This is a genomic window from Nocardioides bigeumensis (genome assembly GCF_039531755.1).
Classification (GTDB): domain Bacteria; phylum Actinomycetota; class Actinomycetes; order Propionibacteriales; family Nocardioidaceae; genus Nocardioides; species Nocardioides bigeumensis.
The window spans coordinates 460,435-517,184 of the sequence record NZ_BAAAQQ010000011.1; the positions used below are offsets into that span (position 1 = coordinate 460,435).

The 56,750-nt window shown below is 72.0% G+C and carries 52 protein-coding genes and 1 pseudogene (2 of these 53 only partly in view); 16 read left to right on the plus strand and 37 right to left on the minus strand.

Annotation, left to right across the window (positions count from 1 at the left end):
• From ABD295_RS11275 to ABD295_RS11290, 4 genes are all read right to left on the minus strand, one after another.
• On the minus strand, positions 1-593 hold the 5' portion of the coding sequence (locus ABD295_RS11275; RefSeq protein ID WP_344303816.1) for a PPA1309 family protein. It extends 43 nt beyond the left edge of the window; the window shows 593 of its 636 coding nt (coding positions 1-593); its start codon is at positions 591-593; its stop codon lies off the left edge, out of view.
• Positions 586-1,671, minus strand: a complete 1,086-nt coding sequence (locus ABD295_RS11280) for a YlbL family protein (RefSeq protein ID WP_344303817.1) — start codon at positions 1,669-1,671, stop codon at positions 586-588. Before ABD295_RS11280 ends, ABD295_RS11275 begins: the two co-directional genes overlap by 8 nt.
• A 98-nt stretch (positions 1,672-1,769) precedes the next feature.
• Positions 1,770-2,006: a hypothetical protein gene (locus ABD295_RS11285; RefSeq protein ID WP_344303818.1), complete on the minus strand. Its 237-nt coding sequence runs from the start codon at positions 2,004-2,006 to the stop codon at positions 1,770-1,772.
• A 70-nt stretch (positions 2,007-2,076) separates the two neighbouring features.
• Entirely contained in the window at positions 2,077-2,538 is a 462-nt protein-coding gene (locus tag ABD295_RS11290; RefSeq protein WP_344303819.1) for a molybdenum cofactor biosynthesis protein MoaE, read from the minus strand.
• Between the two features lie 41 nt (positions 2,539-2,579).
• Between ABD295_RS11290 and ABD295_RS11295 the strand changes: the two genes are divergently transcribed.
• Both ABD295_RS11295 and ABD295_RS11300 read left to right on the plus strand, forming a co-directional pair.
• Positions 2,580-4,043: a zinc-dependent metalloprotease gene (locus tag ABD295_RS11295; protein WP_344303820.1), complete on the plus strand. Its 1,464-nt coding sequence runs from the start codon at positions 2,580-2,582 to the stop codon at positions 4,041-4,043.
• The gene (locus ABD295_RS11300; RefSeq protein ID WP_344303821.1) at positions 4,040-4,588 is read left to right on the plus strand and encodes an NUDIX hydrolase; all 549 of its coding nucleotides are present in this window, start codon (positions 4,040-4,042) and stop codon (positions 4,586-4,588) included. The genes ABD295_RS11295 and ABD295_RS11300 overlap by 4 nt, the downstream gene beginning before the upstream one ends.
• A gap of 73 nt (positions 4,589-4,661) precedes the next feature.
• Here the strand turns inward: ABD295_RS11300 and ABD295_RS11305 are convergent, their stop codons facing one another.
• Together ABD295_RS11305 and ABD295_RS11310 are read right to left on the minus strand one after the other, a co-directional pair.
• On the minus strand, positions 4,662-5,195 hold the full coding sequence (locus ABD295_RS11305) for a M48 metallopeptidase family protein (protein WP_344303822.1): 534 nt from the start codon (positions 5,193-5,195) through the stop codon (positions 4,662-4,664).
• 2 nt (positions 5,196-5,197) lie between these two features.
• The gene (locus ABD295_RS11310) at positions 5,198-6,247 is read right to left on the minus strand and encodes a PHP domain-containing protein (RefSeq protein WP_344303823.1); all 1,050 of its coding nucleotides are present in this window, start codon (positions 6,245-6,247) and stop codon (positions 5,198-5,200) included.
• Positions 6,248-6,774: 527 nt separating this feature from the next.
• On the opposite strand from ABD295_RS11310, the gene ABD295_RS11315 reads away from it, so the two are divergent.
• Both ABD295_RS11315 and ABD295_RS11320 read left to right on the plus strand, forming a co-directional pair.
• Positions 6,775-6,933: a DUF5679 domain-containing protein gene (locus tag ABD295_RS11315; protein ID WP_089503918.1), complete on the plus strand. Its 159-nt coding sequence runs from the start codon at positions 6,775-6,777 to the stop codon at positions 6,931-6,933.
• 146 nt (positions 6,934-7,079) lie between these two features.
• Entirely contained in the window at positions 7,080-7,916 is an 837-nt protein-coding gene (locus tag ABD295_RS11320; protein WP_344303824.1) for a hypothetical protein, read from the plus strand.
• 102 nt (positions 7,917-8,018) lie between these two features.
• On the opposite strand, the gene ABD295_RS11325 is transcribed toward ABD295_RS11320, so the two are convergent.
• From ABD295_RS11325 to ABD295_RS11345, 5 genes are all read right to left on the minus strand, one after another.
• Positions 8,019-8,192 carry a hypothetical protein gene (locus tag ABD295_RS11325; protein ID WP_344303825.1) on the minus strand — a complete coding sequence of 58 codons (174 nt, stop codon included), beginning with the start codon at positions 8,190-8,192 and terminating at the stop codon, positions 8,019-8,021.
• 154 nt (positions 8,193-8,346) lie between these two features.
• Positions 8,347-8,475, minus strand: coding sequence for a hypothetical protein (locus ABD295_RS11330; protein WP_344303826.1), 129 nt, complete (start codon positions 8,473-8,475; stop codon positions 8,347-8,349).
• A 109-nt stretch (positions 8,476-8,584) separates the two neighbouring features.
• A complete protein-coding gene (locus tag ABD295_RS11335) occupies positions 8,585-8,947 on the minus strand; it encodes a WhiB family transcriptional regulator (protein ID WP_425574042.1) in 363 nt (120 codons plus the stop codon).
• Positions 8,948-9,091: 144 nt separating this feature from the next.
• On the minus strand, positions 9,092-9,298 hold the full coding sequence (locus ABD295_RS11340; protein ID WP_344303827.1) for a hypothetical protein: 207 nt from the start codon (positions 9,296-9,298) through the stop codon (positions 9,092-9,094).
• A 110-nt stretch (positions 9,299-9,408) separates the two neighbouring features.
• Positions 9,409-11,595 carry an ATP-dependent DNA helicase UvrD2 gene (locus tag ABD295_RS11345; RefSeq protein ID WP_344303828.1) on the minus strand — a complete coding sequence of 729 codons (2,187 nt, stop codon included), beginning with the start codon at positions 11,593-11,595 and terminating at the stop codon, positions 9,409-9,411.
• A 71-nt stretch (positions 11,596-11,666) separates the two neighbouring features.
• On the opposite strand from ABD295_RS11345, the gene ABD295_RS11350 reads away from it, so the two are divergent.
• Positions 11,667-11,912 (plus strand): mycoredoxin, encoded by a 246-nt coding sequence (locus tag ABD295_RS11350; RefSeq protein WP_344303829.1) that lies wholly within the window; start codon positions 11,667-11,669, stop codon positions 11,910-11,912.
• Positions 11,913-11,950: 38 nt separating this feature from the next.
• Here the strand turns inward: ABD295_RS11350 and nudC are convergent, their stop codons facing one another.
• A complete protein-coding gene (gene nudC, locus ABD295_RS11355) occupies positions 11,951-12,874 on the minus strand; it encodes an NAD(+) diphosphatase (protein WP_344303830.1) in 924 nt (307 codons plus the stop codon).
• A gap of 46 nt (positions 12,875-12,920) precedes the next feature.
• Here nudC and deoD point away from each other — a divergent pair, with 46 nt between their 5' ends.
• Positions 12,921-13,634: a purine-nucleoside phosphorylase gene (gene deoD / locus ABD295_RS11360; protein ID WP_344303831.1), complete on the plus strand. Its 714-nt coding sequence runs from the start codon at positions 12,921-12,923 to the stop codon at positions 13,632-13,634.
• Here the strand turns inward: deoD and ABD295_RS11365 are convergent.
• Positions 13,621-16,887 carry an ATP-dependent helicase gene (locus tag ABD295_RS11365; RefSeq protein WP_344303832.1) on the minus strand — a complete coding sequence of 1,089 codons (3,267 nt, stop codon included), beginning with the start codon at positions 16,885-16,887 and terminating at the stop codon, positions 13,621-13,623. The two genes, deoD and ABD295_RS11365, sit on opposite strands and share 14 nt — an antisense overlap.
• Positions 16,848-20,102 carry an ATP-dependent helicase gene (locus ABD295_RS11370; protein ID WP_344303833.1) on the minus strand — a complete coding sequence of 1,085 codons (3,255 nt, stop codon included), beginning with the start codon at positions 20,100-20,102 and terminating at the stop codon, positions 16,848-16,850. Before ABD295_RS11370 ends, ABD295_RS11365 begins: the two co-directional genes overlap by 40 nt.
• Positions 20,103-20,141: 39 nt before the next feature.
• Here ABD295_RS11370 and ABD295_RS11375 point away from each other — a divergent pair, with 39 nt between their 5' ends.
• On the plus strand, positions 20,142-20,354 hold the full coding sequence (locus tag ABD295_RS11375) for a hypothetical protein (RefSeq protein WP_344303834.1): 213 nt from the start codon (positions 20,142-20,144) through the stop codon (positions 20,352-20,354).
• 116 nt (positions 20,355-20,470) lie between these two features.
• Here ABD295_RS11375 and ABD295_RS11380 read toward each other — a convergent pair whose 3' ends face one another.
• Positions 20,471-20,863, minus strand: a complete 393-nt coding sequence (locus ABD295_RS11380; RefSeq protein WP_344303835.1) for a cyclic nucleotide-binding domain-containing protein — start codon at positions 20,861-20,863, stop codon at positions 20,471-20,473.
• A 229-nt stretch (positions 20,864-21,092) separates the two neighbouring features.
• On the opposite strand from ABD295_RS11380, the gene ABD295_RS11385 reads away from it, so the two are divergent.
• From ABD295_RS11385 to ABD295_RS11395, 3 genes are all read left to right on the plus strand, one after another.
• Positions 21,093-22,268 carry a CaiB/BaiF CoA transferase family protein gene (locus ABD295_RS11385; RefSeq protein WP_344303836.1) on the plus strand — a complete coding sequence of 392 codons (1,176 nt, stop codon included), beginning with the start codon at positions 21,093-21,095 and terminating at the stop codon, positions 22,266-22,268.
• Between the two features lie 101 nt (positions 22,269-22,369).
• Positions 22,370-24,253, plus strand: a complete 1,884-nt coding sequence (locus ABD295_RS11390) for a 1-acyl-sn-glycerol-3-phosphate acyltransferase (protein WP_344303837.1) — start codon at positions 22,370-22,372, stop codon at positions 24,251-24,253.
• A 47-nt stretch (positions 24,254-24,300) separates the two neighbouring features.
• Positions 24,301-25,740, plus strand: a complete 1,440-nt coding sequence (locus ABD295_RS11395; protein WP_344303838.1) for an HAD-IB family hydrolase — start codon at positions 24,301-24,303, stop codon at positions 25,738-25,740.
• Between the two features lie 153 nt (positions 25,741-25,893).
• Here ABD295_RS11395 and bar read toward each other — a convergent pair whose 3' ends face one another.
• The 8 genes from bar to ABD295_RS11435 all read right to left on the minus strand — a co-directional run bounded on the left by bar (position 25,894) and on the right by ABD295_RS11435 (position 35,450).
• Complete coding sequence (gene bar / locus ABD295_RS11400) at positions 25,894-26,988, minus strand: barbiturase (protein ID WP_344303839.1); 1,095 nt, start codon at positions 26,986-26,988, stop codon at positions 25,894-25,896.
• A 55-nt stretch (positions 26,989-27,043) separates the two neighbouring features.
• A complete protein-coding gene (locus ABD295_RS11405) occupies positions 27,044-27,982 on the minus strand; it encodes a carbamate kinase (RefSeq protein ID WP_344304052.1) in 939 nt (312 codons plus the stop codon).
• Positions 27,983-28,089: 107 nt separating this feature from the next.
• Positions 28,090-28,857 carry a hypothetical protein gene (locus tag ABD295_RS11410; RefSeq protein ID WP_344303840.1) on the minus strand — a complete coding sequence of 256 codons (768 nt, stop codon included), beginning with the start codon at positions 28,855-28,857 and terminating at the stop codon, positions 28,090-28,092.
• A 372-nt stretch (positions 28,858-29,229) separates the two neighbouring features.
• Entirely contained in the window at positions 29,230-29,733 is a 504-nt protein-coding gene (locus ABD295_RS11415) for a nucleoside deaminase (protein WP_344303841.1), read from the minus strand.
• Positions 29,730-31,655: a hydantoinase B/oxoprolinase family protein gene (locus ABD295_RS11420; protein ID WP_344303842.1), complete on the minus strand. Its 1,926-nt coding sequence runs from the start codon at positions 31,653-31,655 to the stop codon at positions 29,730-29,732. Before ABD295_RS11420 ends, ABD295_RS11415 begins: the two co-directional genes overlap by 4 nt.
• Entirely contained in the window at positions 31,652-33,757 is a 2,106-nt protein-coding gene (locus tag ABD295_RS11425; protein ID WP_344303843.1) for a hydantoinase/oxoprolinase family protein, read from the minus strand. Before ABD295_RS11425 ends, ABD295_RS11420 begins: the two co-directional genes overlap by 4 nt.
• Positions 33,758-33,825: 68 nt before the next feature.
• Entirely contained in the window at positions 33,826-34,707 is an 882-nt protein-coding gene (locus ABD295_RS11430; RefSeq protein ID WP_344303844.1) for a class I SAM-dependent methyltransferase, read from the minus strand.
• Positions 34,708-34,766: 59 nt separating this feature from the next.
• Positions 34,767-35,450 carry a lysophospholipid acyltransferase family protein gene (locus ABD295_RS11435; protein ID WP_344303845.1) on the minus strand — a complete coding sequence of 228 codons (684 nt, stop codon included), beginning with the start codon at positions 35,448-35,450 and terminating at the stop codon, positions 34,767-34,769.
• Positions 35,451-35,977: 527 nt separating this feature from the next.
• Between ABD295_RS11435 and ABD295_RS21190 the strand changes: the two are divergent.
• Positions 35,978-36,061: pseudogene (locus tag ABD295_RS21190) on the plus strand (hypothetical protein); the annotation flags it as partial.
• Between the two features lie 828 nt (positions 36,062-36,889).
• On the opposite strand, the gene ABD295_RS11440 reads toward ABD295_RS21190, so the two are convergent.
• The 7 genes from ABD295_RS11440 to ABD295_RS11470 form a co-directional block, all read right to left on the minus strand.
• Positions 36,890-38,275 carry an amidase gene (locus ABD295_RS11440; RefSeq protein WP_344303846.1) on the minus strand — a complete coding sequence of 462 codons (1,386 nt, stop codon included), beginning with the start codon at positions 38,273-38,275 and terminating at the stop codon, positions 36,890-36,892.
• A 49-nt stretch (positions 38,276-38,324) separates the two neighbouring features.
• Positions 38,325-38,945, minus strand: a complete 621-nt coding sequence (locus ABD295_RS11445; RefSeq protein ID WP_344303847.1) for an SRPBCC family protein — start codon at positions 38,943-38,945, stop codon at positions 38,325-38,327.
• A complete protein-coding gene (gene cutA, locus ABD295_RS11450; protein WP_344303848.1) occupies positions 38,942-41,380 on the minus strand; it encodes an aerobic carbon-monoxide dehydrogenase large subunit in 2,439 nt (812 codons plus the stop codon). The genes ABD295_RS11445 and cutA overlap by 4 nt, the downstream gene beginning before the upstream one ends.
• Positions 41,377-41,937 (minus strand): (2Fe-2S)-binding protein, encoded by a 561-nt coding sequence (locus ABD295_RS11455; protein ID WP_344303849.1) that lies wholly within the window; start codon positions 41,935-41,937, stop codon positions 41,377-41,379. The genes cutA and ABD295_RS11455 overlap by 4 nt, the downstream gene beginning before the upstream one ends.
• The gene (locus ABD295_RS11460; RefSeq protein ID WP_344303850.1) at positions 41,934-42,749 is read right to left on the minus strand and encodes an FAD binding domain-containing protein; all 816 of its coding nucleotides are present in this window, start codon (positions 42,747-42,749) and stop codon (positions 41,934-41,936) included. Before ABD295_RS11460 ends, ABD295_RS11455 begins: the two co-directional genes overlap by 4 nt.
• A 7-nt stretch (positions 42,750-42,756) precedes the next feature.
• Positions 42,757-44,208, minus strand: coding sequence for a uracil-xanthine permease family protein (locus tag ABD295_RS11465; protein ID WP_344303851.1), 1,452 nt, complete (start codon positions 44,206-44,208; stop codon positions 42,757-42,759).
• A 158-nt stretch (positions 44,209-44,366) separates the two neighbouring features.
• Positions 44,367-45,626, minus strand: a complete 1,260-nt coding sequence (locus tag ABD295_RS11470; RefSeq protein ID WP_344303852.1) for a PucR family transcriptional regulator — start codon at positions 45,624-45,626, stop codon at positions 44,367-44,369.
• Positions 45,627-45,757: 131 nt separating this feature from the next.
• On the opposite strand from ABD295_RS11470, the gene ABD295_RS11475 reads away from it, so the two are divergent.
• Genes ABD295_RS11475 through tpx form a run of 4 tightly spaced genes read left to right on the plus strand, consistent with a single transcriptional unit; the run spans position 45,758 to position 49,789 of the window.
• Positions 45,758-46,426 carry an oxamate carbamoyltransferase subunit AllH family protein gene (locus ABD295_RS11475; RefSeq protein WP_344303853.1) on the plus strand — a complete coding sequence of 223 codons (669 nt, stop codon included), beginning with the start codon at positions 45,758-45,760 and terminating at the stop codon, positions 46,424-46,426.
• Positions 46,423-47,823, plus strand: coding sequence for an AllF/FdrA family protein (locus tag ABD295_RS11480; protein ID WP_344303854.1), 1,401 nt, complete (start codon positions 46,423-46,425; stop codon positions 47,821-47,823). Before ABD295_RS11475 ends, ABD295_RS11480 begins: the two co-directional genes overlap by 4 nt.
• Positions 47,820-49,241: a YlbE family protein gene (locus ABD295_RS11485; RefSeq protein ID WP_344303855.1), complete on the plus strand. Its 1,422-nt coding sequence runs from the start codon at positions 47,820-47,822 to the stop codon at positions 49,239-49,241. The genes ABD295_RS11480 and ABD295_RS11485 overlap by 4 nt, the downstream gene beginning before the upstream one ends.
• A gap of 56 nt (positions 49,242-49,297) precedes the next feature.
• Positions 49,298-49,789, plus strand: a complete 492-nt coding sequence (tpx, locus tag ABD295_RS11490) for a thiol peroxidase (protein ID WP_344303856.1) — start codon at positions 49,298-49,300, stop codon at positions 49,787-49,789.
• Between the two features lie 4 nt (positions 49,790-49,793).
• Here tpx and ABD295_RS11495 read toward each other — a convergent pair whose 3' ends face one another.
• From ABD295_RS11495 to moeZ, 7 genes are all read right to left on the minus strand, one after another.
• Complete coding sequence (locus tag ABD295_RS11495; protein ID WP_344303857.1) at positions 49,794-50,123, minus strand: MGMT family protein; 330 nt, start codon at positions 50,121-50,123, stop codon at positions 49,794-49,796.
• A gap of 5 nt (positions 50,124-50,128) precedes the next feature.
• Positions 50,129-50,647, minus strand: coding sequence for a hypothetical protein (locus ABD295_RS11500; RefSeq protein WP_344303858.1), 519 nt, complete (start codon positions 50,645-50,647; stop codon positions 50,129-50,131).
• Positions 50,648-50,654: 7 nt separating this feature from the next.
• The gene (locus ABD295_RS11505) at positions 50,655-51,950 is read right to left on the minus strand and encodes a DUF58 domain-containing protein (RefSeq protein WP_344303859.1); all 1,296 of its coding nucleotides are present in this window, start codon (positions 51,948-51,950) and stop codon (positions 50,655-50,657) included.
• A gap of 29 nt (positions 51,951-51,979) precedes the next feature.
• Positions 51,980-52,957, minus strand: a complete 978-nt coding sequence (locus ABD295_RS11510) for an AAA family ATPase (RefSeq protein WP_344303860.1) — start codon at positions 52,955-52,957, stop codon at positions 51,980-51,982.
• A gap of 3 nt (positions 52,958-52,960) precedes the next feature.
• Positions 52,961-53,437, minus strand: a complete 477-nt coding sequence (locus tag ABD295_RS11515; protein ID WP_344303861.1) for a hypothetical protein — start codon at positions 53,435-53,437, stop codon at positions 52,961-52,963.
• A complete protein-coding gene (locus ABD295_RS11520; RefSeq protein ID WP_344303862.1) occupies positions 53,434-54,192 on the minus strand; it encodes a DUF4129 domain-containing protein in 759 nt (252 codons plus the stop codon). The genes ABD295_RS11515 and ABD295_RS11520 overlap by 4 nt, the downstream gene beginning before the upstream one ends.
• Before the next feature lie 67 nt (positions 54,193-54,259).
• A complete protein-coding gene (moeZ, locus tag ABD295_RS11525; RefSeq protein WP_344303863.1) occupies positions 54,260-55,468 on the minus strand; it encodes an adenylyltransferase/sulfurtransferase MoeZ in 1,209 nt (402 codons plus the stop codon).
• Positions 55,469-56,035: 567 nt separating this feature from the next.
• On the opposite strand from moeZ, the gene ABD295_RS11530 reads away from it, so the two are divergent.
• On the plus strand, positions 56,036-56,750 hold the 5' portion of the coding sequence (locus ABD295_RS11530) for an immune inhibitor A domain-containing protein (RefSeq protein ID WP_344303864.1). 1,613 nt of this gene lie beyond the right edge of the window; only the first 715 of its 2,328 coding nucleotides appear in the window; the start codon lies at positions 56,036-56,038; its stop codon lies beyond the right edge, outside the window.

Below are 56,750 nucleotides of genomic sequence, written 5' to 3' on the forward strand. Positions count from 1 at the left end.
GGGTCGTGGTGCAGGCCATCCTGCCGTGCAGCATCAAGCGGGGTGTCGTCAAGGCCGGGTTCGAGGGTGGCCCGCAGCAGGTCCAGCAGACCCGGCACCAGGTCGGTCCCGGTCACCACGCTGAGGTCGTCGTCGTGCTCACGCAGTCGCAGGGCGCAGTACGCCGCCCCCGCGCGGGTGACCCCCGCGGCGATCCGGACCTCGTGCCGGTCCGGGTGCTCCCTGGCGTACTCCTGTGCCTCGCGTACGTCGCCGGGCAGCTCGGCATCCACCCCCGGCGGCAGCACCAGTCGCTCGACCACCGCGGCGCAGCCGACCACCTCGGGGGGCCACACGATCGACTCGAGCGTCGCCTCCAGCACCTCCGCGCCGAGCTGGTCCTGCTCGATGGGGGTCAGCGAGCCGGCAGCCGACGCGTCGTCGAGGCCCATGTTCGCCGCCAGCTCGGGCTCGAGAGCGACGAGCCGCGCGGTGTCGACGAGCGCGTAGAGGCGGGCGGGCCCGTCCCAGCCCAACGAGGACGCGTGCGACTCGACCTCGAGCACGGCGACGGCCAGGGCCGGGTCGACCTGCGGGTCGAGGATCTCACTCACCAGCTGCCTCCCCGGAGGTCGAGCAGCTGGGCAGCGACGCGTCGGGATCGGCGACCCACGTCTCGATCGACTCGACCGCGTCGTGCATCGTGTCGGCGCGCACGAGCCGCATGTCGCCGTTGACGGCACCCTCGGTGTCCTCGCAGTTGTCGGGCGGCACCAGGAACAGCGCGGCGCCGTCCTTGCGCGCGGCCGCGATCTTCTGCTGGATCCCGCCGATCGGGCCGACCGAGCCGTCCTCGCGGATCTCGCCGGTGCCGGCCACGACCTCGTCGCCGGTCAGCGAGTCGGGGGTGAGCGTGTCGTAGATCGCCAGGGAGAACATCAGACCCGCGCTCGGGCCGCCGATGTCGGGGTTGATGTTGACGTACACCTGGAACGGGAAGTCGAAGCCGTTGCCCGGCACGACGCCGATGCGGGGCACCCCCTCGTCGTCAACCTTCGGGGCCACCCGGACGGTCATCTCCTTGCCGTCCCGGCGGATGCCGAAGGCCAGCTTGGTGCCGTCGGTGTCGGCGCGCACGATCTCCCCGACCCGCGCCGGGTCGCTGATCTCCTCGCCGTCGATGGAGAGCAGCTCGTCGCCGACCTTGAACGCACCGTCGGCGGGGGTGTTCTTGCCGACGTTGAGGATCTTGACGACCGGCGTCACGTCCACGCCCAGCTCGCGCAGCGCCGCCGCGACCGCCAGGTCCTGCGACGACGCCATCTGCACGGCCGACTCGAGGTCAGCGTCCTCGGCCGTCTCGTCGGGCGCGTAGACGCTGTCGTAGGGATAGACCGCGTCCTCGTCGCTGAGCCACGCACGCATCACCTCGAAGAGGTTCACCCGCGCCTCCGGCTGGGTGACGTAGACGGTCGTCATCCGAAGCTCGCCGTCGTCGCGGTACGTCTTGTGGCCGGTCACCTGGATGATCTCCTGGCCGTCGCCCCCCGTGTCGGAGTCCTGCTGACCGAGCACGTCGACGGTGATGCCGGGGCTGTAGGTGACGTAGGGCAACGGCAGCCACAGCGCGGCCACCCACAGGGCGAGGAGGAGCGGCACGGCGACGAGCCCGGCCAGCCTGCGCTGACTCATGAGGTCGCGGGGCCGCTCAGCATGGGATGAATCGTCTCATCCACGCCCAACCCGAGTCGCACGCAGGCAAGCAACCTGGCAGGAGGGCCGACTCGCGGTCAGGCCGCCGAGTCCTCACGACGCGTACGCCGGACCTGGATCCCTGTGCTCCTGTCGCGCTCGCGCACGGGCGCGGGTCGCCGGCGCCCGGGGTGCTCGCGCGCCAGCGCCTGCCCCAACCGCGCCACCGCCACGTCACGGTCGACCTCGCGCCGCTCGCGGCCCAGCCACGAGACCCACAGCATCGCGAGCACGGTCACCACGCCGGCCGGCGCGAGCCACAGCAGGATCTCCACACCACGACGGTAGGTCGCCTCGATCGGTGGTTGCGGCAGGCGCGCGGGCCCGGGACGTCTCGTGACGGGGTCAGGGCGAGCCGACCCACTCCTCGCCGCCGTCGCCGAAGAGCTGATGCTTCCAGATCGGCACCTCGGACTTCAGCGTGTCGATGAGCGCGCGGCTGGCGTCGAAAGCCTCGCCGCGGTGCGCGGCGGCGGTGGCGATCACCACGGCGGCGTCGCCGATCGCGAGGGTGCCGACCCGGTGCACGGCGGCGACCCCGTGGACGTCGTACTCCCCCGCGATCCGCTCGCAGACCTCCCGCAGCTTGGCCTCCGCCGAGGGGTGCGCGGAGTACTCCAGGCCCGTCACGTCGCGACCGCCGTCGTGGTCGCGGACGCGTCCGATGAAGAGCGTCAGCCCGCCGGCCGCCTCATCGTTGAGCGCGGCGATCACCTCGTCGACGTCGAGGGGCGTCTCGCGCAGCCCGACCAGCCTGACGACAGAGGCGGCGTCAGGGGACAGCGCCGGGGTGGGTTCAGGGCTCACGTCAGGGACCCTATCCATTGCCCCGCCGGTAGTTTGGACTCATGAACGACACCCCGGGCACTCCCCCGGACAAGGACCCGGACAAGGACCCGGACAAGAGTCCTGACGATGCCCACAATCCCTTCAAGGGCACGCCCTTCGAGGCGTTGTTCTCAGGCTTCGTCGGCGGCGCCGGAGGCCAGGGGCTGCCCGACCTCAGCGCCCTCTTCGGCATGCAGGGTGGCCCCGGCGGGTCGGGCATGCCCGACCTGAGCGCGCTGCTCTCCCAGATCCAGGGCTTCATGAAGCCGCACGACGGTCCGGTCAACTGGGACGTCGCCATCGACATGGCCCGCAAGCAGACCGCGCAGACTCCCGACCCGAGCGTGACCCAGCGCCAGAAGGACGCCGTCGCCGACGCCGTACGCCTCGCCGACCACTGGCTCGACGACGCCACCACGCTGCCGTCCGGCGTCCACACCACCGCCGCCTGGTCGCGCGCGGAGTGGATCGTCGGCACGACCGACGTGTGGAAGGTGCTGGTCGAGCCCGTCGCGGCGCAGGCCACCCAGGCCCTCGGCAACGCACTGCCCGAGCAGGCCCGCGCGATGGCCGGCCCGATCCTCGGCATGCTCAGCCAGGCGACCGGGGCCATGGTCGCCAGCCAGGTCGGCGCCGCGCTCGGCGGTCTCGCCGGCGAGGTGCTCACCGCCTCCGACATCGGCCTCCCGCTCGGCCCGGCCGGCACGGCCGCGCTGGTGCCCAGCAACGTCAAGACCTTCGCCGAGGGGCTCGACGTCAGCGAGGACGACGTGATCCTCTATCTCGCACTCCGCGAAGCCGCCCACCAGCGCCTCTTCGCGCACGTGCCGTGGCTGCGCGAGCACCTGATCGGGTCGGTGCGCGACTACGCCTCCGGCATCGAGATCAACACCGACGCCATCGAGGAGCAGATGCGCGGCCTCGACCCGATGAACCCCGGCGCGATGCAGGAAGCCTTCGAGGGCGGGCTCTTCGACCTCCAGTCGACGCCCGCGCAACAGGCCGCGCTCTCGCGGCTCGAGGCCACCCTCGCGCTGGTCGAGGGCTGGGTCGACGAGGTCGTCGGTCAGGCCACCGCCGAGCGGATGCCCGCGGCCGCCAAGCTGCAGGAGGCCGTACGCCGCCGCCGCGCCGCCGGTGGACCCGCCGAGCAGACCTTCGCCTCGCTCGTCGGTCTCGAGCTGCGACCGCGCCGGCTCCGCGACGCCTCCACGTTGTGGGGGTCGCTGCGCACCCGTCAGGGCACCGAGGCCCGCGACGGGGTCTGGATGCACCCCGACCTGCTCCCCACGGCCGAGGACCTCGACGACCCGCTGGGCTTCCGCGAGGACGCCGGCGCGCCGGCCGAGCTCGACGAGGCGGGGTTCGACGCCGGTCTCGCCGCGCTGCTCGACGGCACGCTGGGCGAGGCGCCGGACGACCCGGATGAGACCCCGCCGGACGAGACCCCGCCGGACGAGACGCCTGGCGAGCCCAAGGAGTGACCCTCCACCGCGAGGCGCTCGCGGAGCTGACCACCTGGACACCGCCGCCGGGTCGCCAGACCGAGCTGCGCGACCGCTACGTCGCCCACCTGCACGCCCACGCCGACGGCACGGAGCGCTCCTGCTTCCCCGACCACCTGACGTCCGGCGCGCTGGTGGTCTCGGCTGACGGCGAGGAGGTGCTGCTCAACCTCCACCGCAAGGCCGGCGCGTGGTTCCACTTCGGCGGGCACTGCGAACCCGGTGACGGGTCGCTCCTCGCGACCGCCTGGCGTGAGTCCACCGAGGAGTCCGGGATCGTGGGCCTCCGGGTCGACCGCGAGCCCGTCCACCTCTCCGAGCACACGGTCGGCTTCTGCGACCCGCGCGGCGACGTGCAGCACCTCGACGTGCGGTTCGTCGCCCTTGCGCCCGCGGGAGCCGAGCCCGTCGTGAGTGCCGAGTCCACCGACGTCCGCTGGTGGCCGCTCGACGACCTCCCGGAGCTGCACGACGACATGCACGAGCTGATCGATGCCGCGCGTCAACGCCTGGGTGGCGACTGACTGCAGGGGTGACGTGGCCCGCTGCTGGACGAGGCCGGACCCAAAGCCGATGAGCCCTCGCGCCCGGGACCGATCAGTCGACCTCGTCGTCGCCGGGCGGCGGGTCCAGCTCGGCGGCGGCCGACCAGCCCGAGAGGTAGCCCTTCGCGCGCTCGGCCCGCGGGTAGCGGTCCACCCACGCCCAGAAGCGGTCGTTGTGGCCGGCCTCGAGCAGGTGCGCCAGCTCGTGGACGAGCACGTAGTCGACCACCCACGCCGGCATCTGCTGGATCCGCCTGGACAGCCGGATCGACCGGTCCCCCGGCGTGCAGGAGCCCCAGCGCGAGCGCTGGTTGTCGACCCAGCGCACCGAGTCGGGGTTCGCGAGACCGCCGAGGTAGTCGTCACTCAGCCGCCGGGCCCGGCGCATCAGGTCGTCGTCACTGGGCCGTCGGCGCTTCTCGGCCTTCTCCAGCCGGGCCACCATGGTCTCGACCCACTCGGACTCCTGGGCCCGGGTCATGGAGGCGGGGATGAGCACCACGATGCGGTCTCCGTCGCGGTACGCCGACACGGTACGACGCCGCCGCTTCGAGCGGCGTACCTCCACCGCCTCGTCGTCCGCCACGCTCACAACCTAGCCGCGGCCCAGGCGAGCAGCCGGTCTCGCTCCCAGGTGTTGACGATGCGGTCGGGCTCGATGCCGGCCTCCTCGGCGCGGTGGCAGCCGTAGTCGAGCATGTCGAGCTGTCCCGGCGCGTGGCTGTCGGAGTCGATGGAGAAGAGACAACCCATGTCGCGGGCGAGCTCGAGGAGCTTGGTCGGGGGGTCGCGGCGCTCGGGGCGCGAGTTGATCTCGACGGCCACGCCGTTCTCCACGCAGGCGGCGAAGACCTTCTCGGCGTCGAAGCGGCTGCCGGGGCGCACGCCGCGGTTGCCGGTCACCAGACGACCCGTGCAGTGGCCGAGCACGTTCATGAACGGGTTGCGGGTGGCCGCGACCATCCGCTTGGTCATCTGGTCGGGCTCCATCTTCAGCTTGGAGTGCACGCTCGCCACCCGCACCTGCAGCCGGCCGAGCATCTCGTCGGTCTGGTCGAGCCCGCCGTCGTCGAGGATGTCGACCTCGATGCCCTTGAGCAGGGTGAACGCCCCGCCGAGGTGCTCGTTGACCGCGTCGACCACATCGAGCTGGCGCGCCAGCCGCTCGGCGCTCAGCCCGTGGGCGATCGTGAGGCGCGGCGAGTGGTCGGTGAGCACGAGGTAGTCGTGGCCGAGCTCCACAGCGGTGAACGCCATCTCCTCGATGGGCGAGCCGCCGTCGGACCAGTCGGAGTGCGAGTGCAGGTCGCCGCGCAGGGCCGCGCGCAGTGCCCGTCCACCCGGCGCCAGCGGGCCGGCGTGCGCCTTCTCGAGCGTGGCGAGCCGCTCCGGCACCTCTCCGCGCACGGCGGCGGCGATCACCTTGCCCGAGCTCGCGCCGACACCCGGCAGGTCGGTCAACCGACCCTCGTCGACGAGCCGCTCGACCTCACCGGGTGGCAGCGGCAGGATCGCCGCGGCCGCCTTGCGGAAGGCCTGCACCTTGAAGGTGTCCTCACGCCCCCGCTCGAGCAGGAAGGCGATCCTGCGCAGCGCGGCGACCGGCCCGAGCACGTCGTTGCTGCCCGCCTTCGCCACCCGGCCATTCTGCACGGCGCCACGGACAGGCAGGCAGAGAGGAACCCAGAAATGGTGAAGAGGCCCCGCCCGGCCTCCCGACACTTGCCTTCCCCTTGCGAGTGTCGCTCGGCCGGGCCGGAGCCTCGACGTCGCAGACGCTAGGAGGCGCCGGGGGCCAGGGTCAACGCGAGGACCCCGTTTGACCCCGAGCCCTGTGGACAACCTGTGGATAACTCTGTTGAGAAGGCGCCGGATCCGGGGAGTCGCCTGTGGACGCGACCCAGAGAAGCCTTGCCGCGCTGTGGACTTGCCCGCGCCGCCACGTCCGGTGACCTGGGCAGACGTGTTCCGGGACCTGTGGACAGAAGAAATATCGCTCCTCCGCCTGGCGACACGCCGCCGCACGCTCACGGTGCGCCTGTGTGCCCGTGCGCTGAGCGTGGCGTAGGGTCGAGACGACCTGCGGCCAGCCGTGGGTACCGGCGGGCTTCCCCAAGAATCCCCGTCGCGACGACCGAGACGAAACGTAAAGCAAGGAGGCCGTCATGGCGGAGACCTGGAGCGGCGAGTTCTACTGCGTGAAGTGCAAGGAGAAGCGCGAGGCCGAGGGCGAGGTCCGCGTCAACGACAAGGGCACCCGGATGGCGAAGGCCGTCTGCCCTGTCTGCGGCACCAACCTCAACCGGATCCTCGGCAAGGCCTGAGGCCACCCGAGCTTCCGGCCACCTCAGCGTGGTCGAGAACGGCGGCGTCCCCTGCGGGGGGCGCCGCCGTTGTCGTTCGCTGACGCGGGCCGCCCCCTGTGGACGATGCTCGGCGCGCGACCCGGCGGGTGTGCCAGCCTGCGCGCGTGGTCGCCATGCTCCGTCCCGGGTCCTGGGTCAGTCGCCGTGACGCCGACACCCTCCAGGTCGGGCTCGACCGCCGCGTGGTCCTCGCCGACACCCCTGAGACGCGGGCCGTGCTGGCCAGGCTCGAGGCCGGGATGCCGAGCGCCGACCTGGCCGCCGCCGGGGTGACCGCGAGCCTCGCCGAGCGAGACCTCCTGGTGGACGACGCCGACGCACGCCGCGGCCCGGGAGCCCTCCTGGCCGCGCACGGGCCCGACGCCACCCGGCGGCTACGCGCCCGGCAGGCGTCCAGCGTGACGGTGCGGGCCCTCGACGCAGGCGTCGACGCGGCGGCCGCCTTCGCGATGCAGGCGCTGGCGGAGGCCGGAGTCGCCGCGGTGACGACCAGCCCCGGCACGAGCGCGACCGTCGCGCTCGTGCTGGCGTCCGGTGAGCCCGACCGCGACCTGCTCGACGACGCGATGGCGGTGGGCCAGCCGCACGTCCTCGTGTCTGCGGGCGAGGGCGCGGTCCGGCTCGGGCCCTTCGTGGTGCCCGGCTCCACCGCGTGCCAGCGCTGCCTCGACGCCGAGCTGGCCGTGGCAGACCACCGGCGCGGGGTCGTGCTGGCGCAGGTGGCCGGCCGCCCGGGCCCGGTCGACGCGGCGACGACGTACGCCGCCGTCGGGCTGGCGGTGCGCGACGTGCTGGCCTACCTCGACGGCGACCGGCCGATGACCTGGTCGGCCACGCTCACGCTGGTCGCGCTGCCGGGCGAGGAGGGGTTGGTGCCGCGGCGGTGGCGACGCCACCCGCACTGCGGCTGCTGCTGGGACGAGCTGATGGACCTCGACTGATCACGCCTCGGTGCTCGCGCTCGGCCGCCTCGGTGCTCGCGCTCGGCCGCCTTGGTGGTCGAGCGCAGTCGAGACCTCGCTGGTCGATCGCGGATGGGACCGTCACCAGAACTCGCTGTCGAGCTTTCCCTCCATGGAGCGCAGGTGCGACCGCGAGCACTCGTCGCAGTAGCGGCGGCGGCGGCCGTTCTCGACCGAGACCGTCCAGCTCAGCGTCTCGGCGGCCGGGGCCTGGTGACCGCAGAAGTCACAGGTCAACGTCTCCTCCGTGGCCATGGGCCCACGGTAGCCCTGACGCGAGCGCCCACACAGGTGCCGCAAATGACAGAAGCCGGGTACGACGTGATCGTCGTACCCGGCCTGTCTCGTCGCTCATCGGGGTCTCCCGCCGGTCGTGCCGGACCGTTGGGTGCGGGTCACCCGTGCTGCTTCACAGCGAGCGAGCGAGGGCGAGACGCGCCTGCTGCGCGGCCTCCTCGGCCTTGCGGCCGAGTCGGCGAGCGAGGACCAGCTGGTGGCCCTGCCGCCTGTGGTGCGCCTCTCCCAGGCGCGCGGACATCTGAGCCCGCGCGAGTTCTTGCGACATGAGTTCCATGGCTTGTGTTCCGTTCGAGTAGGTCTTCACTGGTGACTTTCAATAGAGGAGTCCGCTCCCTGGTCCGGATGGATCAGGCGGCGGGCTGGGCGTCGGCGGACTGGTTGAAGGGGTCGTCCTTGCGGGGCCGGCCTCGCGGACGCTTCCGCGGGATCACGACTCCTTGCAGGAACAGCTCCCCACCCCACACACCCCAGGGCTCGCGACGCTCCAGTGCCCCGTCGAGGCACAGCTCGCGCACCGGGCAGTCCCGGCAGAGCGTCTTGGCGAACTCCACGTCGGAGGGCGACTCGGCGAACCACAGCTCCGGGTTGTTAGCCCGGCACGGCAGTAGCTCCTCGTCCACCCGACCTGCTGCATCGTGGAGGCCGCCGAGCGAGACGGTGTTCATCTCGTCGAGGGCCCCATCGTTGCGATCGAGAACGCTGATGGTCATTTCGTCACCTCCTTCTTGACCTGTCGAACTTGTGGTTCATCTGGTGTTGCGACTCCGGGCTGGTGGTCCGGAGAAACAGAAAGGCCGCGGATCCCTTTGGTTTGGGTTCCGCGGCCTGGAGGCTGCCAATCGAGTGGTTTCAACTCAGATCGGTGGACTCCAGGCGTCGGGACCCGGGAAGGCGCCGAGAACGGCGTAGACCGGCAGACCCTTGACGGCACCCGTGAAGGCGCGGTCGCGCACGAGAACCGCGATGCGGTCCGTCATGCCGAGGGCGCACTGGTGGCCGGAAATGGACATGCCGAAGCCGGACGCGGTCGTGATCCGGGTCCTGGTCTGGATGTTGCTCATCTGGGCCACCTCCTTCGGTGCAATCGGGCGCGAGGGTTGTCAGCCCTCGTGTGCGCAAGCGGGTTGGTACTCAGGAAGGTATCGCGGCGTTTCTGTCATGAGCAAACGATTTAGTGACTATTTCTCGAAGATTCTCGGACAGACCGCTCGAGGAGCTCCTCGAGGCTCTCCTCGACTCCCTCGGAGGGTCCAGCGGGCGTGCCCTCGACGGCTTCTTCGAGAGCCCGGTCCGGCACCTCGCCGGCGAGCACGGCGAGCACGGCCGCGCCGTACTTGTCGACCTTGGAGCGGCCGATCCCGTTGATCTTGAGCAGCGCCTGCTCGGTGGTGGGCAGGTGCTCGGCGATCAGCTGGAGGGTGGCGTCGGTGAAGACCACGAACGCCGGCACCTTGTCGTCGGTGGCGCGCCCGATCCGCCAGGCCCGCAGTCGCTCGAACAGCTCCTCGTCGTACGACGCCGGGCACTCCGAGCAGCGGCCGGTCTTCTTCTCCGCGCCGGTCGACAGCGCCTTGCCGCACTCACGGCAGGTGATCGCGCCGCGCGTCTTCTTGGACCGCCGGCCGGCGCTGGGCAGGCCGAGCTGCGCGTCGCTGGGGCGCAGCCCGTCGAGGAAGCGGCTCGGCCGGCGCGACTGGCGGCCTCCGGCGTTGCGCGCCAGCGCCCAGGACAGCGACAGGTGCACCCGGGCGCGGGTCATGCCGACGTAGAGCAACCGGCGCTCCTCCTCGACCGCGGCGGCCGACTCGGCGTAGACGATGGGAAGGGTGCCCTCGACGAGCCCGCAGACGAAGACGGCGTCCCACTCCAGGCCCTTGGCGGCATGCAGCGTCGCCAGCGTGACGCCGCCGGCGACCGGGGCGTGCTGCTCGCTGGCCCGGCGGTCGAGCTCGTCGACCAAGGCGTTGAGGTCGGCGCCGGGGTTGGCCTGCACCCAGTCGACGGACTGGTCGACCAGCGCCTGCCAGGACTCCCAGCGGTCACGGGTCTGGCCGCGGGCGGTCGGCGCGGTCGGCGCCCAGCCGAGCCCGGAGACGGTGTCGCGCACGTCGGCGGCGACGTCGCCGCTGGACTGGCCGGACCGGGCGGCCCCGCGCAGCAGGGTGACCGCCTGGCGCACCTCGGGCCGCTCGAAGAAGCGGGCCGCGCCGCGGATGACGTAGGGGATGCCGCGCGCCGCCAGCGCCTCCTCGAAGGCCTGGGACTGGGCGTTGATGCGGAACAGCACCGCCATCTCCCCGAAGGGCACGCCGACGGCCTGGAGCTCGGAGATGCGGGTCGCCACCGCCGCCGCCTCCGCGGGCTCGTCGGGGTGGGCGGAGTAGGCCACGGGGGTGCCGGACGGCCGCTGCGCCCGCAGGTCGACGCCCTGGCTCGACGTGCGCGCGAGCAGGGTGTTGGCCGCGGCCACGACCTCGGGGGTCGAGCGGTAGTTGCGGTTGAGCTCGAGGCTGACCGCGCCGGGGTGGTGCATCGCGAAGTCGCGGAGGTAGCGCGCGTTGGCACCGGCGAAGGAGTAGATCGTCTGGGCCGGGTCGCCGACCACACAGAGCTCCTGGCGGCCACCGAGCCAGAGGTCGAGCAACGCGGCCTGGAGCGGCGAGACGTCCTGGAACTCGTCGACCACGAACCACTTGTATTGCGAGCGCACCTGGGCGGCCACCCGCTCGTCGGAGTCGAGCAGCCCGGCGGTGAGGAGGAGGACGTCCTCCATGTCCATCCGGCCCTGGTCGCGCTTGACCTGCTCGTAGAGCTCGAAGAGCCGGCCGATCGTCTCGGGGTCGAGGTTGTTGACCGAGCGCCCGCGGCCCGGAGCGACGGCGGCGTAGCCGTCCGGGGCGACGTTGGAGACCTTGGCCCACTCGATCTCGGACGCGACGTCGCGCAGGAGCGCCTGGTCGGTCTCGACCCGCAGCCGCCGGGCGGCGCCCGCGACCATGCCGAGCTTGGACTCCGTCAGCGTGGGCAGGTCGGCCCCGTGGGTGCGCGGCCAGAAGTAGCGCAGCTGGCGCAGCGCCGCGGAGTGGAACGTGCGTGCCTGCACCCCGGACGCGCCGAGCATGCGCAGCCGGCCGCGCATCTCGCCCGCCGCCCGCGTCGTGAAGGTCACCGCCAGTACCTCGGTCGGCGCGTAGACGCCCGTCGCCACCCCGTGCGCGATGCGGTGGGTGATCGCACGGGTCTTGCCCGTGCCGGCACCGGCCAGGACCCGCACCGGACCGCGCAGAGCCTCCGCGACCAGGCGCTGCTCGGGGTCGAGCGCGTCGAGGAGGGTGGCCCCGGATATGGGACTGATCACGTGGGGAACAGCTCCTGAGGGGTAGGCGTTACGGTCGACAGCACCTTAGACACGAGAGGGGACATCGCCCGATGTCGTTCACGATGTACAGCACGAGCTGGTGTGGCTACTGCCACCGGCTCAAGGGACAGCTCAGTCGGGAGGGCATCTCTTTCGAGGTCGTGGACATCGAGCAGCACCCCGAGGCGGCCGAGCTCGTCGAGCAGGCCAACGGCGGCAACCAGACCGTCCCCACGCTGGTGTTCTCGGACGGCTCGGCGCAGACCAACCCCTCCCTGATGCAGGTCAAGGAGAAGCTCGCCTCGCTGGCGAGCTGACGGGCGGGAAGCCTCGACGACAAGCTGCCTGTCGGGCGTCACCAGCGGCCTGGCAACGGGCCGCCGTACCAGTCCTCGACCAGGCTGCGCGAGATCGAGACGCCGCCCGGGAGGACCAGCGTCCCGGCCTCCGCCTCCGCCTTCATCTCGGCGCGGGTGAACCACCGCGCGTCCTCGATCTCACGCTTGTCGACGGTGATCTCGGTCGAGGTCGCACGCCCGTGGAAGCCCAGCATCAGGCTGCTCGGGAACGGCCAGCCCTGGTTGCCGAAGTAGTCGACGTCGCCGACCACGACGCCGACCTCCTCGCGGACCTCGCGGCGTACGGCGTCCTCCAGCGACTCCCCCGGCTCGACGAACCCCGCGAGGGTCGAGTAGCGCCCCTCCGGCCACGCGGCCTGGCGCCCGAGCAGGCAGCGCTCGTCGTCGGCACCGCGCTCGCCGTGCGTGACGGTCATGATCACGGCCGGGTCCGTGCGCGGCCAGGTGACCTTGCCGCAGGCGGTGCAGATCTGCTCGTGGCCGGCCGCCCGCGGCTGCAGAGCGCCGCCGCAGCGCGAGCAGTGCCGCACGGCGTACAGCCACTCGGCCAGCCCGATCGCGTGGAAGACCAGCGGCGCGTCCGCCTGCTGCCCGGCCGCGAGGTCCTGCAGCACAGCACGCAGGCCGACCCACTCGCCGCGGTCACCGATCCGGTCGTACGCCGCCTGGCGCGGGTCGACCACGACCGCGAACCAGGTGCGCCCGTCGCGTTCGCCCAGCAGCACCCTGAGCCCGTCGGGAGCGTCCTCGGTCGGCCGCCAGTCCACGCGCCCGTCGAGGGGCCGGATCCGGCTGCCGACGACGACGAGCGCCCGGCTCGCCGGGTCCGCCCACCGCTCGGCCAGCCAGTCCTCGTCGAGCCGCCGCTCCCCTGCCCGGTCATGGGCGTCGGCGGCGAGGTCGAGGTGGGGAAAGCTCACGGTCCAGAACGCTAGCCCCAGCCCCCGAACACTTAGGGTCGGGGCCGTGAGCACGCACATCGGCGCCGAGCCGGGCCAGATCGCCCCCGTCGTCCTCTTCCCCGGCGACCCGCTGCGCGCGAAGTGGATCGCCGAGCAGTTCCTCGAGGATGTCGAGTGCTACTCGGAGGTGCGCGGGATGTACGGCTACACCGGCACCTGGCAGGGCACGCCGATCTCGGTCCAGGGCTCCGGCATCGGGCAGCCGTCGCTCGCGATCTACGTCAACGAGCTGTTCCGCGACTACGACGTCCGCTCGATCATCCGGGTCGGCTCGTGCGGCGCGCTCAACGAGAAGGTCGCGGTCCGCGACATCGTGATCGCCTCGGGCGCCTGCACCGACTCGGCGATGAACAGGATCACCTTCGAGGGGCTCGACTACGCACCTGTCGCGGACTTCGGGCTGCTCCGCGCGGCCGCCGATGCCGCCCCGACCGTGTCTGATCAGCCGGTGCACGTGGGCCTGATCTACTCGTGCGACTCGTTCTACGCCAGCCGGCCCGAGCTGATGATGCGGATGGTGGAGTACGGCGTCCTCGCGGTCGAGATGGAGGCCAGCGCGCTCTACACGCTGGCCGCCAAGCATGGTCGCAGGGCCCTGGCCGTGTGCACCGTCTCCGACCACGTCGTGACCGGTGAGGAGACCAGCGCCCAGGAACGGCAGGAGACCTTCGACGCGATGGTCGAGATCGCGCTGAAGGCGGCCGTCAGCGCAGGTTGAGCAGCGCCTCGAGCCCGGCCCGGTCCGGCAGGTCGGGCGGCTCGACCAGGTCGTCGGTGCGCACGTAGTAGAAAGCCGCTCGCACCTTGTCCAACGGGGTGCCGGTGAGCTCGGCCCAGCCGACGCGGTAGACCGCGAGCTGCAGCGGGTCGGCCGTCTGCGACCGGTGGGTCTTCCAGTCCACCAGCAGGAACCCGCCGTCGGGCGCCTGGTAGACGGCGTCGATCCGGCCACGCACCACCTGGCCGTCGAGGACCAGCGCGAACCCCGCCTCGACAGCGTGAGGCGCACGCTCCGCGAACGAGCCCGCCTCGAAGGCCTTCACCAGCTCGTCGAGCTCGGCATCGGTGTCGTCGTCGTCCTCCGCGCGTCCGGCCACCTCGTCGGCGCCGAGCAGCGAGAGCTGGCCGAACCTCGCCTCGACCCAGGCGTGGAAGCGGCTGCCGGCGCGGGCGCTCGGCGCGGGAGCGCGCGGCATCGGCCGGACGATCTCCCCCGCGAAGGCCGCGGGGTCGTCGCGCAGGCGGGCCAGCGCGGTCGCGGACAGGCTGGACGGCAGCGGCACCTCGACCGTGTCGGAGACGTCGTGGCGGGCCTCGGTAAGCAGCCGGTCGAGCTCGGTGTCCCAGTCGGCGACCAGCGCCGACTCGACCATGTCGAGGTCGTCGTCGGGCGCGTCGGGATCGGCGGCCCGCACCACCGCGGCGGCGTCGAGACGACGCCGGGCCTCGGCCCCGATCCCGACCTCGGGCCAGGGCCTCGACGGATCGACCTGGTCGTAGGGGTTGGGGTCACCCTTGACCGGCTTGTCGCGCCACTCGGGGACCGGCTCGCCCCAGGCGACGAGCTGGTCGCGGACGACGGCCTGATAGCTCGACGGGCCGAAGGGGGTCGACCGCGGGCTCCAGCAGTAGGACGTCACCGTGAGCTGGTGGGCGGCGCGGGTGAACGCGACGTACCCCAGCCGCAGCTCTTCCTCGGCGTCGTGGTCGCGCGTCGCCGCGCGGTAGTCGTCGAGCGCCTTCTTGTCGCAGCCCGCGAGCTGAGGCAGGTCGCCCGCGTCGCCGCGCAGGGGGGCCGGCAGGACCGCGGGCGAGGACGTCCAGAGCGTGCGCGAGCGGTTGGACGGGAACCTCGTCTCGCACACGCCGACGAGGAACACCGCCGACCACTCGAGGCCCTTCGAGCGGTGCACCGTGAGCAGCTTGACCGAGTCGGCGGCCGTCGGGGTGGCGACGTCGAGGCCGTTGCCCTGGTCGTCCTCGGCGGTGAGGTAGGCCAGCAGGGCGGTCAGGCTGACGTCGCCGTCGACGGCCTGGAACTCAGCGACCGCCTTGACGAAGAGGTCGAGGTTGTCGCGCCGAGCGGCCGCCGCCGGGTTGACGGCGGAGGCCAGCTCGATGTCGACCCCCGTGGTGTCGATGATCCGCCGGACGACGTCGAGCAGCGGCTCGCCGACCGACGAGCGGAGCACCCGGAGCTCTCTGGCCAGGAGCCGGAAGCGTTCGCGGGCCTCGTCGGAGTAGGCCGCCTCCCCGGGGTCGTCGAGGGCGTCTCCGAGGGCCGCGATCTCGGCCGGGTCGATGCCGTCGGCCACCGCTACCAGGTGGTCGCGGACGGCCGCACCAGCGGGGAGGCGGGTCGAACCGCCGGCGAGCTCGCGGGCGCGCTCGGCCAGCAGCCGCAGGTCGCGCGGGCCGATCGCCCAGCGCGGCCCCGTCAGCAGGGTGAGCAGCGAGGTGTTGGCCGTCGGGTCGGCGAGCAGGTGCAGCACCGCGACCACCTCGGCGACCTCGGGCAGGCGCAGCAGCCCCGAGAGGCCCACGATCTCGACCGGGACCTGTGCGTCGGCGAGCGCGTCGAAGACGTCCTCGGCGTGCGCGTTGTCGCGGGTCAGCACCCCGATCGCCGACCAGGCTCCCGTGGACTCGTGCGCCTCCTTGACCCCCGCCACCAACCGCTCGAGCTCGTCGGCCTGGGTCTCCAGGACGGCGGTGGCCACGACTCCCTGCGCGGCGCCCGGCTTGGGCTCGAGCCGCGCCACCTGGTCGTAGCGGTCGTAGAGCGGCGCGGCGAGCGCGTTGGCGACCTCGAGGATGCGCCGGTCGGAGCGCCGGTTGACCGTGAGCGGGTACGTCGGCACCGGCCCCGTCGCCGCCGGGAACGTCTCGGCGAAGTTGAGGATGTTGGACACCGACGCCCCGCGCCAGCCGTAGATCGCCTGGTTGGGATCGCCGACCGCCGTGACCGCGTGACCACGACCACCGGCGACGCCCGGGCCCGAGAAGAGCCGGGACAGCATCACCGCCTGGGCCACGGAGGTGTCCTGGTACTCGTCCAGGAGGACCACCTTGAAGCGGGCCCGCTCCAGCGCACCGACCTCGGGCTGGGCCGAGACCAGCCTGGCGGCGAGCTCGATCTGGTCGGAGAAGTCCATCAGCGTCAGATCGCTCTTGAGCGCGCGGTAGCCCTCGACCAGGTCGAGCAGCTCGCCGCGCCGGTCGATGGCGGAGATCGCCTTCTCCGCAGCCTCGCGGTAGGTCTTGCGGTCCTTGCCCGCGATCTCCTCGGCCAGCGCCCGCTCGAAGCCTCGCCGCGCCTCGGCGTCGAAGGCCCGCACCTGCTCGGGCGTCACCAGGTGCTCGGACATCCCGCCGTCGAGGGCCAGGAGGTTCTGGATGGCCGTCGGCGGGTGGTCGGTGAGGTGCTCGACGAGCCCGGTGTGCCGGTCCACGACCCGCGAACCGAGCTGGTAGCGGGCCGCGTCGGTGATCACCCGGGTGTCGGGCTCGTGGCCGATCCGCAGGCCGTGGTCGGTCAGCAGGGTGGCGGCGTACGCGTTGTAGGTCGCCACCGTCGGCTCGAGCGGCTCAGGGTCCTCGTCGGGGTCGGCGCCGGGGTCGGCGCCGGACCGGTCCTCGACCGAGGCCAGCAGCCCCGACCGCTCGAGCGCGCCGAGGATCCCGCGCCGGAGCTCGGTCGCGGCCTTGGTGGTGAAGGTCAGGCCCAGCACCTCGTCGGGGCGTACCTGGCCGGTGGCGACGAGGTAGACGACCCGTGCGGCCATCAGCGTCGTCTTGCCGGAGCCGGCCCCGGCGACCACGACCGCGGGCGCCAACGGCGCGCAGATCGCCGCCCACTGCTGGTCGCTGGGCGCGTAGTCCGTGCCCATCACCCGTTGGAGGTCCTGCGGACTGTCGATGCGCAGCGGGCTCACCTTGTCGTCACCGCCCCCGCGCTCTTGGCCGGGCACAGCGGCACGAAGGGGCACTCGCGGCAGTGCTGCCCGGAGACGGCCGGGAAGTTCTCCGACCGGAGGTACGCCGCCGCGCGGTCGAGCTGCAGCCGCAGCGCCTGGCGCTCGATCCCGTCCTCGGCCTGCTGCTCCTGGCGCTGGACGGTCGGCTCGGACGAGTCGCCGGGCAGGCCGAGCTGGACGAGCTCGGCACCTCCTGAACGGGCGCCCTCCTGCCCGTCGGGTAGCAGCGGCGAGACCGCGCCCTGGTCGACGGCGTACTGGTAGACGCCGAGCTGGACGTGGCGCTGCACGGCCGGACCCGTGGGGGCGTACTTGCTGGTCTTGAGGTCCACCACGACGACGGAGCCGTCGGCGTCGAGCTCGATGCGGTCGGCGTAACCGGTGAGCCGCACCCGCTCGCCCCCGTCGAGCTCGACGAGCGACTCGAAGGACTGCTCGGTCGCGACGAGTCGGCGGGAGTTGGTGGAGTGCCAGGCCAGGAACCTCTCGAGCGCCAGCCGCACCCGCTCGCGCTCGCGGGCCTTGGACCAGGGCGTGCGGAACGACATCCGGTCCCAGACCTCCTCGACGTGGCCGAGCAGGACGTCGAGGTCGGGGGGCAGGTCGTCGCGCGCCACGCGATCGGCGAGGGCGTGCACGATCTGTCCGATGTTGGCGGACTGGTGGGCGGCGCCCACCCCGCCTGCCTCGCGCTCCAGGAACCACTGCGTCGGACAGACCGCCAGGTGCTCCAGGACCGTGGCCGACACGGGGACCGGCTTGTCGGGGTCGCGGACCGGCCGCACCGACCGCGTCGCCGAGCGCGTGCCCCACCACGCCGACGGATCGGCCTGCGGCACCAGCGGGCGATGGCCGGACGTGGCACCGGCGAGCCGGGCCAGCCGCCGGGCTGCCGCCAACCGGAGCGGCTCGCTGGTGGCCGGGTCGGCGACGGTCCGCCGGAGCTCGCTGACCAGGCCGGACATCGACAGGGGCCGCGCCGGCCGCCCGGAGACCTTCTCGACGCTCAGGCCGAGCTCGTCGAGGAAGCGGCTCGGCTGCTCGCCGTCGTCCTCCGCCGACGCCACGGCCGTCACGACGAGGCGCTCGCGCGCACGGGTGCAGGCGACGTAGAAGAGCCGCCGCTCCTCCAGCAGCAGCTGACGCGCGGTGACCGGCGGCACCACCACCCCGTCGCTGCCGATCCGGTCGGCGCGCAGCAGGGTCATGCGGCGACGCAGGTCCGGCCAGCCCTCCTGCTGCACGTGCGCGACCACGACCAGGCGCCACTCGAGGCCCTTGGCCCGGTGGGCGGTGAGCAGGCGGACGGCGGAGCCGCGGACGCCGCGCTCGGCCAGGGTGTCGGCCGGGATCTCCTGGGCGACCAGGCCCTCGACGAAGTCGTGCACGCCGAGCCGGTTGCGCTGCTCGCCGACCCGGGCGGCCACGTCGAACAGCGCGCAGATCGCGTCGAGGTCGCGGTGCGCGCGCCGGGCGGCGGCCCCGCCCTGGTCGACGCCGCGGCGCAGCCGCTCCGGCCAGTCGGTGGCCGTCCACATCCGCCAGAGCACCTGCTCGGCCGACCCGCCCGCCGCGAGCTCGTCGGCCGAGGACGCCAGCAGGTCGTGCAGGGCGCGCACCCGGGCCAGCGGGGTGCCGTCGCCCTGCAGCCCGGCCAAGAACCCGCGCTCGACGACCGCGCGACGGACCAGCTCGCGCGAGGGCTGCGGCGCCCGGTCCTCGGCCGCCGCCAAGGCCCTCTCGCGGGTGCGCAGCAGGCGGGCCAGCTGGCGTACGTCGCCCGCGTCGAGGCCCCCGAGAGGCCCCGTCAGCAGCGAGGAGGCACGGACGGCGTCGATGTGACGCAGGTCGTCGGGATCGTCGTTGTCGAGCTGCAACGCGGCGCGCACGGCGTCGAGGAGGGGCAGCACGGCCGGATCACGCACGAGCGGGACCTCGTCGCTGGCGACCTCGACGGGCACTCCCGCCGCACCCAGGGCCCGGCGCAACGGTGGGATCGAGGTGCGCCCGGAGCGCACCAGGACGGCCATCTCGTGCCAGGGGACGCCGTCCTCGAGGTGCGCGCGGCGCAGCAGGTCGGCGAGGTGCTCCGCCTCGGCACGCTCGGTGTCGAAGGTGCGCACCACGGCGAGACCGTCGCCGTGCGGCCCTGGGGCCGCGACCGGCTTGTGGAACGCCTCCCGGGCGGCCGGGTCGATGGTGCCGGGCAGGGCGAGGCGCCCGGCGATGCGCTGCGAGGCGACCAGGAGGCGCGGGCCGAAGCGCCGCGTCGTCCGCAGCGCGACGACCTCGGCCGGCGTCCCGTCGGAGCGCGGGAACTCAGTGGGGAACTCGAGGATCCCCCGCACGTCGGCCCCGCGAAAGGCGTAGATCGACTGGTGCGGATCGCCGACGGCGACGAGGTCACGTCCGTCTCCCGCGATGGCGCGCAACAGCGCCACCTGGCCCGGGTCGGTGTCCTGGTACTCGTCGACGAACACGTGCCGGAAGCGCGCGCGCAGCTCGTCGCGGTGGTCCTCCGCCTCGAGGGTGGCCCGGCGGATCAGGTCGGAGTAGTCGGTGAGGCCCTGGTGGTCGAGGTTGGTGAGGTACTGCTCGAGGAACCGCCCCGCCGCGACGAACTCCGGGAGGTCGTGCTCCTCGCCCAGCCTGACCAGGTCGTCGCCGTCGAGCCCCTTCTCCCGCGCCCGGGAGAGGACGGCGTGCACCTCGCGGGCGAACCCACGCGTGCCGAGCGCGACCCGCAGCGACTCGGGCCACTCCACCGGGTCGGCGTCGTCGGTCAGCAGCTCGCGCAGCACCACGTCCTGCTCCGGCGCGCTGAGCAGCCGCAACGGCTCGACGTAGAGCTCGGAGGGCGCGTAGGACCGGACCAAGCCGTAGGCGAACGAGTGGAAGGTCGACCCGAGCGCGGCACCGGTCGTGCGCCCCACACGGGCGGTGACGCGGTCGCGCAGCTGCTCGGCAGCCTTGCGCGAGAAGGTCAGCGCCAGGACGGAGTCGGGGGCGGCGCCGGCCTCGATCCGCCGGGCGATGGCCTCGACGAGCGTCGTGGTCTTGCCCGTCCCGGGCCCGGCCAGCACCAGCATCGGCCCGCCCGCATGGTCGACGACTCGCTGCTGCTCGTCGTCGAGGACCACCTCGGTGGCCGTCGCTCGAGCGGGCGCAGCCGGCCGCACGAGGCGGTACGTCGGCTGCGGCGGGCTCATGGGACCCATCCCACCATCCGCGACCGACAGCGGCCGCGGGTGACCCGGCCGCTCCATCAAGATCCCGCCCGGCCCGTCGACCCGATCCACCTGCAGCCGTGCGACACCGTGAAGGTCACCTGCCACCACGCCCAGTGGCTGCCCGACACCGACCCGGCCTTCGAGACCCAGCGTGAGGACCGCTACGTCGTCTGGGGCGAGGGCACCACCGACGAGATGTGCCTGGGGATCCTGACCATCACGCGACCGTAACTTCGCAATTGCGCGGAAATTGTCGGTCCGGCGCCCCCGGGGCGGCAACAACTACGCAATTGCGCGGAAGTTGTCGGTCGAGACCTACTTGCGCCGAGACCAGGCGAAGACCCGATCTAGCCGCGGGCGAGCCGCTCCTCGGCGACCTTCCGGGCGCGCTCGACGATCTCCGGGACCTCGCGGGTGATCTCGTTGAAGTCCCAGATGGTCATCGTGGCCAGCCGCATCTCGGTGACGGCGACGACGTTGGCGGTGCGCTTGCCGCGCCGCAGTACGCCGATCTCACCGAAGCTGTCCCCTGGACCGAGCGTGGTCAGGACCCTCTCGTCGACCGCCACGACCGCCAGGCCAGACCTCACCAGGAAGAAGTGGTAGCCGAAGTCGCCGCGGCGGGCGAGCACCGTGCCGGTGTCGACCTCCACCTCGGTGAAGCGACTGGCGACGGCGGCCAGCTGGTCGTCGGTGATCCCCTCGAACAGCGGGATCGAGCGCAGGTCATCGGTCCGCATGGGCACCATTCTCCCCCGGGTCTGGCGCGGCGAACCGCGGGTCCGGGACCTGCTTGCCGTGCACGAGGCAGAACGGATGGCCGGCGGGGTCCTCGAAGACGCGGTAGCCGCTCTCGGGCGCGCCTGAGTGGCGACGTCTGCATGAGCCCGGCATGCGTGGTCTCGACTCTCCGTTCGCATGCTCGCTGCTCGACCACCGGCGCGCAGTCCCAGCCGCTAGCGTCGAGACATGCCAGCACCCCCGGTCGGTCCCCTCTCAGACGTGCTCGTCCTCGACCTCACCAGGGCCTTGGCCGGCCCGCATGCGGCGATGATGCTCGGCGACCTGGGCGCCCGGGTGATCAAGGTCGAGAGCGCGACCGGCGACGACACCAGGGCATGGGGCCCGCCCTGGGCCGGCGAGGCCACCGAGGACGGCCGGCGCGACTCGACGTACTTCCTGTCGGCCAACCGCAACAAGGAGTCGATCGTCCTCGACCTCAAGGACACCGCTGACGCCGACGTCCTGGCCAGGCTCGTGGCGCGTGCCGACGTGCTGCTGGAGAACTTCCGCAGCGGCGTGCTCGACCGGCTCGGCTTCACAGAGGAGCGGCTCCACGAGCTCAACCCGCTGCTCGTGATCGGGCGGATCACCGGTTTCGGGCACGACGGCCCCGAGGCGAGCCGGGCCGGCTACGACCAGATCGCCCAGGGTGAGGGCGGCCTGATGAGCGTCACCGGCACCGACCAGCCCACCAAGGTCGGGGTCCCGATCGCCGATCTGCTCGCCGGGATGAACCTCGCGTACGGCGTCACCGCCGCCCTCCACGAACGCACCCGCACCGGGCGCGGACGGGTCGTGCGCACGTCGCTGCTCGCCGCCGTCGTCGGGGTGCACGCCTTCCAGGGCACCCGCTGGACCGTGGCCGGTGAGGTACCGGGCGTCTCCGGGGCGCACCACCCCGCGATCGCGCCGTACGGCATGTTCGCCACCGGGTCGGCTCCGATCCAGGTCGCCGTCGGTTCCGAGGGGCTCTGGCGCACCTTCGCCACCGCGATCGGCCTCGACCCCGACGACCCGCGGTTCCGCCTCAACGGCGACCGGGTGGCCCACCGCGACGAGCTCATCGCCGCGATCGAGCGGGTCTTCGCCACCGAGCCCGCCGAGCACTGGCTCGAGGCGCTCATCAGCGCGGGCGTGCCGGCCGGGATGGTGCGCACGATGAACGAGGTCTACGAATGGGAGCAGACGCAGTCGCAAGGCCTCGTGCTCGACGTCGAGCACGCGGCGTACGGCACCCTCCGCCTCTCGGGCTCGCCGCTGCGCTTCGACGACAACGCCCACTCCGGCGGCCGCGCCGAGCACGCCCCTCCCCCGTTGCTCGACGAGCACGGCGCCGCGATCCGGGCCTGGCTGGACGAGTAGTCGCGGGTCGAGCGAGGTCGAGGCCACCCTCTGTCGTGGTCTCGACCTTCCACTCGCTTCGCTCGCTGCTCGACCACCGTCGTGCGCACTAGGGTGCCGTCATGGGCCTGCTCGACCGCACCAGCGCATCCAGGGGGCGCGACGACGACGCGCCGAAGGGTGACAGCCGTGCGGTGACGAGCATCGCCCGCTCGCAGCGCTATGCCGAGGCCGTCGAGGAGCTGGCCGGCAAGACCGGCCGGGACGTCGAGGAGATCCGCACCGACGCGATCGCCTGTCTCGAGGAGCTCGCCTCGCAGGTCGACGACCAGGCCACCGCGGCGTGGGACCGGATGGGGCGCTGGTTGACGCGGTCCTACGACGTCGACGCCGACGTCTCCGACCTGCCGGCGTTGCGCGAGCTCGACCGCAAGCACTCGCTGGTGTTCCTGCCCAACCACCGGTCCTACCTCGACCCGCTGGTGCTGCGCGCCGCCCTGGCCAAGCACGGGTTCAAGCCCAACTACGTGCTCGGCGGGATCAACCTCGCGCTGTGGCCGCTGTCCGAGCTCGGCCGGCGCGCGGGGCTGATCTTCATCCGGCGCTCGACCCGCGACGACCCGGTCTACCCCGCGATGCTGCGGCTCTACCTCGGCTACCTCCTTCAGCGGCACGCCAACCTCGAGTGGTACTTCGAGGGCGGCCGCACCCGCACCGGCAAGCTCCGCCCGCCCAAGATGGGTGTCCTGAAGTGGCTGGTCGACGCCTTCGTCGCCAACGGCGCGCAGGCCGACGACGTGCTGCTCGTGCCGGTCGCGATCGTCTACGACCAGCAGCACGAGGTCTCCGCGCTCTCCGCCGAGGAGTCGGGTGGCAAGAAGACGCCCGAGAGTCTCGCGTGGGTCGTCCGGTTCGCCCGGGCGCAGGGCCGTCGGCGTGGCCGCGCGCACGTCCGCTTCGGGCCGACGCTCTCGCTGCGCGAGGCGCTCGACGAGGCCGCCGCGCGTGCCGGGTCCGGCGACTCCTCCGAGGTCGTGCCACGCGTGGCGTTCGAGGTCGCGCACCGGATCAACAACGCGACGCCGATCACCCCGGCCGCTCTCGTCACCTTCGGTCTCCTCGACAACGACGGCCGCGCGATGACCCTCGAGGAGACGCTCACCATCCTCGAGCCGCTGCTCGACTACGTGCGCAAGCGGCGCCTTCCTCTCACCGCCGACGTCGACCTCGGCCGCCCCGAGGGCCTGCGCCGCGCGATGCGCACGCTGGTGCGCGAGGGCGTGATCGAGGAGTACGACGGCGGCCTCGAACCTGTCTACGTCATCGCCCCGGGCCGCGCCCACGAGGCGGGGTTCTACCGCAACACCGTCACCCACTACTTCATCACCCGCGCGATCGCCGAGGTCGCGGCGCTGCAGACCTCGGAGATCGAGGACGCCCCGGTCACCACGCAGACCTGGAAGCACGCCCTGGCGCTGCGCGACCTGCTCAAGTACGAGTTCTTCTTCGCCACCAAGGCGGAGTACGACGCCGACCTGCGCGCCGAGGTCGCGCTCGCCCGCCCCGACTGGACCGACGAGACCGCGATCACGACGACCGAGCTCGCCGCCGCCGTACGCGACTCCGAGCTGCTGATCGCGCACCGTGTGATCGGGCCGTTCCTGGAGTCCTACCAGGTGGTCGCCGACCGACTGGCCACCCGCGAGCCGGCCGCCCCGCTCGACCAGGACGCGCTCATCCTCGAGAGCCTCGGTGTCGCCAAGCAGCGGTGGATGCAGCAGGCCCTGCACAGCCCCGAGTCGATCTCGAAGGACCTGATGAGCGGCTGCCTCAAGCTCGCCGAGAACCGCGGACTGCTCGGCCCGGGCGGCGAGGAGCTGCGCGCAGCGCGCGAGGCGTTCGCCGCGGAGCTCGGCGAGGTCGTCCGCGCCGTCGGCGTCGTGCGGCAGATCGCACTGTCGTCGCTCCTCGGCAAGGTCGAGGGCGCCAGCGAGGCCGGGGCATGAGCGAGGCCGGGGCAGGAACGAGGCCGGGGCATGAACGAGGCCGGGGCATGAGCGAGGTCGGGGGCATCGACGAGCTGATCGCCGAGGTCGAGGCCGGACCGCAGGGGCCGACCGTCGGCGCTTTCTTCGACTTCGACGGCACCCTGATCGACGGCTACTCCGGCGTCATCGCGTTCCGTGAGCGGCTCACCGGCGGACAGGTCGGGCCGGAGGAGCTGGTCCGCACGCTGGTCGAGTCTTTCAACGTCGCTCAGCGCGGTCACGACGTCTCACGGCTCATGGACGTCGCGATCGGGTCGCTGACCGGCCGCCCGGTCTCCGAGGTCGACGACCTCTCGCAGGAGCTGTGGCGCAGCCGTATCGCCGGGAAGGTCTACCCCGACGCCCGCCGCCTCGTCGCGGCCCACCACCGGGCCGGCCACACCGTGGCGATGGCGTCGTCGGCCACCCGCTTCCAGGCCGCCGACGCGGCGCGCGACCTCGACATCGAGCACGTCCTGGTCACCGAGCTGGAGGACGAGGAGGGCATCCTCACCGGCCAGGTCCGCGGTCCGATCCTGTGGGGGCCTGGCAAGGCGCAGGCGGTCGTCGACTTCGCGGCGGCCAACGGCGTCGACCTGGCCGAGTCCTACGCCTACGGCAACGGCCGCGAGGACGTGCCCTACCTCGAGACCGTCGGGCGACCGCGGCCCCTCAACCCCGACGTCGGGCTCACCACCGAGGCCGAGTCCCGCGGCTGGCCCGTGCACCGGCTGCAGCGCGTCAACCGGCTGACTCCCGTCACCGTGGCCAGGACGGCCGCCTCGATGGCCGGGCTCGGCATCGGCGTCGGCGCCGGGCTGGTGGCGGGGCTGGTCAACCAGGACCGGCGTACGGCGCTCACCGTCGCCGCCGCCGTGGCGTCCGAGCTTTCGCTCGCCGCGGCCGGGGTCAAGCTGGACGTGGTCGGCCAGGAGAACCTCTGGAGCCACCGCCCCGCCGTCTTCCTCTTCAACCACCAGAGCCAGCTCGACGTACCCGTGCTCGGATCGCTGCTGCGCCGCGACTTCACCGCCGTCGCCAAGAAGGAGCTCGCCACCGACCCGGTCTTCGCGCCGATGGGTTGGCTCGCGGACGTGGCGTACGTCGACCGCACCGACGGCCGCAAGGCGCGCGAGGCCCTTGCTCCCGCGGTCGACGCGCTTCGGTCGGGCACCTCGCTCGTGATCGCGCCCGAGGGCACCCGGTCCCCCACACCGAAGCTGCTGCCCTTCAAGAAGGGCGCCTTCCACCTGGCTCTGCAGGCGAAGGTCCCGATCGTGCCGATCGTGATCCGCAACGCCGGCGAGCTCATGGCGCCCCACGGCGTCCTGATCTCCTCGGGCACCGTCCAGGTCGCCGTCCTCGACCCGGTCGACACCTCCCGCTGGACGGTGAAGACGCTCAACGCCAAGGTCGACCAGGTCCGCCAGCGCTACCTCGACACCCTCGCCGACTGGCCGAGCTGACCGGCGCGCGGGTCCTGACCGCGACCCCGCTCACGCGCGACAACTTCCGCGCAATTGCTGGGAAATGGTCGTCCTACTGGCCAGTAGGCGGCCATAACTCAGCAATTGCGCAGTTACGGCCGCCCGAGTGGAGCGCCGACTGGGAAGCGGCGGCTAGCCCAGGTCGACGATGGCGGCGACGGGGCCGCCGCCGTCGGGGCCCTGGTGCGCGGCGGAGACCGACACGAAGACGGCGGGGTCCCCGGTGACGGCAGCGGTGACACCGCCGACCGCGGCCTTGATCTGGCGGTGCCAGTGGACGTCGGAGTCGTCGAGCATCGCGTTGCGGCGGCCGCGCACCTGACCGTCCTGCGAGGCCTCGCACTTGAGGAAGACGTTGACCAGCCGGCCGTCGAGGTCGGAGGTGTGCGGACGCTCGGGCAGGTCGAGACCGGCGTCGCGGATGGCGTTCCAGATGCCGTCCTGGTCGAGGGCGTCGTTCATGACGGAGTGGCCGATGCGGTAGCGCCCGCCCACGCCCGTCGCGTTGCCCACCACCACGACCTGGGCCTGGTCGAGCTCGACACCTGACGAGCAGGACGCGACCGAGGAGAACAGCGAGCGGTCGTGCATGATGTCCTCGTCGGTCGGCATCTCGATCTCGCCGAGCGCGACGGCGATGCCGAGTGCGGTGCAGCCGTTGGAGAGGTCCATGGACTCGTGGGTGTGCTCGGTCCACACCGTCTTGCCGCGCGACTTGGCGTCGCGGATCGTGTGGATGGTCAGCAGCGGGGTCTTGGTCTGCACGTAGTGCACGTCGGCGACGTCGGTGATGCCGGCCCGCTCCATCGCGACCTTCACCGCGTCGGCGACCTTGGTGATCATGGCGACGCGCCCGATGTCCTCGGGCGCCAGCGTCTCGCTCATCGCGAAGCCGACCGTGAGGCGCTGCTCGTCCGAGGGCTCGGCGTCCGTCGTGGCGAAGATCGTGGCGTGCGGCGAGATCACGCCGTCGGTGCCGCCGGACCACACGATCGGGACCTGCTTCACCTGGTCCGCCGGGGCGCCCTTGGCGACCAGGACCTCGCGGAAGGCGCGGTCGGCGATGATGCGCGTGTAGTCGTTCACGCCGCCGTTGCCCTCGGTCTTGCCGATGATCGCGATGACCCGGTCGGCGGCCATCACGCCGTCGTCGATGAGCTTGGCCAGCTCGGAGGCGTCGGCGACGGAGTGGATCGGGACCTTGCGGACCTCGATGGCGCTGGGCATGGGAGCCGTTCCTTTCGTTGAGGTGGTCTCGATTTTGCTCGACCACCGGCTGGCTTCAGTCGGGGATGATCACGGTGCCGGCGTCGCCGGCGAGCCCGTCGATGATGGAGTCCAGGTCGGTGATGACCGACGTACGTCCGGTGGCCTCGACGAAGCGCACCGCCGCCTCGACCTTGGGGCCCATGGAGCCGCCGGCGAAATGTCCCTCGGCGGCGTGCTGCCGCATCTGCGACACCGACACCCGCCCGATCGGCTCGGCCTCGGGGGTGCCGAAGCGCAGCACGGCGTTGGGTACGTCGGTGGCGATGACGAGCACGTCGGCGTCGACGGTGCCCGCGAGCAGGGCTGCGGAGAGGTCCTTGTCGATGACCGCCTCGACACCGCGGTAGCCGCCCTCCTCGCGCACCGTGGGGATACCACCGCCACCTGCCGCGACGACGACGAAGCCGGCGTCGATCAGGGTCAGCACCGCGGGGGCGTCGAGGATCTCGCGCGGCTCGGGCGAGGCGACCATCCGGCGCCAGCCCTTCTCGCCCCGGTCCTCCCACGTCTCGCCGTGCTCGATCATGGTCCGCGCCTCCGCCTCTCCGACGAAGCGGCCGATCGGCTTGGTCGGGTTGGTGAAGCCGGGGTCGTCGGCATCGACGAGCGTGCGGGTCACCAGGGCCGCCGTACGCCGCGACGTGCCCCGCTCGCGCAGGGCGTCCTCCAGCGCGTTCATCAACACGTTGCCGAGCGTGGCCTGGGTCTGCGCCCCGCACCAGTCGAGCGGCACCGGCGGCACGACCGCGGCGGCGAGCTCGTTCTTGACCAGCAGGTTGCCGACCTGCGGGCCGTTGCCGTGGGTGATCACCACCTCGACCGGGTCCGGCCGGGTGAGCAGGTCGGCGACCGCGGCCATCGCGACCCGCGCGGCGGCGATCTGGTCCTCCACCCGGGCGCGGCCGTCGGGGCTGGTCATGGCGTTGCCCCCCAGCGCCAGCATCACCCGCATCGGCACACCCACATGCTCGGAACGCTAACGAGACGCCGGAGACCGGGCACCGTCAGGTTCGGCCAACCGGCCGGCGTACCGATGGCAACAACTGCCAGCCCGCCGAGTCACCAGTCCCAGCGGATGCCGAGGGTGCCGGGGCCGACGTTGCGGGCGACGTGGTGGGCCGACGTGGTGCCCATGGTGGCGCGGACCTGCTGGTCGCGGTGTCGCGGGTCGTCGAGGTAGGCCTGGCAGTGGGTCGGGACGTGCCCCTCCTCGAAGTGGATCCACAGCATCGCCTCGGAGAGCCGGCGGGTGAGGTAGAGCTCGAAGAACGGGTCGGGGTCGGCGTCGTCCGGCAGCTGGATCTCGACCTCGGTGATGGCGGTCTCGCCGGCGTGCAGCGGACGCTCCAGCAACAGCTCGACCCCGTAGACCCCCGCCCCGACGTCCATGTGCGTCTTGCCGATCGAGCAGCCCTTGCGGGCCACGAAGTCGGGGATCTGGGCGCCAGGACCGTCGGTGCGCAGGATGAGCGGCGTGGCGTGCGCGTCGTCGCGAGTCGCCTTGCGCACGCAGCGCGACACCGACGAGCGCGCTCGGCCCTCGTCGTCGATCTCGACGGTCACCTGCATGCTGGTCTCGACCAGCGCCTCGGAGGCGTCGGGGTCGAACCCGAGCATCACGAGGGTCTCGCGCACGGCGTCGCCGCCCATCACGTCGGCGAGCGACATCCGGCCCCCGCGCGGGCCGGGGCGACGCGACGGCCGCAGCCGCGAGCGCAGGTGCCCCACTGGCAGGTTGAGGATCTCCTCCAGCGACGCGAGCGCGTCGAGCGAGGTCTGGTGCTCGGGCTGGCTGCGCCCCGAACGCCAGTAGCTCAGGGTCGCCACGCTCAGTGGGGTCCCCAAGTCGTTCAGCCGCCCACGGAGGTGCTCGAGACTGACACCGCGTCGCTCGATCGCCTGCCGCAAGGCGTCCGCGAAGGACGCAGGCGTCACCTGCGACTTCAAATCGCCCATTCGGTGTGTTCACCCCCCCGGCTTCTACACCTGGGGCCAACTTTCACACATTTTCATCGACTGTGTGTGAAAGCCGGGGCGATAGCGTTGCCTCTCAGTGGCGTTGGGCCCCGGGGGGAGTCCAGCGCCACTGTCCTATTTCCCGGGCGGCAAGACGGCGTTTCAGGCGTGGATGCCAGCCTCGACCGCGAGACGTCCCTCCGCCAAGAATGTCGGTCCAGGGGGCCTGGAACCGCCGAATCTTTACTCTTCGGGCCCTTCTGCGGCTGATCCAGCGGCCCGACGGTGCAGGGCGCGGAGCTCGTCCTCGAGGGCCGGTGCCGGCCCGTCCACGACGGCCGCCGGCACGAGTGCGTTGATCGGCATCGTGACCACCGGAGACTCCGGAAGCCCCCACTCGCGGCGCCACGACGTGAGCCGGGACGCCGCGAGGGCGTAGACGATCCGGCCCAGCCCCATCCAGCCGTGAGCGGCCGCACACATGGGGCAGTGCTCGCCGCTGGTGTAGACCGTCGCCGCGGCCCGCTCCTCCGCGGTCAGGTTCGTGGCCGACCAGGCGGCCGCCTCGAGCTCGGGGTGCCGGGTCTCGTCGCCCCGACCCGCATGGTTGCGCCCCTCGAAGCGCACCGCGCCGCTGCCGTCCACGAGGATCGTGCCGAACGGCTGGTCGCCGGCGTCGAGCGCCTCCCGAGCCAGCTCGACGCAGCGGCGCAGGTGCGCGAGGTCCTCGTCTGCGGTGACGATCACGAGAGCAGGTCCACCTCGGCGTACGCCGCCCCGCCGGACAGCGACGCGTACCCGGGACCACGGTCGAAGAACGCCTCGCTCGCGGCCGGCCTCGCAGCGCGCTCGGTCGCGGTGGCCTCGACGTCGACCCCCAGGGTGTCGTCGTCGAGCGAGCCGGTGAGCACGACGCCGTACGACGCCAGCGCGGCCTCGGGCGACACCTTGCGCCACACCACGTCGCGCACCACGGACTCCGGGTCACGCGCCAGCGGGTCGCCCCAGCCACCGCCACCTGTGGTGCGGATCCGGATCACCTCGCCCGCCTGCACCGGCTCGGCGTCCGCCAGCGCGTCGACCTCACGCTCGCGCGGCCCGCCCGGGTCGATGGTGACCTGGAAGGGCGAGCCGGCGAGCCCGCCGCGCACGCCCCAGCAGGCCAGGATCGACCGGTCGGCGATGGACATGAAGTGCGCGTCCTTCAGCATCCGGATCTGCTTCTCGTAGCCGAGCCCGCCGCGGTACTCCCCCGCCCCGCCCGAGTCGACCGCCAGCGACAGCGACTCGACGACGAAGGGGAAGCGTGACTCGGTGAACTCGCTCGGCAGGTTGCGGCTGTCGGGGACCACGTGGATGGTGTCCTCGCCGTCGGCGTACGAACGCCCGCCGGAGCCGCCGCCGAGCACCTCGCGCATGAGGTAGGAGCGGCCGTCACGGTCGTCGCCGTAGACGCCGGTGTAGCGGATCGTCTCCTGGTCGGCGGGCATCCGGCCGTCCACGGCCTTGGCGATCACGCCGGCGAGGACGCCGAGCAGCCGCAGGATCACGAAGGTGCGCGCGTTGGTCGGCGCCGGGAAGACAGGGGTCAGCAGCGTCCCCGGCTCGGGGAAGCGCATCTCGATGAGGGGGACGACGCCCTCGTTGACGTCGAGCTCGGCCATCCGCTCGGGGGTGTCGGCGAGGTTGCGCAGGATCGGCGCGAGCCACTTCTTGAGGAAGACGCCGTCGGAGTAGTCACCGCAGTGGTTGATCGGCCCCTTGGCCTGGGCCGAGGTGCCGTCGAAGTCGAGGATCAGCCGTTCGCCGTCCGGGTCGTCGGCGGGGGTGCGGGTCAGCGTGATGCGCTGGGTGTGCAGCATCGGCTCGTCGACGCCGTCGTGCTCGGCGTAGTCCTCCCACGTCCAGGTGCCGACGGGGATCTTCGAGAGGATCTCGCGCCGGTACGTCGTGGTGGTGCGGTCGATGATCGCGTCGAAGCACGACTCGACCGTCTCGACGCCGTACCGGTCGAACAGCTCGCCGAGCCGTCGCGCGCCCATCAAGCAGGCCGAGCACTCGGCGTCGAGGTCGGCCGCGAGCGACTCGGGCATCCGGGAGTTGCGGGTCATGATCGACAGCGCGGCACGGTTGGGGGTGCCGGCGTCCCAGAGCCGGATCGGCGGGACCATCAGCCCCTCCTCGAAGACGCTGGTCGCGTGGCTCGGCATCGAGCCGGGGACCGCTCCCCCGATGTCGTCGTGGTGACCGAACGCCTGCACGAACGCGACGACGCGTCGGCTGTCCTCCGGCCCGGAGAAGACAGGGACCGTCACGCACAGGTCGGGCAGGTGTCCGATGCCGCCCTCGGAGCGGTAGACGTCGTTGTGGAAGAAGACGTCACCCTCGCGCATCTCCTCGATCGGGAAGTCGCGGGCGACGGGGTGCACGAGCGCGGAGTAGGACCGGCCGGTGAGCTTGCGCAGCAGGCGGTCGTGGATGCCGGCGCGGAAGTCGTGGGCGTCGCGGATCATCGGGCTGCGGCTGGTGCGCGCGATCGCCGTCTCGACCTCCATCTCGACGCTGGCGAGCGAGCCCTGGACGATCTCGACCAGCACCGGGTCGGCGCTCGCGCCGGCGTCGGCGGTGAGGCTGCCGAAGGGGAACTGGGTCGGGGCGCGGCGGCTCACTTCTCACTCCTGGTCACGATGAGGTTGAGGTACTCGTCCACGCGGACGGAGAAGCCGGGATGCACCGGCACCGTCGAGCCGAACTCCTCGATGATCACCGGCCCGTCCAGGTCGGTCCCCGGCGGCAGGTCAGGTCGCCAGTGGAGCGGGGTGTCGACGTACCCCTCGTCGGGATCGAAGCAGACCGGTCGGGTGGGTGGTCTCGACTGATCGCTCGCTGCTCGACCACCGGCGGCTGCTCCACCACCGTTCCGGTGGTCGAGCTCCGTCGAGGCCCTGATCTCGGGCCGCCGGATGGGGCCGATGCCGGAGACGCGGAGGTTGACCCACTCGACCTGCTGGTCGCCGACACCGGAGAAGTCGTAGCCGTAGAGCGCCTTGTGCTCGGCGTGGAAGCGCTCGGCCACCGTGTCGAGGGCCGCCTGGTCGAGCGGCCCCTCCGGGACCGCCACGCGGACCTCGAAGGCCTGGCCGAAGTAGCGCACGTCGGCGGTGCGCTGGAAGACGTGCGTGTCGTCGGCGAAGCCCTCCTTCGACAGCGCCGTCGCCGCCTTCGCGGCCAGCCCGTCGTACGCCGCCTCCACGTCGGCCACCCCGAGCCGGTCGTGCAGCGCCACGTGGGTCAGCACGTAGTCGTTCTTCACGTCGACCGTGAGCAGTCCGAACGCGGACACGTTGCCCGGGTCCGGCGGCACCAGCACGGCGGGCAGACCGAGGATGTCGACGAGCCGGCACAGCAGCAGCGAGCCCGAGCCGCCGAAGGTGGTCAGCACGAAGTCGCGGACGTCGAGGCCGCGCTTGACGGTGACCTGGCGCAGCGCGTTGGCCTGGTTCCACGCGGAGATCTCGAGGACGCCGGCAGCACACGCCTCCGGGGTCAGGCCGAGGTCCTTGGCGAGCGACTCGACGCCGGCCCGCGCGGCGTCTACGTCGAGCGGGATCTCACCTCCCAGCAGGTGCGGCGGGATCCGGCCCAGGACGACGTGCGCGTCGGTGATCGTGACGTCGCGACCGCCCTTGGCGTAGCAGAGCGGACCCGGGTCGGCGCCCGCCGACCGGGGTCCGACCTTGAGGGTCCCCTCCGGTGAGAGCCACGCGATCGAGCCACCGCCCGCACCCACGGTGACCACGTCGATCATCGGGATCTTGGACGGGTAGGCGCCGACCGAGCCCTCCGTCGTGAGCGTCGGCTCGCCGCCGATCACGACCGACACGTCGGTCGAGGTGCCGCCGCCGTCGCTGGTCAGCACCTTGTCGAAGCCCGCGACCTTCGCGATCAGGGCAGCACCGAGCGCGCCCGCGGCCGGGCCGGACAGCACTGTCGTGATCGGCTGGTGCACGACCTCGTCGGCCGACAGCACGCCGCCGTTCGACTTCATCACGTAGAACGGCACGACCCGGCCACTGCTCGACTCGAGCCGGCTCTTGATGTTGTTGACGTAGCGGCTCAGCCGCGGCTTCACCGCGGCGTCGACCAACGTCGTCATCGCACGCTCGTACTCGCGGTACTCGCGCAGCACCTCGCTGCTCAGCGACACGACGGCGTCGGGGTGCTCCTCGCGCAGGATCGCGCGCATCCGCTCCTCGTGGTCGGGGTTCGCGTACGCGTGCAGGAAGCAGACGCCCAGGGTGTCGATGCCCTGGGCGCGGAACCACCGCGCCACCGCGCGGGCGCCGTCCTCGTCGAAGGGGCGCAGCTCTGCGCCCGTGAAGTCGAGCCTGCCCTCGACACCCCGCACGAGGTGGCGCGGCACGATCCGGGGAGGCTTGACCCAGAAGTAGGAGTTGCCGTAACCGTCCGGCACCGACTGGCGGGCGATCTCGAGCATCGCCTCGTAGCCGGTGTTGGTGATGTAGCCCAGCGCGTCGACCTTGCCCTCGAGCAGCTGGTTGGTGGCCACGGTGGTGCCGTGCGAGACGGCCGCGACGTCGTCGTACGACCCGCCGACCAGGCCGAGCACCTTGTCGATGCCGGCCATGAACCCCTCGGCCGGATCGGCGGGCGTCGACGGCGTCTTGGTCGTGGTGATGCTGCCATCGGACTCGTCGAAGGCGACCACGTCGGTGAACGTGCCACCCGTGTCGATGCCGATGCGGATCATGCTCCCGATCCAACCGCACGGCGCGGGACCGGCGAAGAGCACAACCTGCCCACCGGGCCAGGGTGGGATCAGCCGGTCTTGACAGCCTGGAGGGTGTACGTCGCGGCGACCCGCCACGGCCGGTCCGCCAGCCAGAACTCGCCCTTCAGCTCGGGGTGCTCGACGCACTGGTCGCCGAGGAACGCCCAAGGCGCGGTCGGGTGCTCCTCGAGGCCGGTGACCGACATCCCGCGCGTCATCAGCGCCGTCACCACCTCGCCGAGGCCGTGGTTCCACTCCTGTGTCCGGCCATGCTCGATGCGGTGGTCGCCGATGTCGACGTAGGTGATGTCGTCGTCGAACTCCAGCGGCTCGGGTCGCTCGAAGTAGGGGAACTCGACGGACACGATGCCGTCCTCACGCGGATCGTCCAGCGACCAGCACATCGGATGCCCTTCGCGGATGAAGAGCCGCCCTCCGGGCTTGAGCAACCTGGTGACGACCTCGGCCCAGCGCTCGATGCTGGGCAGCCAGCAGAGCGCGCCGATGCCGGTGTAGACGAGGTCGTAGCCTCCCTCGCCCGCCCCACCATCCCGGCCGAGCGTCTCGACGGCGTCGTAGACGTCGGACAGGTGGTAGTCGATCTCGGCGCCGGTGTCGGCGGCCAGCGCGGCGGCGTACTCCAGCGACTTGGGGCTCAGGTCGACGCCGCTCATGCGGGCACCGAGCCGCGCGAGCGACAGGGTGTCCGTGCCGAGGTGGCACTGCAGGTGCACACCGCGCAGCCCGCTGAGGTCACCGAGGCGTGGTCGATCGAAGCGGACGACGTCGGTGAGGTGCGCCGGGTCGTCCCGGAACACCTGCAGGTCGTAGCCGCCGTGCTCGGCGTGGGCGACGGCGCGGTCGTCCCAGTTGGCGCGGTTGAGGGTGAGGTACTCGGCCTCTCCCTGTCCTTCCTGCAGGTCTGCCACGGGGGCGAGCCTAGGTGGCGAGGCGGACGTGTGCTCCTGGTTATCGAGGGCCGCGACGGCTAGGTCCTCGGGCTGAACTCCGGCGGCTTCTCGTTGTACGCCGGCACCTGCTCCTGACCGGTCAGGCCCGCGATCGCCGCCATGATCTCGTCGGTCACCTCACGCCGGGCCCGGCCGAGCGGGACGCCGTCGTACCTGCCGGCGAAGCGCAGTGGCTCCCCGAAGGTGATCGAGACCTTGGCGAGCCGGGGGTACTTCGCGCCCACCGGCTGGATGTCCTCGGTGCCGGCGAGCCCGACCGGCACCACCGGGACCTTGGCGGTCAACGCCAGGTGTCCCACGCCCGTACGGCCGCGGTAGAGGCGGCCGTCGCGCGAGCGGGTGCCCTCGGGGTAGATGCCGAACGCCTCGCCCTTGTCGAGCACCTCGAGCGCGGTGTCGAGGCTGTCGATGGCCGCCCTGGTGTCGTCGCGGTCGACAGGCAGCATGCCGAGACCCTCGAACCACAGCCGCGACGCCGTGCCCCGCACACCGGTGCCGGTGAAGTAGTCGGACTTGGCGAGGAAGACGACCTTGCGCGGCACCACGATCGGGATCACCACGCTGTCCACGAAGCTCAGGTGGTTGCTGGCGAGGATCACCCCGCCGGTGTTCGGCACGTTCTCCAGTCCCCGCACCGTCGGTCGCCACACCGCCTTCGCAAGCGGCTCCACGAACCAGTGCATCACCTGGTAGAGGACCATCCGGCCATCATGCCGCGTTGGGCCGTGGTCGCCGTCAGCGGTCCGCTCACCGGTGACCCAGAAATGGGAAGAGGGGCCCGTGTAGGTATGAGCTACAAGGGCCCCTCTAGTTTGGCCGGTACCGGTGACGCTCCCGACCGACCGATCGTCTTGTCCGACCCCGCAGACCCTGTCACCCGGCCTGCGCGACCCGCTCCCAGCAAGCTGGGCGCCGATCGTGTGGATCATCTCTTCTGACCGATCCCGCTCTCCCCGGAGGAAGTGCGTGGGAGAAGTTCTATGCCCTAGGAGCCCTACGCCACAAGGGCTTTCGTCAATTTGCTCCGACAATCTTCGCGATCCCCAGGAGGGTGCACAGGTGGTGCCTGGTCCTCCACAGACCGGCCTCCTCTGTCCACAGATTTCAGGTGATCCTGTGGACTTACCGCGCGTCGGGATCACCTCGACCTACTGGACAGGGTCGAGGGTGACAACCCGCGGCTGCGTGGCGCCCGGCGGCTGGGTACCGACGGGTCGGTCGCCCGTGCACCTGCCCCTGGTGGATGAAGCACGCCGGCGGGCGCGGGCCCTGCAAGCACGTGCCGGCCGTGGAGATCACGACCCGGAAATAGGCGAAAGGCCCTCATAGGTATGAGCTACAAGGGCCTTTCAGTTTGGCCGGTACCGGTGACGCTCCCGACCGACCGATCGTCTTGTCCGACCCCGCAAGCCCTGTCACCCGGCCTGCGCGACCCGCTCCCAGCAAGCTGGGCGCCGATCGTGTGGATCATCTCTTCTGACCGATCCCGCTCTCCCCGGAGGGAGTGCGTGGGAGAAGTTCTACGTCCTGAAAGCCCTATGCCACAAGGGTTTTCGCCAAATTGGTTCGAGAAACTTCGTGATCCCCAGGGCGGTGCACAGATCCACGCACGTCGTCCACAGGAACGGGCTCTTCCTCCACAGACCAAGGGTCTCCGACCGACCGACTGACCGCTCGCAAGCTCGCTGCTCGACCACCGGGTCGCGCACGCGACCGTCACCAGACCGAAATGAAGAGAGGGGCCCTCACAGGTATGAGCTGAGAGGGCCCCTCTGGTCGGCCGGGCTGGGTGACGTCCCGGCCGGATCGTCGTCACCGTCGTGCCCCCACCGATCACGTCACCTGATCAATGCGACAGCAGCGCCCGGCGTACCGGGGGAATGCCGCCGAACGGAGCCGCGGCTCTCGCCGCCAGACAGTTTCCGATTCGATCCAGCCCCTCCTTGCGGAGGTTCGTGGGAGCAGTTCTAGGCCCCGCGCGACGTCGCGCGCAAGGGGCTCGCACGACTTTCCTGCGAGAACTTCTCGGAACTCTGGAGACCCACAGCCAAAGGGCGGCTTCTCCACCACATCCGACGCGTATCCACAACCGGTGGGAATCTCTGTGGAAAACCGGTCTAGCCAGGCCCGGGCAGTCAGCTCAGGTGGCGGCCGCGAAGGCCGAGGCCACCTCGAGCAGCCGACGGTCCGCCCCGTGGGGTGCGACGATCTGCACACCGACCGGGAGCCCGTCGGGGGTGGTGCCGGCGGGGACCGAGATGGCCGGGCAGCCCGTGACGGTGATGAGGTAGGCCGACCGCATCCAGTCGAGGTACGACCCCATCGGCTCGCCGTTGATCTCGGTCGGGAACTCCTGGTCGGCGGGGAACGGCGGCACCTGCGAGACCGGCAGCACGAGCACGTCGTGCTCCTCGAAGAACAGCCGCATCGTCTCCACCAGCTGGGTGCGCTCGGCGTACGCGCGGGCGACGTCGGCACCGGTCAGCTCCGCTCCGAGCCTGATGTTGTCGGCCAGCGACTGCTTGAAGGAGTCGGGGTGCTCGGCGAGGAGAGCGCCGTAGGAGGCCTGGAAGCTCCAGGCGCGCAGGGTGCGGAAGATGTCCTCGCCGAGGGAGAGATCAGGCCAGGCGGAGCTCACGCGGGCGCCGCCGCGGCTGAAGCGACGGCTGGCCTCCTCGGTGACCGCTGCGACGTCGTGGTCGACGGCGATGAGCCCGCCCAGGTCGGGTGTGAACGCGACGCGGAGGCCGGCCAGCGAGCCGGTGACCGGTGGCGCGAAGAGCCGGCCGGCGTCGCCGAGGGCGATCGGAGTCCGCGGGTCGGGACCGGCGATCACCGACAGCAGCAGGGCGACGTCGTCGACGCTCCTCGCCATCGGGCCGCCGACGCTGGTGGTCTCCCACAGGTTGCCGGTGGGCCAGGTCGGCACCCGCCCGAGCGACGGCCTGAGTCCCACGACGCCGCAGAACGACGCGGGGTTGCGCAGCGAGCCGCCCATGTCGGAGCCGTCGGCCAGCGGCACCATCCCGGACGCGAGAGCGGCAGCCGCTCCCCCGCTGGAGCCGCCGGCGGACCTGGTCGGGTCGTGAGGGTTGCGGGTGGTGCCGAAGACCTTGTTGAAGGTGTGCGAGCCGGCCGCGAACTCCGGCACGTTGGTCTTGCCGAGCAGCACGACGCCGGCGCGCCTGATCCGCTCGACGATGAGGTCGTCGTGGTCGGGCACGTGGTCGGCGTACAAGGGAGATCCGTACGTCGTGCGCCAGCCCGCTGCGGCGTGCGTGTCCTTCACCGCGAAGGGGAGCCCGTGCAACGGCCCGATCGAGCCCTGTCGGGCGAGGTGCTCGTCGGCGGCGCGTGCTCCCTCGAGGGCCCGCTCCTCGTCGAGGCTGACGATGGCGTTGAGCTCGGGGTTGCGCTCGGCGATGCGGGCCAGGTGCAGCTGCATCAGCTCACGGGCGGAGATGTCCTTGTGCGCGACCGCCGCCGCCATCGCGAGGGCGGACGAGTCGGGGGTGAGGTCGGTCATCCGCGACGAACCGACCGACTGGACCGGCCGGCCGGGGAATCTCCGGGGGTCATCGCCGGCGTCCGAGGCGGCCAGCCAGCACGCCGAGCAGCACCAGCCCCGCCCCGACGGCGATGCCCTTGAGGAAGTCGTCCTGCGAGGAGATGCCGGCGCGCGCAGGCGCGGTGAAGACCTGTCCTGCAGCGGGAGCGGCCGCGACCTGGCCGGGGGCCGCTGCCTCCTCGACAGCGCCACCGCCCGACAGCGTGGCCGCGACGTTGCCGAAGAACTCCCCCGCCATCCGGCGCGAGACCGAGGCCAGCATCCGCTGACCGACACCGCCCACCATGCCGCCGACGACGGCGTCGGCGGAGTAGGAGATCGTCGTGGACCCCTCGGCCTCGGCGAACGACACGTCGACGGTCGCGTCGACGGTGCCGGGCGCGCCCGCGCCCTGCAGCCTCATCACCAGCGACTCGTGGGGCTGGAGGTCCGAGAGCGAGCAGGAGCCTGCGTACGTCCCCTTGATGGCCGCCACGCCAGCGGTGACGGTCATCGCGTAGGCGTTCTCGCCCGTCGCCTCGAGCCGCTCGCACCCTGGGATGGTGCGCACCAGGACGGCCGGGTCGAGCAGCGCGTCCCAGACCTGCGCGGCGGGGTAGGGCACGGTGTTGCTGCCGGTGATCTTCATGAGACCCCTTCGTCGACGGGGTCTCCTGAAGGTCGATGCACGACCTCCTCGACCACCGGAGCTGAGCGGGCCTGCCGGAGCGCGAACAGCTCCGACGGCGAGATCGGCATGCTGGTCAGCGCGAAGCCCTCGGCGTCCGAGATCGCGGCCGCGAAGACCGCCGCGGACGGGATCACTCCCGCCTCCCCCGCGCCCTTGATGCCGAGCGGGTTCAGCGGCGACGGCGTCTCGAGGTGGTCGATCTCGATCGACTCGGGCACCTCGGTGACGTAGGGCATCAGGAAGTCCATGAACGACGCGTTGAGCAGCTGCCCCGACTCGTCGTAGGCCATCCGCTCGTAGAGCGCGCCCCCGACACCCTGCGCGACGCCGCCGTGGATCTGCCCCTCCACGATCATCGGGTTGATCAGGTGTCCGCAGTCGTGCACGACGGCGTACTTCAGGATCTTGATCTCCGCGGTCAACGGGTCGGTCTCGACGATCACTGCGTGCATGCCCGACGCGAAGGTCGACCGCGACGGCGAGTAGAAGTCGCGACCCTCGAGCCCCGGCTCGTCGTCCTCCGCCACCGGCGGCTTGCCGGGGTCGCCCACGGAGAACTGCGTGGCGGCCTTGGACGCCTCGTCGAAGGCGTAGCGCAGCGGGTTGGACAGCACCGCCACCGTGCCGAGGTCGATCGAGGCGCCGGTCCCCTTGACAGAGACGACGCCGTCAGCGATCTCGAGGTCGGCCTCGTCGGCCTCGAGCGCCTCGGCCGCGATCCGCAGCGCCTTCTCCTTGGCCCGCAGCGCCGCGAGGTGCACGGCCGACCCGCTCATCACCGCCGCGCGCGAGGCGAAGGTGCCGACGGCGTACGGCATCTTGCGCGTGTCACCCGTGGTGACCTCGACGTCCTCGAAACGTACGCCGAGCGCGTCGGCCACGATCTGCGCGAAGACGGTCTGGTGGCCCTGTCCCTGGGTGGTGAGGCCGGTGGCGACCTTGACGCGGCCGGACGTCTCGATGTGCACGTGCGCGCCCTCGTAGGGCCCGACGCCGGTGCCCTCGACGTAGCAGGCGAGGCCGATCCCGACCCGTCGACCCTGCGCGGCCATCTCGGCCTTGAAAGCGGGGAACTCGTCCCAGCCGATCAGCTCCTTGATCTTCACCAGCGACGCGGGGTAGTCGCCAGAGTCGTACTCGAGCTCGCGGCCGTCCTGGAAGATCAGCCCCTGGTCGAAGGGGAACTCGTCGGGCTGGATGAAGTTGGCCGCGCGCACGTCGGTGCGGTCCTTGCCGAGCGCCTCGGCGATCGCGTCCATGGTCCGCTCCATGACGTAGCAGCCCTGCGGCCGCCCGGCTCCCCGGTAGGGCGTCACCATCACCGTGTTGGTGTAGAGCGACTCGAAGCGCACGCGGTAGACGTCGGGCTTGTAGGGCCCGAGCAGCTGGGTCGAGGTGATGATCGGGACGATCAGGCCGTAGGGCGTGAACGCTCCGTGGTCGTGCCAGAACATCACGTCGAGCCCGAGGATCCGGCCGTCGTCGTCGAAGCCGACGGTCACCTCGTGCACCTGCCCGCGCTCGTGGGCCGACGAGATGAAGTGCTCCCGGCGGTCCTCGGTGAACTTCACCGGCCGGCCGAGGGTCTGCGCCGCCAGCGGCACCAGCAGCTCCTCGGGCCAGGGGTGGTTGATCTTCACGCCGAAGCCGCCGCCGACGTCGGGGGTGATCACGTCGACCTGGGCGAGGTCGAGCCCGAGCTTGGCCGCCACGCAGCCGCGGACGCCGGTGGACGTCTGGGTCGACGACCACACGGTCAGCCGGGACGTGTCGGGGTCCCACCGCGCCACCACTCCCCGGCCCTCCATCGGAGTGCAGGCGGACCGCTCGATGGTGAGGTCGAGCGAGAGCCGGTGCTGCGCCGCGGCCAGGGCGGCCTCGACGTCGCCGGTGTTCTGCTCCATCCGCGCACCGACGTTGTCGGGCACGTCGGCGTGCACCAGGTGCTGGGCCGCACGGGCGGCAGCGATGCCGACCACGGGCGGCAGGAAGTCGTAGGTGACCTTGATCCTGGACAGCGCGTCCTCGGCGACGTAGCGGTCGTCGGCCACGACGAAGGCGATCGCCTCGCCGACGTAGTTGACCTCGTCGGCCGCCAGCGCGTGCTGGGTGCGGCCCTGGGTCAGCGTCGGGTGCGGGATGAGCAGCGGCAGCGGCTCGGCCATCGCCCCGGTGAGGTCGTCGTAGGTCCACACGAGGTGCACGCCCTCGAGGTCGAGGACCTCGTCGACGTCGATCTCGACGATGCGCGCGTGGGCGTGCGGCGAGCGCAGCACAGCGGCGTGCAACGTGTTGGTGCCGACCAGGACGTCGTCGACGTAGCGGCCCTTGCCGCGCAGGAACCGCTGGTCCTCGGTGCGCTTGACGGGAGTTCCGAACAGCTTGGTGGTCATGCGTTGCCGCCTGGGTCCCGTGACGGTTGCTGCGCAACCTCCTCGACCACCGGTGAGCGGGCGAGCTCGGCGGCCCGGAGGACGGAGGCGACGATGTTCTGGTAGCCCGTGCAGCGGCACAGGTTGCCCGCGATCATGTCGCGGGCCTCCTCGAACGTCGGGTCGGGGTTGTCGCGCAGCCCAGCGGTGATCGTGGTGAGGAAGCCGGGGGTGCAGAAGCCGCACTGCAGGCCGTGGCAGTCGGCGAACGCCTGCTGCACCGGCCCGAGCTTGCCCTGGGGCGTGCCGTCGTCCTCGGTCAGGCCCTCCACCGTGGTGATCTGGACGTCCTGCGCGGAGACCGCGAGCATCAGGCAGCTGCGCACCGGCCGCCCGTCGACCAGGACCGTGCAGGCGCCGCAGACGCCGTGCTCGCAACCGACGTGGGTTCCGGTCAGGCCGCAGTCGTGCCGCAGCGCATCGGACAGCAGTCGGCGCGCCGGCACCCGGACCGCGTGCGGGGCGCCGTTGACGTGCAGCACGACGTCGTGCCGCTCCTCCGGTTCCGTGGCGCTCACGCGGCCAGCTCCCGGGCACTCGCGACGACCTGGGCCGTGAGCACACGCACCAGGTGCGCGCGGTAGTCCGCGGACGCGTGGATGTCGTCTGCGGGGTCGAGGCGCTCCAAGGCGCGCTCGCCCAGCTCGCCCTCGGGGACGCCGCTGAGGTCCACCACCGTGGGCAGGTCGGCCACGGACAGGTAGCCGACCCGCACGCTCTCGCCGTCCACCAGCGCCGCGACACCGACGAGCGCGTAGTCACCGTGCCGCCGGGCGATCTCACGGAACGCCACGCCCACACCGGCGCGCAGGGCGGGGAAGAACGCCTCCACGGCGATCTCGTCGCTCGCCACCGACGACTCCAAGGGGCCGACGAAGAGGTCGTCCGCCGCCACCGTGCGCCGCCCGGAGGGCCCGACCACGTCGACCGATCCACCCAGGAGCCGCAGCACCATCGGCATCTCCGCGGCGGCGTCGGCATGCACGAGCGAGCCGACCGTGGTGCCGCGGTTGCGGATCGTCGGGTGCGCGACGTGCTCCAGGGCCAAGGCCACCAGGGGCTGCACGCGTCGTACGTCGGCGGACGCGAGGACGTCGGCGTGCCGGGCCAGCGCCCCGATGCGGACGCCCTCCTCGTCACATCGGACCTGGTCGAGGTCGGGCAGCGCGTTGATGTCGACGAGGGCCGCCGGTGCGGCCAGCCGCATCGAGAGCAACGGGACCAGCGACTGGCCCCCGGCCAGCACCTTCGCCCCCGGGGTCCCCGCGAGCGCGGCGACCGCCTCGTCGAGCGTCCTGGGACGCCGGTAGGCGAACGGTGCGGGCTTCACGGAGCTCCTAGAGGTCGTCGCGGTGAGGCTTGGCGTGGTCCTCCACGTGCGCACCAGGGTGGCCGACCGACAGCATCGTCCCTCCGTGGTCGTCGCCAGGAGCGATGACCCGGGCGAGGTGATAGCCGGCCACGACCACGACGGTACCCAGCGCGATGCCGGTGAGCGAGAAGTCGTCGGTGAACTTCAAGGTGCTGGCGGGCACGATGCCCAGGATGATGCCCGCGGAGATCGGCACGAGGTTCACCGGGTTGGCGAAGTCGACGCCGTTCTCCTTCCAGATCTTGGCCCCGAGGAGCCCGATCATGCCGTACAGCACGAGCGTGATCCCGCCGAGGACGGCCGGCGGCGTCGCGTTCACCATCGCCCCGAACTTCGGCACCAGTCCGAGCAGGATGGCCACGATCGCGGCGACGAAGTACGCAGCGGTCGAGTAGACCCGGGTGGCGGCCATGACGCCGATGTTCTCGGCGTACGTCGTGGTGGGTGAGCCACCGACACTGGAGGTGAGGACGGTCGCCACTCCGTCCGCGGCGACGGCCCGCCCCATCACCGGGTCGAGGTCGGTCTTGGTCATCTCCGCCACGGCCTTGACGTGACCGACGTTCTCGGCGACCAGGGCGATGACCGCCGGGAGCACCAGCAGCGTGAACGTGAGCGAGAAGCTGGGGAGGTGCCAACCGACCTCCCCGAGGTTGCCCGCCTCGGTCTGGTTGCCCACGAGGCCCTCGACGGTTCGTGAGGGGAAGCCGAACCAGTCGGCGTCGCGGACCGTGCTCCAGTCGACGCGCAGGTGCGGGCCGGGGTCTGCCGAGGCGGGGGTGGGCAGCGAGGTCTTCCCGAACACGATGTCCGCGAGCCAGGACAGGACGTACCCGAAGACCAGCCCGAGGAAGATCGCGATCCGGCCCAGGAAGCCCCGGAAGCCGACGGCCATCAAGATGACGGCCGTCATCGTGATGATCGCGACCCACGGGTCGGACGGCATGTAGGTCAAGGCAGCGACGGGAGCCAGGTTGAAGCCGATCAGCATCACCACGGCACCGGTGACGACCGGTGGCAGGACCGCGTTGACCACACCCGAGCCGAGGAAGTGGATGATCGCGCCGACCGCGGCCAGGACGATGCCGGCCACGAGGATGGCGCCGGTGACGTCCTCGGGACCGCCCTGCTGCGCATAGATCGCGCCGGCCCCACCGACGAACGAGGCGGACGTGCCGAGGTAGCTCGGCACCTTCCCCTGGACGATCAGCAGGAAGCAGATCGTGGCGATCCCGCTCATCATGATGGCGAGGTTGGCGTTCAGCCCCATGATGATCGGGAAGACGAACGTCGCTCCGAACATCGCGATCACGTGCTGGGCACCAAGGCCCACGGTCTTGCCCCAGGCCAGCCGCTGGTTCGGCGCGACCGCCTCACCTGGAGCTGGATCGACTACGTCCCACTTGAACATCGACATGGCGTTGCTCCCTGCTACTAGATGCAGTCTCCCGAGCCGGATCGAGTTGGTGCGGTGCTGAAGTTAGTGCCGCCCATCACACACCCTCATGGGCAGGAAGTGCTGAAGGCAGGCCGCCCGGGGTTGTCAGAACGTGCGGCGCGTGGGGCCGAGGAATCTCACCGGGTCACGTCCAACGCCCGGAGCGCGACCGAGACGTCCAGTCGCAGGTGCGGGTCGCGCGAGAGCGGACCGAGCAGACGCTCGAGCTTGCCGACGCGGTAGCGCATCGTGTTGTAGTGGAAGAACTGCAGCCGTGCGGCCTCGGCGACGTTGAAGTTGGTGTCGAGCAGCACCTGCAGGGTGGCGCGCAGGTCGGCCGCCTCCTCGGTGTCGTCGGCGAGCGGGCCCAGCACGTCACGGACGAAGGCCTTGATCTCGGCGCCGTCCGGCACCAGTGCGAGGAGCCGGTGGATGCCGAGCTGGTCGAAGTACGTCGTGGACCGCGGCCCGTGCACCTTGCGGCCGATCTCGACCGCACGGCGGGCCTGGGCGTAGGCGGTCGGCAGGTCGACCTGCGTCGTCGCCACCCGGCTGACGCCGACCGAGAACGACCGTCGCCCCCCACCTCGGTCGCCCGCGACCTCGTGGACGGCGCGCTCCACGAGCGCGACCGGCGCGGTCGACCCGCCGGGGTCGACCGGCAGCAGCGTCACGACCTCCGAGGAGAAGTCCGCGCTCGGGATCCCGGGGCCGAGGTCGCGGCTGACGCTGCGCCAGGCCCGCGAGAACCGCTCCTGCCAGGCCCGCCGCTGCGTCTGGGACACGGGCTCCTCGTCCGGCGCGGGGTCGAGCTCGGCGCAGACGACCAGGACGGGTCGGGTCAGGTCCCAGCCGTACGACGTCGCGTGCTCGACGACGAACCCCGGCTCGCCCGCGCGCCCGAGGAAGACGTCGCGGAGGAAGTCGCCGCGGTACTTGTCCTCGACGGCGGCGACCGCCTGCTCGCGCGTGATGACCAGCGCGGCGACCGTGGTCACCCGCTCGAGAGCGTGCGCGTCGTCGTCACCGATCGAGCCGTCCAAGCGCACGCACACGAGCCGGCCGAGGTCGGCGCCGCCCGCCCCGATCCGCAGCACCCGGAGCTCGCCGGCTCCCAGCTCGACGCCCTCGGGCGAGCCCCGCTCCACCCGGATGCGTCCGGTGTCGTCGAGCAACCCCTGGTCCTCCAGCAGGCGCTGGACAGCGCCCTCGGTCCCGCCGGACGCGGTGACCCGGCCGTCGCTGGTGGTGACCGCGAAGCCGAGGTCGAGGACGCCGGAGACCTCGTCGGCGATCCGGGTCAGGTCCGCGCCGTCGAGGACCAGCTGGGTGAGCGTCGTGTGGAGCGCGTCCACGCGCGCCCAGGCCGAGCTGAACGGGAGCGTCTCACCTGTCACAACGTGCACCACCCGAGGGGGTTTCGTTGGCAGGAGTCCACATCGGAGCAGGGTAGCCGCGACGCTAGCGTGAGGGCCATGAGCCCAGCGTCGAGCCGGTGGTGAGCCCATGGTGACCTCATGGTGACCTCATGCTGATTGCCGTCCCGGCCGCCGCGACGCCCCGCCTGCGCGACCGGCTCTCTGCGGCGCCCGACGGCCCTCTCCAGGTGCTGCACCGGGGCCCGCAGGCGGTCTACCTCGTCCTCGACGACGGTCGAGAGCAGTCGGCGCTCGGCATCCTCGCCGAGGGCGCGGTGTGCGTGCCCAACGGCCTCCGGACCGCGCTCCCCCGTCTCGACGCCCTCGACCTGTCGGCGCCGGGGGTCGCCGGGGGTGAGCTGCGGTTGGGCGAGCAGACGCTGCGCATCGCTCGACTGGTCGACGCGTCAGCGCCGCGCGTGGTCACGGCCGGTGGCGACGCCTCGAGGGCGCACGCGATCCTGGCCGGCATCGGGCGCGGCGACGGTCTGACGCCGTACGGCGACGACGTCGCCTGCGGCTGGCTCGCGACCCGTCACGCCGCAGGGCTGGCCGTCCCGGGTGCGCAGGTTCGCGCCGCTGCGCGGCGTACGACGCTGCTGTCCGCCACGCTCCTGGACGCCGCGCTCCACGGTGAGGTCGTCCCTGAGTTCGCGGCCTGGCTGGCCTCGCGGTCCGTCGAGGACGAAGCCGCGCTGCTCGCGGTCGGCGCTTCCTCGGGCCGCGGCCTGCTGGAGGGAGCCCGGATCGCATTGGGCGACCTGGTGGTCGCCGCATGACCGTGCACGTCGAGCTGCGGCCCGGCGCGTACGCCGACTCGGTCGCCCTGCTCCAGGTCAGCCGCCTGGTGGCCGGCACTCCGGGCGTGGAAGCCGCTCAGGTCGCGATGGCCACCGAGCTGAACGTCGAGGTGCTCGGTCAGATGGGCTTCGAGGTGCCGGCCGCGGCCACCGCCAACGACATGGTCGTCGCGATCAGGCTGGCCGACGACGCTCCCGACGACGCCCTGGCCGCCGCCCTGGCCGCGGTCGCTGCCGCGCTGACGGCGCGAGCGGCCGCCACCACGTCAGAGGTCGCCCCGCCCAGGACGACCGCCGCCGCCCTTCGGATCACCCCGGACGCGTTCACGCTGGTGTCCGTGCCGGGGGCCAGCGCTCTGGTCGAGGCCGTCGACGCCCTCGACGCCGGCCGCGACGTGATGCTCTTCAGCGACAACGTGCCCCTGGAGCAGGAGGTGGCACTCAAGCGGCTGGCCACCGAGCGCGGGCTGCTGGTGATGGGCCCGGACTGCGGGACGGCCGTCCTCGGCGGCCTCGGGCTGGGCTTCGCCAACGCCTGCCGGCCCGGGCCGGTCGCCCTGGTCGCCGCGTCGGGCACCGGCTGCCAGCAGCTCCTCGCCCTGCTCGATCACGCGGGCGTCGGCGTCACGCACGCGCTCGGTGTCGGCGGGCGCGACCTCTCCGCCGAGGTGGGCGGGCTCTCCACCCGCGAGGCCACCCGGCGGCTGGACGGTGACGACTCCGTCGAGCTCGTCGTGGTCGTGTCGAAGCCGCCTGCTCCTGAGGTGGCCGCCGACCTGACGACGTACCTCGACGGGCTCGCCACCCCCGTCGAGCTCGGCCTCCTCGGGGCCGGGCAGCCCGACCTGACGGCAGTGACGGAGCGGGTGCTCGGCCGGCTGGGTCGCGACGTGCCGTCCTGGCCGGTCCGGGGCGCGGTGCGCGCCGACGCCCGAGCGGGACTGCTGCACGGGCTCTTCGTCGGCGGCACCCTGTGCACCGAGGCGCGGCTGATCGCCGAGGCGGCGCTGGGTACCGACGCGATCGCGTTCACCGACTTCGGGGACGACGAGTTCACCAGGGGCCGGGCGCACCCGATGATCGACCCGACCCTGCGGCTGGAACGGCTGGCCGACGTCGCCGGCTCCGCAGGTGTGGTGCTGGTGGACGTCGTGCTCGGCCACGGCGCCGAGCCAGATCCCGCTGAACGCCTCGCGCCGGCGGTGGCCGCGGTCAGCGGCGACGTGCCCGTGGTGGTCAGCGTGGTCGGCACCGCCGCCGACCCCCAAGGCCTCGAGCGGCAGGTCGCCGCGCTCGCGGACGCCGGCGCAGAGGTGCACCTGTCCAACGCCGGCGCTGCGCGCCGGGCCGTCTCGTTGAGGGAGTCCGTCCGATGAGCTCGATCGGGCTGTCGACGCCGCCCCACGTCGTCAACGTCGGCGCCGACCTGCTCGCCGAGACCGTCGCCGGCCAGGCGGTGCCGGTCACGAACGTCGACTGGCGTCCGCCGATGCCCGGCACCGAGGCCGACCTGGCGACCGTGGCGCTCGACCCGCTCCGCCGTGACGCCAACGCGCGCGCCCTCGCCGCCGTCCTCGACGTCCGCGCGCGACTGGTCGATGTCGCGCCCGCCTCCGAGCTGCTGGGCCTGGAGCGCGGGCAGTTCCTGCACGCCGGCCCGCCGATCGACTGGGCACGCGCGGCCGGCCCGCTGCGGGGAGCCCTCATGGGTGCCGCGGCCCTCGAGGGTCTCGTGTCCGACCCCGAGGACGCCGTCGCGCTCTTCGAGTCGGGCTCGTCGGTGTCGTTCGAGCCGTGCCACCACAGGTCCGCGGTCGGGCCGATGGCCGGCGTGGTGTCGCCGTCGATGTGGATGTGGGTGCTGGAGGACGACGCCTCCGGGCGGCGTACCTACTGCACCCTCAACGAAGGGCTCGGCAAGGTGCTCCGGTACGGCGCCTACGGACCCGAGGTGCTCGAGCGGCTGCGCTGGATGACCGACGTGCTGGGGCCGCTGTTCAAGACGGCGGTGCAGGAGGCAGCCGAGCCCGTCGACGTGACGGGCATCCTCACCCAGATGCTGCAGATGGGCGACGAGGCCCACAACCGCAACCGCGCCGGCACGCTGATGCTGCTGCGCGACCTGGGCCCGTCGATGGTGACCAGCGGGGCGGCACCCACCGACGTCGCCGAGGCGCTCCGCTTCGTGGGTGGCAACGACCACTTCTTCCTCAACCTCGCGATGCCGGCCTGCAAGCTCGCGCTCGACGCCGCCCGCGGCAGCGACGGATCGACCATGGTCGTGGCGATGGCCCGCAACGGCACCGACTTCGGCATCCAGACCGCCGGCACCGGCGACGAGTGGTTCACGGGGCCCGCCCAGCTGGCCGACGGCCTCTACCTCGGCGACTACGGCCCCGACGACGCCAACCCCGACATCGGCGACTCGGCCATCACCGAGACCGCGGGGATAGGCGGCTTCGCCATGGCCACCGCCCCTGCGATCGTCCGCTTCGTGGGCGGCTCGGTGCCCGACGCGCTGGCGACCACCCGGCGGATGCACGAGATCACGCTGGGCGAGAACCCGCGCTGGACGATCCCGATCCTGGAGTTCCAGGGCACGCCGACCGGGATCGACGTGACCAAGGTCTGCCGCACCGGGATACTCCCGCAGATCAACACCGGGATGGCCGGCAAGGTGGCCGGCGTCGGTCAGGTCGGCGCCGGACTGGTGACCCCGCCTGCCGAGATCTTCCCGAAGGCGCTCGCCGCCCTCGCCCGGCGTACGCGGGCTCGCGCCTCAGCCCAGGGCTGAGGCTCAGCTGTTGGGCCCTCACGCTCACCCAGCCACCGCACTGCTAGGAATGACGCATGGCAACCACCGCTCTCGGAGACACCCCTGTCCACACCGTCGGCGAGCCCCCGACGGTCGGCTCGCAGGCACCCACGTTCGAGCTGACCGGCAACGACTTCGAGAGCGTCACGCTCCCGACCGGCACCCGGGTCGTGCTCAACATCTTCCCCAGCGTCGCGACCGGCGTCTGCAGCGCGAGCGTACGGCGCTTCAACGAGCTGGCCGCGAGCCTCGACGACACCACTGTGATCAACGTGTCGAAGGACCTTCCGTTCGCGCTGGCCAGCTTCTGCGGCGCCGAGGGCATCGACAAGGTGACGACGGCGTCGGCCTTCGCCTCGACCTTCGGCTCCGACTACGGCGTCGAGATGACCGACGGCAAGTGGCGCGGCCTCCTGGCCCGCACGGTCGTCGTCGTCGACCGCGACGGCAGCGTCCTGCACAGCCAGGTCACGCCGACGATCGGCGAGGAGCCCGACTACGACGCAGCGGTGGCCGCTCTGGGCTGACCGGTCAGGTCGGCTGCCAGAAGGCAGCGACCAGGTCGACGGCTCCCGAGGGCCGCAGCGGCGTGCCCTCCTCGAGGTAGGCCTGCTGGGCCTCTCCCAGGTGGCTGGGCGGCAGCGAACCGTCGGCGCGCACCACCCGCCACCACGGGACCGGGCCGCCGTGCCTGGCCATCGTGGCGCCGACCTGCCGCGGTCCGCCGCGGCCGACGTGCTCCGCGATGGCGCCGTACGTCGTGACCCGGCCACGCGGAATGCGCTCGACGGTGGCGAGCACGGCCTCGATGTAGTCCTCCTTCTCGGTCCGGCCGTCGAGCTGGTCGCTCTGGGGGTCCATCGGCATCATCGCTCCACGCCCACGCCGTCGCGCCGCGCCAGCATCACGGAGGCAGCGAGCATGGCGGCGAGCGCCGCGGCCAGCCCCACCGCCCACATGCCGTCGGGTGCAGGTTGGTCGCGCACCCACACCGCCAGCCCGAAGACGAGGGGCGCGGCCAGGTACACCGACGCACCGCGACGGACCCACAACCAGAAGGTGGGACCGTCGAGCTGGAGCTGAGGCGGGCCGTAGGACAGCAGGACCGCGGCGACGTGGGCGGCGAGCAGCGCAGCGGCGGCCGGCAGTGCCCAGACGTCGAGTCCTTCGCGCAGCCCGACGCCCCACCACACGATGACGGCGACGATGACCGCGGCTCCCGCCACGCTCTCGGGGAACGCCGCCCAGCCCAGGCCGAGCACCAGCACGAGCACCACGAGCCAGCCGGGAGCGCCCTCCCCCGCACCCGCCGTGCACAGCAGGGCCGCGAGCGGCGACAACGCGACCAGCACCCTCAGGACCCAGGTCGAGGTCCTGGCTCTCATGGTGCCCTCATCGGGCACCCACCTGGGGCAGCTGGGCGCGCCGGGCCAGCCGGCGCAGCACCTCGTCCACGGTCCCCGGCCCACGCCACACCACGACGGGACAGCCGGTGGCGGCCAGGCTGTCGAGCAGGTCGTCGCGCTCCATCCGGCGCATCCGCCACGCCAGGTCGGCGACGTCCTTGGCGACGCCCGGCCGCTCTGCGGGCCGGACGTCGGGCGGCAGGGTGTCCACCACCATGATCGGGAGGCCCCTCCGGACCAGCGTGGCGATCACCAGGAGCATCGCCTCGTCCAGCAGCGGCGTCAGCACCACGACGACGGTGCCGGGAGCGGCGCGGAGCTTGATCCGGTCGGCGGCGAGGTCGGGCGGGATGCCCGGCCGGACCTCGGCCAGCGTCCCCAGCAGCACCCGGTGGTGCCGGGCGCCCGCGCCGTACCCCACGAACTGCCCGCTCGGCCCGACGACGCGCAGCCCCACCCGGTCGCCGGTGCGGCTGAAGTGCTCGGCCAGTCCGGCGGCGGCCCGCACCCCGAGGTCGAGGCTGCTCGGATCACCGTCGACGCCGCCGGAGCTCCCGTAGTCGCCGAGCGCGTCGAGAAGGACGAGCACGGCCGAGTCCTCCTCCGCCCGGGTGCTCACGACGTGCAGGTCCCCGGTGCGCAGGGAGACCCGCCAGTTGATGCGGCGCAGCCGGTCCCCCACCGCGAACGGCCGGATCCCCGAGAACTCCGAGCCACTGCCGACCCGACGCGACCGGTGTGCCCCGACGAGCCCCTGCGGCTGCGGCATCTCGGCCCGCGAGTCGAACGGCGCCCTGCCGGGCAGCGTCTGCACCAGCGAGCCGACGAGGTCGACCGGCCCCCAGCGCCAGCCTGCCCACCGGCTCGTCAGCGCCACCAGCTCGATCGCAGGCCGTCGCGGACCCCATCGACGCGGGCTGAGCTCGAGGTCGAGGCTCTGGGACGGGTCGCGCAGCAGCCGGCCGACCACACCGCCAGCGGGGTGCAGGGCGACGTACGGCGCCTGGCCGCTCACCCGCGCGACGTGCTCGACCCCGGCCCCGTCGCGGACCCGGAGCCGGGACACGGTGCCCTGACCCTCGTGCAGGGTCCGGTGGTCCAGCTGGACCGAGACCGACGGCTCGGTGCGCGGCAGCAGGCACAGGCCGATGGCGGCGCTGATCGCGAAGGGCGCCCCGAGCACCACCAGCACCGGGTCCCCGAACACCACGGCGAGGGCGAGGGCCGCCGCTGCCACGATGACGGCGCGACCCAGCGCCGGGGTCGCCTGCCAGCTCGTCATGTCGCCCTCATGTCGCCCTCAAGTCGCCCTCAAGTCGCTCGGAACGCCTCGAGGGTCGTGGGCGTCGGCACCGAGCCGATGACCGCGTCGACGACCCGCGCGCCGGATGCCTCGGTCATCCACAGCTCCGGCTTGACGGTGATGCGGTGCGCGAGCACCACCCGGGCGACCGCCTTCACGTCCTCGGGCACGACGTAGTCACGGCCGCGGAGCACCGCGAATGCCCGCGCCGTCAGCACCAGCGCCAGCGAGCCCCGCGGCGAGGACCCGGTCAGCACCTCGTGGTGGCGCCGGGTCGCCTCGGCGAGGGACACGCAGTAGCGGCTCACGCTGTCGTCGACGTCCACGGTCTCGACGGCCGCCTGCAGCGCCAACAACCCGGCGGCGTCGGTGACCCGATCGAGCACGATCTCCTCGCGCTGCCGGGCGAGCCTGTTGGTGACGACCGTGTGCTCCTCCTCGGCAGAGGGGTAGCCGAACGACACTCGCAGCAGGAAGCGGTCCAGCTGCGCCTCGGGCAGCGGGTAGGTGCCTTCGTACTCGATCGGGTTGGCGGTCGCGAGCACGTGGAACGGCTCGGGCAGCAGGAAGGTCTCCCCCTCGACGGTGACCTGTCGTTCCTGCATCGCCTCGAGCAGCGCCGACTGGGTCTTCGGCGGGGTCCGGTTGATCTCGTCGGCGAGCAGCAGCCCCGTGAACAGCGGGCCCTTGCGGAAGTGGAACTCCGCGTCGCGCTGGTCGTAGACGAACGACCCGGTCAGGTCGGCGGGCAGCAGGTCGGGGGTGAACTGCGCGCGGGCGAAGTCGAGGCCGAGCGCTTGGGCGAACGACCTCGCGGCGAGGGTCTTGCCGAGCCCAGGGAAGTCCTCGAGCAGCACGTGGCCCTTCGCGAGGATGCCGGCCAGCACCAGACGCAGCGCGCCGCGCTTGCCCACCACGGCCTTCTCGACCTCGGTGAGCACGCGCCCGGCAGCCTCGCCGGCCTCCTTCACGACAGCAGACGACATGGGTCAGAGCTCCTCGATGCGAGTGACGTGACGAGTGATCTCGGCGACGGACATCCGCCGGGGCGGTCCGTCGAGCGTGCCGGCCAGGTCGGCGCCGAGCAGGTCGCGGGCCTCCGCCCCCGACGGACCGTCCCGATGCAGGCCGCGCTTGGCCAGCCGTCTGTCGGCCAGCGCCGCGAGGCGGTCCCGCAGCCCGGCGTCGGCCGTGCTGGAGGTCAGGTGTCCCTCGAGGGTGCGCAGGTACGCCGCCAGCCGCGGGTCGAGCTGCCCCTCGGTGACCAGCGGATCGGAGTAGACGTTCCACGCCGCGCCCCCGTCGACCAGGACGTCGCTCACCAACCACGCGGCGGCCATCGCCAGGGTGGTCAGCAGGGCCAGCCGGACCGGGTGCGGGTCGTAGTCGAAGATCGAGAGCAGGGTGTAGAGGGTCACCACCGCCGTGGCGAGCACGCCGAGTCGGAGGGACCAGCGCGCGGTCACGACCGGCTCCCCGTCGTACGACGACCCAACGACGCGTGGATCTGGCCCAGCAGCTCGACGGCACGTTCCCGCTGCCCCTCGGCGACCTCGTGCTCGCTGAAGCGAGCCTCACGGAAGAGCTCGGCCAGCGCCGACACGGCAGAGGTGTCGGCGCGCACCATCTCCAGGATCCGCAGGGCGAACTCCGAGGAGGTCTCCCACGGAAGCGGATGCACGCCGGCCTGCTCGGCCTGCCGCTCGAAGTGCGCCCAGCACGCGACGATTCCGTTGCGGGGCGTGCCCTCGCGCAGGGACGCGAGCTGAGCGGCGGCGTCGCCCGCGATCGCGGTGGCGACCGCGTCCTCGGCGCCCGGCGCGTCCACGACGTCGAAGTCGACGTGCTCACGACGCTGGCGGCGGCGCAGCCGGAACCTGCCCAGCTCCTTCCACGCCTCGCGCAGCGCCAGGGCGGCCACGGCGAGGACGACGACCACGAAGAGCACGAACAGGCCCGTCATCAGGATGTTGAGGAACAGCGGCAGGTCGTCGGGCTGGGAATTGCCGCTGGTGGCGGTCGCCGAGGGCGACTCGGACGACTCCGTGGGCGAAGGGCTCCCGAAGTTCGCCAGCCCGCCTCCCCGCAGGACGTCACCGGGACCGATCGAGGCAGCCACGGTCACCAGCAGGACGAGCAGCAGCGTCACGGCGACGACGGCGACGACGGCGGCCCGCCGGCCGTCGTACACCGTTTCCGTGCCCGCGCTCCCGTCCCGCACGGCACCGAACCTAACCCGGTCGCTGCTGCGCACGACCGCCCGGACCGGTCACGGTCCGGTCACGGTCTCAGTACGCCGGCTGCGACGGGTCGATCTGCCGCACCCACGCGGAGACACCGCCGCCGACGTGGACGGCGTCGGAATAGCCGGCACCCTTCACGATCGCCAGCGTCTCGGCCGAGCGCACCGCGGTCTTGCAGTACATGACCACCTGCTTGCCGGAGTCGACCGAGGGCAGCTGCTCGATGGCCGAGCCGTTGAGGAAGTCGCCCTTCGGGATCAGCACCGAGCCCGGGATCTTGTTGATCTCGTACTCGTTGGGCTCGCGCACGTCGACCAGGACGAAGTCGCGGCCGCCCTCGTCGCGCTCCTTGAGCATGTGCTCGAGCTGGACGACCGAGATGGTGGCGCCGGCCGCGGCCTCCGCGGCCTCGTCGGAGAGCGCACCGCAGAAGGTGTCGTAGTCGATCAGGTCGGTGACCGTCGCGTGCTCACCGCACAGGGCGCAGTTCGGGTCCTTGCGCACGCGGAGCTTGCGCCACTCGAGCTCGAGGGCGTCGTAGATGACGAGCTTGCCGACCGCCGGGTCACCGATGCCGGTCAGCAGCTTGATCGCCTCGTTGACCTGGATCGAGCCGATGCTCGCGCACAGCACGCCCAGCACGCCGCCTTCGGCGCAGCTGGGGACCATGCCGGGCGGCGGCGGCTCGGGGTAGAGGCAGCGGTAGCACGGCGCGTCCTCGGCCAGGGTCGGCGCGAACACCGAGGCCTGGCCGTCGAAGCGGTAGATCGAACCCCAGACGTAGGGGATCCCGAGGAAGTACGCCGCGTCGTTGACCATGTAGCGGGTCGCGAAGTTGTCGGTCCCGTCGAGGATCAGGTCGTAGCCGCGGAAGACCTCGAAGACGTTGTCGTTGTCGAGCCGCTCCTCGTGGAGCACGACCTTGACGTAGGGGTTGGCCTCGAGCACCGACTCCTGGGCCGACTGCGCCTTGGACTTCCCGATGTCGGACTGCCCGTGGATGATCTGGCGCTGGAGGTTGGACTCGTCCACCTCGTCGAACTCCGCGATGCCGATCGTGCCGACGCCGGCCGCGGCGAGGTAGAGCAGCGCGGGGCTGCCCAGGCCACCGGCGCCGATCACCAGCACCTTGGCGTTCTTGAGCCGCTTCTGACCGGCCATGCCGACGTCCGGGATGATCAGGTGCCGGCTGTAGCGGCGTACCTCGTCGATCGTCAGCTCGTCGGCGGGTTCCACGAGCGGCGGCAGACTCACGGTGGGGGCTCCTCTTGGGTCGATCGGCAGCAGGTTTGCAGGCGACTTGCATGGATGCGAACGCCGCAAGACCACTCCATGTTCCCGCAGGTTCCGCGCGTGCCTGCCGCCGAGCCACCGTGTCCCGACATCCGGACCAGGACTCCAGGAGTCGCGCGTGTCTCGCCGACACGCCGGGAAGTCGCAAGTTACCCATCGGGAACCCTTGCCTCGGACGTGCTCGGGACGAGATCGTCGCTCCAGCAGTTCCGGACCTTCCGGACGAGCCCGTACAGCCGTGTGCACCACGTCTTCCCCCCGACGAGCACGTCCCGTCCGTGACGCGCCGCATCGTTCCGGGGGGAATGCACCGGGAGGGGTCTCGCGAGGGGCCCCTCCCCGCATTTCCGGCCTTCTTCTTCGGGCCGTCTCTCCCGTCCTCCCGCTTGGGAACGACAAATGTTGCTGCTAACCCTTGTCTCTGGTCGCCATTCGGGGCGAAGGTGATCGACGGCCCGTCGATCTTGCGGTCATCACGACTCAGCGTGCGAGGGGCCTCTCGGAGTCGCCCACACGAAAGGCACGTCCTTGCTCAAGCTGTCATCAGGCCTGCTCGCGGGAACCGCGACGTTGGCCCTGGGCACCGCCCTGCTCGGGCCGATCGCCCTGAGCCCGACCATGCTGGCACCCGCGCAGGCCGCCCCCGACCGGGGTTCCGACCAGCGCGTCACCCACCGCCCCGACAACCGACCGGGCCCGCTCACCAAGCGTGAGCAGAAGCGCAAGGCCAAGGCCCTCGCCCTGCTGCACAACGGCGCCGCGAAGATGAAGCCGCAGCGCGGCGGCGGCGCCACCGTCAACCTCGGTGACGGCACGGAGGTCGAGTTCGCGGTCGCCAAGACCGACAAGATCTTCACCGTGCTCTCGGAGTTCGGCACCGAGGGCTCGGGTCGCTTGGGCCGCGCGCCCGGCCCGCTGCACGGCGACATCCCCGAGCCGGACCGCGACGTGGACAACTCCACCACGTGGGCCCCTGAGTACGACACCGCCTACTACGACGAGCTCTTCAACGGCTCCGGCGAGTCGATGAAGTCCTACTACGAGGCCCTGTCCGGCGGCGCCTACAGCGTCGACGTGACCACCACCGACTGGGTGCAGGTGCCCGGCAACGCCTCGACGTACGGCGACAACGCCGTCGAGGACTTCGGCGGCTCCTGGGCGTTCATCGACGACTCCGTCGACGCGTGGTACCAGTCCCGCATCGATGCGGGCGACACCACCGAGGAGATCGACGACTACCTCG

What these genes read in the sequence shown, in the direction of transcription:
- ABD295_RS11280 (WP_344303817.1), bottom strand. Translation starts at nt 1,671, where the DNA reads ATGAGTCAGCGCAGGCTGGCCGGGCTCGTCGCCGTGCCGCTCCTCCTC.
- ABD295_RS11295 (WP_344303820.1), top strand. Translation starts at nt 2,580, where the DNA reads ATGAACGACACCCCGGGCACTCCCCCGGACAAGGACCCGGACAAGGAC.
- ABD295_RS11315 (WP_089503918.1), top strand. Translation starts at nt 6,775, where the DNA reads ATGGCGGAGACCTGGAGCGGCGAGTTCTACTGCGTGAAGTGCAAGGAG.
- ABD295_RS11325 (WP_344303825.1), bottom strand. Translation starts at nt 8,192, where the DNA reads ATGGCCACGGAGGAGACGTTGACCTGTGACTTCTGCGGTCACCAGGCC.
- ABD295_RS11330 (WP_344303826.1), bottom strand. Translation starts at nt 8,475, where the DNA reads ATGTCCGCGCGCCTGGGAGAGGCGCACCACAGGCGGCAGGGCCACCAG.
- ABD295_RS11335 (WP_425574042.1), bottom strand. Translation starts at nt 8,947, where the DNA reads ATGACCATCAGCGTTCTCGATCGCAACGATGGGGCCCTCGACGAGATG.
- ABD295_RS11340 (WP_344303827.1), bottom strand. Translation starts at nt 9,298, where the DNA reads ATGAGCAACATCCAGACCAGGACCCGGATCACGACCGCGTCCGGCTTC.
- ABD295_RS11350 (WP_344303829.1), top strand. Translation starts at nt 11,667, where the DNA reads ATGTCGTTCACGATGTACAGCACGAGCTGGTGTGGCTACTGCCACCGG.
- ABD295_RS11370 (WP_344303833.1), bottom strand. Translation starts at nt 20,102, where the DNA reads ATGAGCCCGCCGCAGCCGACGTACCGCCTCGTGCGGCCGGCTGCGCCC.
- ABD295_RS11380 (WP_344303835.1), bottom strand. Translation starts at nt 20,863, where the DNA reads ATGCGGACCGATGACCTGCGCTCGATCCCGCTGTTCGAGGGGATCACC.
- ABD295_RS11385 (WP_344303836.1), top strand. Translation starts at nt 21,093, where the DNA reads ATGCCAGCACCCCCGGTCGGTCCCCTCTCAGACGTGCTCGTCCTCGAC.
- ABD295_RS11390 (WP_344303837.1), top strand. Translation starts at nt 22,370, where the DNA reads ATGGGCCTGCTCGACCGCACCAGCGCATCCAGGGGGCGCGACGACGAC.
- ABD295_RS11395 (WP_344303838.1), top strand. Translation starts at nt 24,301, where the DNA reads ATGAGCGAGGTCGGGGGCATCGACGAGCTGATCGCCGAGGTCGAGGCC.
- bar (WP_344303839.1), bottom strand. Translation starts at nt 26,988, where the DNA reads ATGCCCAGCGCCATCGAGGTCCGCAAGGTCCCGATCCACTCCGTCGCC.
- ABD295_RS11405 (WP_344304052.1), bottom strand. Translation starts at nt 27,982, where the DNA reads ATGCGGGTGATGCTGGCGCTGGGGGGCAACGCCATGACCAGCCCCGAC.
- ABD295_RS11425 (WP_344303843.1), bottom strand. Translation starts at nt 33,757, where the DNA reads ATGATCCGCATCGGCATCGACACGGGTGGCACGTTCACCGACGTGGTC.
- ABD295_RS11435 (WP_344303845.1), bottom strand. Translation starts at nt 35,450, where the DNA reads ATGGTCCTCTACCAGGTGATGCACTGGTTCGTGGAGCCGCTTGCGAAG.
- ABD295_RS11440 (WP_344303846.1), bottom strand. Translation starts at nt 38,275, where the DNA reads ATGACCGACCTCACCCCCGACTCGTCCGCCCTCGCGATGGCGGCGGCG.
- ABD295_RS11445 (WP_344303847.1), bottom strand. Translation starts at nt 38,945, where the DNA reads ATGAAGATCACCGGCAGCAACACCGTGCCCTACCCCGCCGCGCAGGTC.
- cutA (WP_344303848.1), bottom strand. Translation starts at nt 41,380, where the DNA reads ATGACCACCAAGCTGTTCGGAACTCCCGTCAAGCGCACCGAGGACCAG.
- ABD295_RS11465 (WP_344303851.1), bottom strand. Translation starts at nt 44,208, where the DNA reads ATGTCGATGTTCAAGTGGGACGTAGTCGATCCAGCTCCAGGTGAGGCG.
- ABD295_RS11475 (WP_344303853.1), top strand. Translation starts at nt 45,758, where the DNA reads ATGCTGATTGCCGTCCCGGCCGCCGCGACGCCCCGCCTGCGCGACCGG.
- ABD295_RS11480 (WP_344303854.1), top strand. Translation starts at nt 46,423, where the DNA reads ATGACCGTGCACGTCGAGCTGCGGCCCGGCGCGTACGCCGACTCGGTC.
- ABD295_RS11485 (WP_344303855.1), top strand. Translation starts at nt 47,820, where the DNA reads ATGAGCTCGATCGGGCTGTCGACGCCGCCCCACGTCGTCAACGTCGGC.
- tpx (WP_344303856.1), top strand. Translation starts at nt 49,298, where the DNA reads ATGGCAACCACCGCTCTCGGAGACACCCCTGTCCACACCGTCGGCGAG.
- ABD295_RS11495 (WP_344303857.1), bottom strand. Translation starts at nt 50,123, where the DNA reads ATGGACCCCCAGAGCGACCAGCTCGACGGCCGGACCGAGAAGGAGGAC.
- ABD295_RS11500 (WP_344303858.1), bottom strand. Translation starts at nt 50,647, where the DNA reads ATGAGAGCCAGGACCTCGACCTGGGTCCTGAGGGTGCTGGTCGCGTTG.
- ABD295_RS11505 (WP_344303859.1), bottom strand. Translation starts at nt 51,950, where the DNA reads ATGACGAGCTGGCAGGCGACCCCGGCGCTGGGTCGCGCCGTCATCGTG.
- ABD295_RS11510 (WP_344303860.1), bottom strand. Translation starts at nt 52,957, where the DNA reads ATGTCGTCTGCTGTCGTGAAGGAGGCCGGCGAGGCTGCCGGGCGCGTG.